The sequence below is a fragment of the Pelagerythrobacter marinus genome (assembly GCF_034375205.1).
GTDB lineage: Bacteria > Pseudomonadota > Alphaproteobacteria > Sphingomonadales > Sphingomonadaceae > Pelagerythrobacter > Pelagerythrobacter marinus.
Genome location: NZ_CP139719.1, coordinates 2911305 through 2966166, shown reverse-complemented (window position 1 = coordinate 2966166; position 54862 = coordinate 2911305). Strand labels below are relative to the sequence as shown.

64 protein-coding genes and 2 tRNA genes (1 of these 66 running past the window's edge) are annotated in these 54862 nt (G+C 68.2%); 52 read left to right on the top strand and 14 right to left on the bottom strand.

Features of this window, described 5'->3' with window-relative positions; translation table 11 throughout:
- The 42 genes from T8T98_RS14475 to ybaL all read left to right on the top strand — a co-directional run.
- On the top strand, positions 1-307 hold the 3' portion of the coding sequence (locus tag T8T98_RS14475) for a helix-turn-helix domain-containing protein (RefSeq protein WP_322295734.1). The gene continues 35 nt to the left of window position 1, outside the view; only the last 307 of its 342 coding nucleotides appear in the window; its start codon lies off the left edge, out of view; its stop codon occupies positions 305-307.
- A gap of 49 nt (positions 308-356) precedes the next feature.
- Positions 357-1001 (top strand): gp16 family protein, encoded by a 645-nt coding sequence (locus T8T98_RS14470; protein ID WP_322295733.1) that lies wholly within the window; start codon positions 357-359, stop codon positions 999-1001.
- A gap of 217 nt (positions 1002-1218) precedes the next feature.
- On the top strand, positions 1219-1488 hold the full coding sequence (locus tag T8T98_RS14465) for a hypothetical protein (protein WP_322295732.1): 270 nt from the start codon (positions 1219-1221) through the stop codon (positions 1486-1488).
- A 25-nt stretch (positions 1489-1513) separates the two neighbouring features.
- Positions 1514-1882 (top strand): hypothetical protein, encoded by a 369-nt coding sequence (locus T8T98_RS14460; protein ID WP_322295731.1) that lies wholly within the window; start codon positions 1514-1516, stop codon positions 1880-1882.
- Between the two features lie 106 nt (positions 1883-1988).
- Entirely contained in the window at positions 1989-2597 is a 609-nt protein-coding gene (locus tag T8T98_RS14455) for a glycoside hydrolase family 108 protein (protein ID WP_322295730.1), read from the top strand.
- Positions 2594-3220, top strand: coding sequence for a hypothetical protein (locus tag T8T98_RS14450; RefSeq protein WP_322295729.1), 627 nt, complete (start codon positions 2594-2596; stop codon positions 3218-3220). The genes T8T98_RS14455 and T8T98_RS14450 overlap by 4 nt, the downstream gene beginning before the upstream one ends.
- Complete coding sequence (locus tag T8T98_RS14445) at positions 3204-3422, top strand: TraR/DksA C4-type zinc finger protein (protein WP_322295728.1); 219 nt, start codon at positions 3204-3206, stop codon at positions 3420-3422. The genes T8T98_RS14450 and T8T98_RS14445 overlap by 17 nt, the downstream gene beginning before the upstream one ends.
- The gene (locus tag T8T98_RS14440) at positions 3419-3862 is read left to right on the top strand and encodes a hypothetical protein (protein WP_322295727.1); all 444 of its coding nucleotides are present in this window, start codon (positions 3419-3421) and stop codon (positions 3860-3862) included. Before T8T98_RS14445 ends, T8T98_RS14440 begins: the two co-directional genes overlap by 4 nt.
- A 2-nt stretch (positions 3863-3864) precedes the next feature.
- Positions 3865-4257, top strand: a complete 393-nt coding sequence (locus T8T98_RS14435) for a hypothetical protein (RefSeq protein WP_322295726.1) — start codon at positions 3865-3867, stop codon at positions 4255-4257.
- A complete protein-coding gene (locus tag T8T98_RS14430; protein WP_322295725.1) occupies positions 4254-4571 on the top strand; it encodes a VpaChn25_0724 family phage protein in 318 nt (105 codons plus the stop codon). Before T8T98_RS14435 ends, T8T98_RS14430 begins: the two co-directional genes overlap by 4 nt.
- A gap of 1 nt (position 4572) precedes the next feature.
- The gene (locus T8T98_RS14425) at positions 4573-5157 is read left to right on the top strand and encodes a phage protein Gp27 family protein (RefSeq protein ID WP_322295724.1); all 585 of its coding nucleotides are present in this window, start codon (positions 4573-4575) and stop codon (positions 5155-5157) included.
- Positions 5157-6554: a phage terminase large subunit family protein gene (locus T8T98_RS14420; RefSeq protein WP_322295723.1), complete on the top strand. Its 1398-nt coding sequence runs from the start codon at positions 5157-5159 to the stop codon at positions 6552-6554. Before T8T98_RS14425 ends, T8T98_RS14420 begins: the two co-directional genes overlap by 1 nt.
- Entirely contained in the window at positions 6551-8680 is a 2130-nt protein-coding gene (locus tag T8T98_RS14415) for a phage portal protein (RefSeq protein WP_322295722.1), read from the top strand. Before T8T98_RS14420 ends, T8T98_RS14415 begins: the two co-directional genes overlap by 4 nt.
- Positions 8680-9384, top strand: a complete 705-nt coding sequence (locus T8T98_RS14410; protein WP_322295721.1) for an HK97 family phage prohead protease — start codon at positions 8680-8682, stop codon at positions 9382-9384. The genes T8T98_RS14415 and T8T98_RS14410 overlap by 1 nt, the downstream gene beginning before the upstream one ends.
- Positions 9385-9726: 342 nt before the next feature.
- Positions 9727-11037 (top strand): phage major capsid protein, encoded by a 1311-nt coding sequence (locus T8T98_RS14405; protein WP_322295720.1) that lies wholly within the window; start codon positions 9727-9729, stop codon positions 11035-11037.
- Between the two features lie 93 nt (positions 11038-11130).
- Entirely contained in the window at positions 11131-11394 is a 264-nt protein-coding gene (locus T8T98_RS14400) for a hypothetical protein (RefSeq protein WP_322295719.1), read from the top strand.
- 15 nt (positions 11395-11409) lie between these two features.
- Positions 11410-11880 (top strand): hypothetical protein, encoded by a 471-nt coding sequence (locus tag T8T98_RS14395; protein WP_322295718.1) that lies wholly within the window; start codon positions 11410-11412, stop codon positions 11878-11880.
- A gap of 6 nt (positions 11881-11886) precedes the next feature.
- A complete protein-coding gene (locus T8T98_RS14390) occupies positions 11887-12453 on the top strand; it encodes a hypothetical protein (RefSeq protein WP_322295717.1) in 567 nt (188 codons plus the stop codon).
- 217 nt (positions 12454-12670) lie between these two features.
- A complete protein-coding gene (locus T8T98_RS14385; RefSeq protein WP_322295716.1) occupies positions 12671-13339 on the top strand; it encodes a DUF2786 domain-containing protein in 669 nt (222 codons plus the stop codon).
- Positions 13336-13554: a hypothetical protein gene (locus tag T8T98_RS14380; protein WP_322295715.1), complete on the top strand. Its 219-nt coding sequence runs from the start codon at positions 13336-13338 to the stop codon at positions 13552-13554. Before T8T98_RS14385 ends, T8T98_RS14380 begins: the two co-directional genes overlap by 4 nt.
- A 17-nt stretch (positions 13555-13571) precedes the next feature.
- Positions 13572-13898 (top strand): hypothetical protein, encoded by a 327-nt coding sequence (locus tag T8T98_RS14375; protein WP_322295714.1) that lies wholly within the window; start codon positions 13572-13574, stop codon positions 13896-13898.
- On the top strand, positions 13898-14083 hold the full coding sequence (locus tag T8T98_RS14370) for a hypothetical protein (RefSeq protein WP_322295713.1): 186 nt from the start codon (positions 13898-13900) through the stop codon (positions 14081-14083). The genes T8T98_RS14375 and T8T98_RS14370 overlap by 1 nt, the downstream gene beginning before the upstream one ends.
- Entirely contained in the window at positions 14083-14565 is a 483-nt protein-coding gene (locus T8T98_RS14365; protein WP_322295712.1) for a hypothetical protein, read from the top strand. Before T8T98_RS14370 ends, T8T98_RS14365 begins: the two co-directional genes overlap by 1 nt.
- A 4-nt stretch (positions 14566-14569) precedes the next feature.
- A complete protein-coding gene (locus tag T8T98_RS14360; protein ID WP_322295711.1) occupies positions 14570-14995 on the top strand; it encodes a hypothetical protein in 426 nt (141 codons plus the stop codon).
- A gap of 27 nt (positions 14996-15022) precedes the next feature.
- Positions 15023-15619, top strand: a complete 597-nt coding sequence (locus T8T98_RS14355; RefSeq protein WP_322295710.1) for a hypothetical protein — start codon at positions 15023-15025, stop codon at positions 15617-15619.
- 161 nt (positions 15620-15780) lie between these two features.
- Positions 15781-16266: a hypothetical protein gene (locus T8T98_RS14350; protein WP_322295709.1), complete on the top strand. Its 486-nt coding sequence runs from the start codon at positions 15781-15783 to the stop codon at positions 16264-16266.
- A gap of 17 nt (positions 16267-16283) precedes the next feature.
- Positions 16284-16526, top strand: a complete 243-nt coding sequence (locus T8T98_RS14345) for a hypothetical protein (protein ID WP_322295708.1) — start codon at positions 16284-16286, stop codon at positions 16524-16526.
- Positions 16519-19119 carry a coiled-coil domain-containing protein gene (locus tag T8T98_RS14340; protein ID WP_322295707.1) on the top strand — a complete coding sequence of 867 codons (2601 nt, stop codon included), beginning with the start codon at positions 16519-16521 and terminating at the stop codon, positions 19117-19119. Before T8T98_RS14345 ends, T8T98_RS14340 begins: the two co-directional genes overlap by 8 nt.
- 10 nt (positions 19120-19129) lie before the next feature.
- Positions 19130-19795: a hypothetical protein gene (locus T8T98_RS14335; RefSeq protein WP_322295706.1), complete on the top strand. Its 666-nt coding sequence runs from the start codon at positions 19130-19132 to the stop codon at positions 19793-19795.
- Positions 19779-20372, top strand: coding sequence for a hypothetical protein (locus T8T98_RS14330; protein ID WP_322295705.1), 594 nt, complete (start codon positions 19779-19781; stop codon positions 20370-20372). The genes T8T98_RS14335 and T8T98_RS14330 overlap by 17 nt, the downstream gene beginning before the upstream one ends.
- A complete protein-coding gene (locus tag T8T98_RS14325; protein WP_322295704.1) occupies positions 20357-20776 on the top strand; it encodes a DUF6950 family protein in 420 nt (139 codons plus the stop codon). Before T8T98_RS14330 ends, T8T98_RS14325 begins: the two co-directional genes overlap by 16 nt.
- Positions 20761-22857: a fibronectin type III domain-containing protein gene (locus tag T8T98_RS14320; RefSeq protein ID WP_322295703.1), complete on the top strand. Its 2097-nt coding sequence runs from the start codon at positions 20761-20763 to the stop codon at positions 22855-22857. Before T8T98_RS14325 ends, T8T98_RS14320 begins: the two co-directional genes overlap by 16 nt.
- Before the next feature lie 13 nt (positions 22858-22870).
- Positions 22871-25567: a phage head spike fiber domain-containing protein gene (locus T8T98_RS14315; RefSeq protein WP_322295702.1), complete on the top strand. Its 2697-nt coding sequence runs from the start codon at positions 22871-22873 to the stop codon at positions 25565-25567.
- 193 nt (positions 25568-25760) lie between these two features.
- Positions 25761-26567 carry a DNA adenine methylase gene (locus T8T98_RS14310; RefSeq protein WP_322295701.1) on the top strand — a complete coding sequence of 269 codons (807 nt, stop codon included), beginning with the start codon at positions 25761-25763 and terminating at the stop codon, positions 26565-26567.
- A gap of 161 nt (positions 26568-26728) precedes the next feature.
- The gene (locus T8T98_RS14305; protein WP_202389027.1) at positions 26729-27790 is read left to right on the top strand and encodes a COX15/CtaA family protein; all 1062 of its coding nucleotides are present in this window, start codon (positions 26729-26731) and stop codon (positions 27788-27790) included.
- Positions 27787-28119: a divalent-cation tolerance protein CutA gene (gene cutA, locus T8T98_RS14300; protein ID WP_251104679.1), complete on the top strand. Its 333-nt coding sequence runs from the start codon at positions 27787-27789 to the stop codon at positions 28117-28119. Before T8T98_RS14305 ends, cutA begins: the two co-directional genes overlap by 4 nt.
- Positions 28116-28832 (top strand): hypothetical protein, encoded by a 717-nt coding sequence (locus T8T98_RS14295; protein ID WP_251104680.1) that lies wholly within the window; start codon positions 28116-28118, stop codon positions 28830-28832. The genes cutA and T8T98_RS14295 overlap by 4 nt, the downstream gene beginning before the upstream one ends.
- Positions 28833-28965: 133 nt before the next feature.
- Positions 28966-29445, top strand: coding sequence for a 50S ribosomal protein L13 (gene rplM, locus T8T98_RS14290; RefSeq protein ID WP_160733594.1), 480 nt, complete (start codon positions 28966-28968; stop codon positions 29443-29445).
- A complete protein-coding gene (gene rpsI, locus T8T98_RS14285) occupies positions 29445-29960 on the top strand; it encodes a 30S ribosomal protein S9 (protein ID WP_160733595.1) in 516 nt (171 codons plus the stop codon). Before rplM ends, rpsI begins: the two co-directional genes overlap by 1 nt.
- 231 nt (positions 29961-30191) lie before the next feature.
- Positions 30192-33023 carry a TonB-dependent receptor gene (locus T8T98_RS14280; protein WP_251104681.1) on the top strand — a complete coding sequence of 944 codons (2832 nt, stop codon included), beginning with the start codon at positions 30192-30194 and terminating at the stop codon, positions 33021-33023.
- On the top strand, positions 33023-34081 hold the full coding sequence (locus tag T8T98_RS14275; protein ID WP_251104682.1) for a phytase: 1059 nt from the start codon (positions 33023-33025) through the stop codon (positions 34079-34081). Before T8T98_RS14280 ends, T8T98_RS14275 begins: the two co-directional genes overlap by 1 nt.
- A gap of 76 nt (positions 34082-34157) precedes the next feature.
- Positions 34158-35813 (top strand): YbaL family putative K(+) efflux transporter, encoded by a 1656-nt coding sequence (gene ybaL, locus T8T98_RS14270; RefSeq protein WP_251104683.1) that lies wholly within the window; start codon positions 34158-34160, stop codon positions 35811-35813.
- Between the two features lie 6 nt (positions 35814-35819).
- Here the strand turns inward: ybaL and T8T98_RS14265 are convergent, their stop codons facing one another.
- The 3 genes from T8T98_RS14265 to T8T98_RS14255 are packed head-to-tail and all read right to left on the bottom strand — an operon-like array spanning position 35820 to position 37844.
- The gene (locus T8T98_RS14265) at positions 35820-36683 is read right to left on the bottom strand and encodes a metallophosphoesterase family protein (RefSeq protein ID WP_251104684.1); all 864 of its coding nucleotides are present in this window, start codon (positions 36681-36683) and stop codon (positions 35820-35822) included.
- The gene (locus T8T98_RS14260) at positions 36673-37527 is read right to left on the bottom strand and encodes a diacylglycerol kinase family protein (RefSeq protein WP_160733600.1); all 855 of its coding nucleotides are present in this window, start codon (positions 37525-37527) and stop codon (positions 36673-36675) included. The genes T8T98_RS14265 and T8T98_RS14260 overlap by 11 nt, the downstream gene beginning before the upstream one ends.
- Positions 37528-37565: 38 nt before the next feature.
- Positions 37566-37844, bottom strand: coding sequence for a hypothetical protein (locus tag T8T98_RS14255; RefSeq protein ID WP_251104685.1), 279 nt, complete (start codon positions 37842-37844; stop codon positions 37566-37568).
- Between the two features lie 203 nt (positions 37845-38047).
- On the opposite strand from T8T98_RS14255, the gene T8T98_RS14250 reads away from it, so the two are divergent.
- On the top strand, positions 38048-38344 hold the full coding sequence (locus T8T98_RS14250; protein WP_160733602.1) for a UrcA family protein: 297 nt from the start codon (positions 38048-38050) through the stop codon (positions 38342-38344).
- Between the two features lie 117 nt (positions 38345-38461).
- Here the strand turns inward: T8T98_RS14250 and T8T98_RS14245 are convergent, their stop codons facing one another.
- From T8T98_RS14245 to T8T98_RS14235, 3 genes are all read right to left on the bottom strand, one after another.
- A complete protein-coding gene (locus T8T98_RS14245; protein ID WP_160733603.1) occupies positions 38462-39199 on the bottom strand; it encodes a LytR/AlgR family response regulator transcription factor in 738 nt (245 codons plus the stop codon).
- Complete coding sequence (locus tag T8T98_RS14240) at positions 39192-40427, bottom strand: sensor histidine kinase (protein ID WP_251104686.1); 1236 nt, start codon at positions 40425-40427, stop codon at positions 39192-39194. Before T8T98_RS14240 ends, T8T98_RS14245 begins: the two co-directional genes overlap by 8 nt.
- An 82-nt stretch (positions 40428-40509) precedes the next feature.
- Entirely contained in the window at positions 40510-42051 is a 1542-nt protein-coding gene (locus tag T8T98_RS14235) for a fumarate hydratase (protein ID WP_251104687.1), read from the bottom strand.
- Between the two features lie 154 nt (positions 42052-42205).
- Here T8T98_RS14235 and T8T98_RS14230 point away from each other — a divergent pair, with 154 nt between their 5' ends.
- From T8T98_RS14230 to T8T98_RS14210, 5 genes are all read left to right on the top strand, one after another.
- The gene (locus T8T98_RS14230; protein WP_251104688.1) at positions 42206-42808 is read left to right on the top strand and encodes a protein-L-isoaspartate O-methyltransferase family protein; all 603 of its coding nucleotides are present in this window, start codon (positions 42206-42208) and stop codon (positions 42806-42808) included.
- A 40-nt stretch (positions 42809-42848) separates the two neighbouring features.
- Positions 42849-44312 carry a TolC family outer membrane protein gene (locus T8T98_RS14225; protein WP_251104689.1) on the top strand — a complete coding sequence of 488 codons (1464 nt, stop codon included), beginning with the start codon at positions 42849-42851 and terminating at the stop codon, positions 44310-44312.
- A 36-nt stretch (positions 44313-44348) separates the two neighbouring features.
- Positions 44349-44876, top strand: coding sequence for a DUF2497 domain-containing protein (locus tag T8T98_RS14220; RefSeq protein ID WP_251104690.1), 528 nt, complete (start codon positions 44349-44351; stop codon positions 44874-44876).
- Between the two features lie 82 nt (positions 44877-44958).
- Positions 44959-47073: a S9 family peptidase gene (locus T8T98_RS14215; RefSeq protein WP_251104691.1), complete on the top strand. Its 2115-nt coding sequence runs from the start codon at positions 44959-44961 to the stop codon at positions 47071-47073.
- Positions 47070-47450 (top strand): (2Fe-2S) ferredoxin domain-containing protein, encoded by a 381-nt coding sequence (locus T8T98_RS14210; protein WP_251104692.1) that lies wholly within the window; start codon positions 47070-47072, stop codon positions 47448-47450. The genes T8T98_RS14215 and T8T98_RS14210 overlap by 4 nt, the downstream gene beginning before the upstream one ends.
- Here T8T98_RS14210 and T8T98_RS14205 read toward each other — a convergent pair.
- Both T8T98_RS14205 and T8T98_RS14200 read right to left on the bottom strand, forming a co-directional pair.
- On the bottom strand, positions 47447-47941 hold the full coding sequence (locus tag T8T98_RS14205) for an MmcB family DNA repair protein (RefSeq protein ID WP_251104693.1): 495 nt from the start codon (positions 47939-47941) through the stop codon (positions 47447-47449). The genes T8T98_RS14210 and T8T98_RS14205 overlap by 4 nt on opposite strands.
- A 76-nt stretch (positions 47942-48017) precedes the next feature.
- Positions 48018-48410 carry a hypothetical protein gene (locus tag T8T98_RS14200; protein ID WP_322295700.1) on the bottom strand — a complete coding sequence of 131 codons (393 nt, stop codon included), beginning with the start codon at positions 48408-48410 and terminating at the stop codon, positions 48018-48020.
- Positions 48411-48531: 121 nt separating this feature from the next.
- On the opposite strand from T8T98_RS14200, the gene T8T98_RS14195 reads away from it, so the two are divergent.
- Positions 48532-48608 (top strand) — tRNA-Arg (locus T8T98_RS14195).
- Positions 48609-48733: 125 nt separating this feature from the next.
- On the opposite strand, the gene T8T98_RS14190 is transcribed toward T8T98_RS14195, so the two are convergent.
- A tRNA-Gly gene (locus tag T8T98_RS14190) sits at positions 48734-48808 on the bottom strand.
- 187 nt (positions 48809-48995) lie between these two features.
- Here T8T98_RS14190 and trxA point away from each other — a divergent pair.
- Together trxA and T8T98_RS14180 are read left to right on the top strand one after the other, a co-directional pair.
- Complete coding sequence (gene trxA, locus T8T98_RS14185; protein WP_251106037.1) at positions 48996-49910, top strand: thioredoxin; 915 nt, start codon at positions 48996-48998, stop codon at positions 49908-49910.
- Positions 49911-49945: 35 nt separating this feature from the next.
- Positions 49946-50557: an LON peptidase substrate-binding domain-containing protein gene (locus T8T98_RS14180; RefSeq protein ID WP_251104695.1), complete on the top strand. Its 612-nt coding sequence runs from the start codon at positions 49946-49948 to the stop codon at positions 50555-50557.
- Between the two features lie 28 nt (positions 50558-50585).
- Here the strand turns inward: T8T98_RS14180 and T8T98_RS14175 are convergent, their stop codons facing one another.
- From T8T98_RS14175 to argB, 5 genes are all read right to left on the bottom strand, one after another.
- The gene (locus T8T98_RS14175) at positions 50586-51206 is read right to left on the bottom strand and encodes a MarC family protein (RefSeq protein ID WP_160734519.1); all 621 of its coding nucleotides are present in this window, start codon (positions 51204-51206) and stop codon (positions 50586-50588) included.
- Positions 51207-51212: 6 nt separating this feature from the next.
- Positions 51213-51953 (bottom strand): hypothetical protein, encoded by a 741-nt coding sequence (locus T8T98_RS14170; RefSeq protein ID WP_251104696.1) that lies wholly within the window; start codon positions 51951-51953, stop codon positions 51213-51215.
- Complete coding sequence (gene folD, locus T8T98_RS14165; protein ID WP_251104697.1) at positions 51950-52846, bottom strand: bifunctional methylenetetrahydrofolate dehydrogenase/methenyltetrahydrofolate cyclohydrolase FolD; 897 nt, start codon at positions 52844-52846, stop codon at positions 51950-51952. The genes T8T98_RS14170 and folD overlap by 4 nt, the downstream gene beginning before the upstream one ends.
- 1 nt (position 52847) lies before the next feature.
- On the bottom strand, positions 52848-53105 hold the full coding sequence (locus T8T98_RS14160) for a YggT family protein (protein WP_160734556.1): 258 nt from the start codon (positions 53103-53105) through the stop codon (positions 52848-52850).
- Positions 53106-53237: 132 nt separating this feature from the next.
- Complete coding sequence (argB, locus tag T8T98_RS14155) at positions 53238-54137, bottom strand: acetylglutamate kinase (RefSeq protein ID WP_160734522.1); 900 nt, start codon at positions 54135-54137, stop codon at positions 53238-53240.
- Positions 54138-54356: 219 nt separating this feature from the next.
- On the opposite strand from argB, the gene T8T98_RS14150 reads away from it, so the two are divergent.
- On the top strand, positions 54357-54782 hold the full coding sequence (locus T8T98_RS14150; RefSeq protein ID WP_160734523.1) for a hypothetical protein: 426 nt from the start codon (positions 54357-54359) through the stop codon (positions 54780-54782).
- Positions 54783-54862: the final 80 nt, after the last annotated feature.

Sequence of the window (54862 nt, the reverse complement as noted above, 5' to 3'; positions counted from 1 at the left end):
GGAGCTGGCCTTTGACTATGTCGAGGTCCGGCTCAACGTCGACCGCCTCGCCCTGGAATCGCACAGACGGCAAGCTCCATTGGTTGTCGCGCGCGCACTGTTCGTCTGGATCAAGCGGACCCACCGTGCGGTGAGCTACCCGCTGATCGGACGCTGGCTCGGCGGGCGCGACCACACAACCATCATCCACCTGCAGAACAAGGCGATCGACCTGTGCCGCCGCGACGCGACCTTCGCGCGGCACTGCGAGCAATTCGCCGCTTTCTACCACGCGAACCAAGGAGGGCATTCTGATGCCTGCGACTAGCTACGCGCGCCCGGCGCAGTTCGATCGGGCCACCCAGCACCGACGGGCGATGCTCGCCAAGATCAACATCGGCCGTCAGCAAATCGGGATGGTCGAGGACGACTATCGCCAGGTGCTGTTCGAAGAGACAGGCAAGACGAGCTTGAAGGAGTGCTCCGACGCGCAGCTCGATGCGATGGTGGGACGCCTGAAACAGCTCGGCTTCAAGCCGATCCCGAAGGCCGGCGGCCGAGGCGTCGCGCAGCATCCGATGGCGCGCAAGGCGCGGGCGCTGTGGATCTCGCTCCACCATCTCGGCGCCGTGAAAAACCCTTCGGAGCAGGCTCTCGAAGCTTTCGCCAAACGGCAGGTCGGATGCGAGAAGCTGATCTGGGCGCGGCAGTCTGACGCCTACCGGCTGATCGAGGCGCTGAAGGCGATGGCGACGCGTCACGGATGGCGGCAGACCGATCCGACCAACGGCAAGAAGCTCACACCGCTGCAGCTCCAGGTGCACCTGTGCGAAGTCATCCTGGCCAAGCTGCGCAATGCCGGGGTCGCCGATCCGAACTGGACGCTCAACCAGGCGGCGTTCCGTCTCTGCGGCATCGAACTCGGCGCGGATGGCCCGATGTCGATCGAGAGCTATGCGCAGCTCGCGGCCGCGCTGGGCAAGTCGCTGCGCGATCACGCTCCGCAAGGGGCCGAACAATGAGCGCCCCCCGTCTGGCGTCGGTGGCGGTCCTGTTCGATTTCGATCGACGCCCCGATCCCTTAGCGTTGCGCCGCCGAGGCAACCATGCGGTCTATCGTCCGGGCGAAAGCAATCCCTGTCCCGGTTGCGGTCGCACGCACTGGCAGGTGGGGCGGACGATGGCCGAGTGCGCGGTTTGCGAAACTGCCCTGCCGATCGCCGACCATGGGAGGGAGCATTGAGCGCGCCGGACATCACCGATCATGCGCTCGTGCGCTTTCTCGATCGCGGGGGCGGATGCGATGTCGAGGAACTGCGGGCGCAGATCGCGGCCTCGTTGACCCGCGCGCATTCGGCCGCGCGGGCGGTGAGCACGAGCGACTATCTCGTGACCGTCGACGGGCTGACCTTCGTCGTGCGCGGCGAGAGAGTGACCACGGTGCTCACGGACGCGACGATCGGCCAGAAAGCGCACAGCCTTGCGCGAGGCGGACATGAGCCGGCCTGAGCGAACCCCTCCCGATCTCCCCGGCGTGCTCGCCCAAATCGCCAACGTCGCCGGCGAAGAGGCCGCCGTGGCGATCGCGGAGGCCGTGGGCGGTACGCAGGTCTATATCCCGCCAGTACCCGACGCCGACCATTGGATGAGCCGCCTCGTCGGGCACAAGGCGGCGTTGGCGATCGCCGATCGGCTCACCTTGGGCGTCGGCGGCATTCGCCTGGACATGCCGTCCGGGCCGAGCGGCTATGCGGCCAAGACGCGGCAGAAGGTCGACCGCATGATTGCGGCCGGCCGGAGTGAGCGTGACATTGCGCTGGCCACCGGATACACGGGGCGCGGCGTGCGCAAGAGGCGGCGACTGTCCCGCGAGCGCGATGCACGGCAACCCCGCCTGATCTGATGACATCTCCGCCCCGGAACGCGTTCCGGGGCGAGCGGGCGGCCTCCGCGCCCCATTACACGGTCCCATGGACCGGGAACAATCAGACAACGAACCTGAGATCGTAGTGCGCGGATCGCGCCGCTTCGTGCGCGCCTATGCCAGGCTGCTCGGGATCGAGGGATCGTTCGTCGACGATCCGGTCGATCGGGGCGGTGCGACCAAGTACGGCATCTCGCTCCGCTTCCTCGCCACCGAGGGCGCGTTCGACGAGAACGGCGACGGCTACGCCGACTACGACCTGGACATGGACGGCGACATCGATGGGCGCGATGTTCGCCTGATCACGGTCGACCAGGCCGGCTACCTCTACCACCGGTTCTTTTGGGCCGCGCTCGACTGCGAGAGCTTCCCCGAGCCGATCGGCGAGATGCTGTTCGACCAGGCCGTCAACGGCGGCGCCAAGGCGGCGCGCAAGCTGCTGCAGCGCGCGATCAACGCGTGCCTGGCGCGCGCCGGCTATTCCATGATCGAGGTCGACGCGAAGATTGGCCCCGAAACCCGGCGTGCTCTGGATAGAGTTCTGACGATCGATCGTCTCGGGGGCATGGAGGCTTTCGTCGAGGCCTTCCGCGAGGAGGTGCGCGACCGCTATCGTGCGATCGTCCGCCGCTATCCCGACCAGAAGCGCTTCCTGCGCGGTTGGCTCAATCGCGCAGACGAGCTCGGCCGATGACCTGGCTCACCGCAATCGGCAGGGGATTTGTGTCCCTGGGCAAGTGGCTGCTCGACCACCCTGCTGCCGCGCTCCTCGTGCTGCTCGCAGCCCATGTGGCCGCGCATCAGTTCGTGATCGACCCGCGCCTGCGCGACCAGCGCGACGACGGGAAGCGCGACCTAGCCGTGTCGCAATACGCCCACGCCCGGACCATCGCCAACTACCGCGCGGCCGCGCGCCAGGCGCAGCAGGACGCCCAGGCGAACGCCGATCGCGTGAAGGCCGAACAGGACGCCGCAACCAAGGAAATCGTCGATGACTTTCAAGCTCGCCTTGCCCATGCTCGCCGCCGCGCTGCTGCTCTCGAGCTGCGCACGCAATCCCGATCCACAGCCGATCCCCGCCGTACCGGAGAGCCTGATCTGTCCAGCGCCGGCGCAGCCGCCGGCCGAGTTGATCAAGCGGCCGGTGAAGACCGACTTCCTGCCGCCGGCGCCGAGCGCGCAGGAGAGCTGACGGCGAGCGATGCGCTGATCGCGACGGAGCAGGCGCTCCAGCTCGACGCCTTGATCGACTGGGTGCTCGCGCAAGCCGCGATCGACACGAACGCCGGTGGGGGGCGTGATGAACGAGGGGAATGAGCGGCTGCTGGAAGCCGCCAGCGAGTTCGATGAGCGCCGCCGCGAACTGGCGATCAAGCGCATCCGCGAGGAACTGACGCTGAAGGGCGACGAGTTCTGCCGTGCCTGCGGCGATCCTATCGAGATCGCTCGGCGCGCGGCACTGCCCTCCGCCACGCGCTGCGTCGATTGCCAGGCCGCGCATGAACGGGGGTCGCGTTGATGTTCGACGCTCCTCTCTCGTTCACCAAGTTCCTTTCGGGATGGCTGCCGGCGCTCGCCGTCACGGCGACGGTCGAGCCGCCGGCGCCGCGGCTTGGAGATCTGTTCCTGATCCATTTGGGCGGTCTGCCTGTGCCGATCGTGACGTGTGTGCTTGGCGCGCTGGGCATCTTGCTCGCGCGGCCCTTTGCGCGGCGCAGCGAGGCGGAGCTCGGATGGCCGCTCAAGCTGCTGGTGACCGCGATCATGCTGATCACGGCCGAGCTCTGGATCATCGAATCGCGGCCCGGTTGGCTGTTCGCCTTCATCGTCGCGATCGGGATGGGATTCTCCGGCTACTCGCTCCTCGAGGTCTTCGGGGACCAGGTGAAGGATTTTGCGCGCGACGCATTCGCGAAGGCGCGGGCGACGATCGGCATCTCGCCGAAGGGAAAGGACTGACAGTGTTCGGCAACTATCTCGAGGCGGCGATCGTCGTCTTCATTCTCGCCGGGATCGGCGTGGCGATCTGGAAGACCGGCGGCGCGAACCCCGTCGGAACAGGCGGGCTCGATCGGCGGGTGTCCCGCATGGACGGCGAGCTGAAGAGGGTCGCGACTCAGGTCGGTGAGCTTGGCCAGCGTGTCGAAGAGATCGACCAGCGATCGGCGAAGAAGGAAGACATCGAGCGACTGGAGGAGAAGCTCGCCAGACAGGACGACAAGATCGACAAGGTGCTCGCGTCGCTCTCGCTCCTCAACCAGTCCGGTGCCGCTCGTGAAGTCCAGATCGCGGCGGTGAGCCGGCAGGTCGACCGGCTCTACGACCACATCGTCAGGCGGGGGATGGAGAAGTGAGCCTGGGCCACGATCTGTCCGGCGCGCACGATCGCCTGACCGAAGACGCACGGCTGTTCATGCTGAAGGAGCTGGCGGCGCAGGTCGACGGCCATCTCAACGAGATCTCGCTCAGGAGCATGCTGGAGATGCGCTACGGCGTGAACCGCAGCCGCGAGTGGGTGGCGACCCAGCTCCACAAGCTGGCCGAGCTGGGCGCGATCGAGGTCAAGGGCGACACGGTGCGGATCGCGCATATCCTGCCGGCCGGCCTCGATCACCTGCAGGAGCGCGGCCTGATCGTCGGGATCACGCGGCCGCGCGAGGCGCAGTGAGATGGCGCGCCGGCCGAAAGATCGCCGTGAGGGCCGCGGGCGGCTGTCGACAATCGACCTTCTGCCCGAAGACGCCGAACCCGATATCGTCTGGGCGCTGGAGCAGCTCCGCGAGCGCAAGCTGCCGCAGAACGCTATCCTCGAGGAGTTCAACCTGCGGCTCGCCGACAAGGGGATCGAGCCGATCAGCAAGTCTGCCTGGAACCGCTATGCGGTGCGCAAGGCGATCCAGTTCCGCCGGCTCGACGAAGTGCAGCGCATGTCGGCCGAGCTCGTATCGAGCCTCGGCACGGACGGTCCCGACCAGGTTACCGTCGCGGTTGCCGAAATGCTCAAGCTCGCGACCTTCCAGGTGCTCGAGGCGGGCGAGCTCAAGCCGAAGGAGATCATGGAGCTGTCGCGCGCCGTGCAAAGCGCGGTGAGCGCGCAGAAGGGTTCGGCCGAGTACCGCAAGAAGCTGGAGAGCGAGGCGGAAGAGCGGCTCAAGAAGGCGGCGGAGGCGGTCGAGGAAGCGGGGGCCAAGGGCGGCGTCGCACCGGCCACCCTGAAGAAGATCACGTCTTTGCTGACCACCGGGGCCTATTGATGGGCCGCGCGCGCATCCGTCCTGCAAACCCGGGCGCGATCTTCCTTCCGTTCCAGACGGAATGGATCGAGGACGACGCGCGCCTCAAGCTCATGGAGAAGTCGCGTCAGATCGGCATCTCCTGGTCCACCGCCTATGCCGCCGACAAACGCACGGCGGTGCAGGACGCGCGGTTCGATCAGTGGGTGTCTTCCCGCGACGATATCCAGGCGCGCCTTTTCCTCGAGGACTGCAAATTGTGGGCTGCGGCAATGGACATCGCCGCGCGCGACCTGGGCGAGCAAGTGCTCGACGACGTTGGGAAGCAGACCGCCTATGTCCTGCGCTTCGGCAACGGCCGCCGCATCCATTCGATGAGCTCCAATCCCGATGCGCAGGCGGGCAAGCGCGGCAGCCGCATCCTCGACGAGTTCGCCCTGCACCCCGATCCGCGCAAGCTTTGGACGATCGCCTATCCGGGCATCACCTGGGGCGGCTCGATGGAAGTGATCTCAACCCATCGCGGATCGCACAATTTCTTCAACACGCTCGTCCGCGAAGCCAAGGAAGGCGGCAACCCCAAAGGGCTGAGCCTTCACACCGTCACCCTGCAGAAGGCGCTGGACGAGGGTTTCCTGTGGAAGCTGCAGCAGAACCTGCCTAGCGAAGACGAGCGGCAGGAGATGACGGAGGCCGAGTACTTCGATTTCGTGAAGTCCGGCGCGGCCGACGAGGAGAGCTTTCTCCAGGAGTACATGTGCCAGCCCGCCGACGACGACGCGGCGTTCCTCGAGTACGATCTGATCGCCGCCTGCGAGTATCCCGAAGGTTCGACCTGGCAGCTCGATGAAGGCGGGGAGCTCTACGTCGGGATCGACATCGGCCGGAAGCACGATCTCACCGTCCTGTGGGTGCTCGAGCGGCTCGGCGATGTCTTCTACACGCGCCACGTTGAAGCGCTGAAGAACATGAGCAAGCCCGAGCAGGAGAAGGTGCTCTGGCCTTGGATCGAACGGGCTGCCCGGACCGCGATCGACTACACCGGTCTCGGCATCGGTTGGGGCGACGACGCACAGGCGAAGTTCGGCAAGTACAAGGTCGAACTCGTCACCTTCACACCCAAGGTCAAGGAAGCGCTGGCCTATCCGGTGCGCGGGGCAATGGAAGATCGCAAATTGCGCATCCCGTACAGCGGGCCGATCCGCGCGGATCTCCGGTCGGTCACCAAGCAAGTCACTGCCGCCGGCAATATCCGCTTCACGGCGGAGCGGACGCCTGACGGCCACGCCGACCATTTCTGGGCGCTCGCGCTGGCAGTCCACTCCGCGTCGGATGGGACGGGCGCGCCGTGGCGGCCGATGAACCAAGCCCAATCGGGCCGGAAGGCCTCGATCGACGAGAACTGGATACCCGCATGAGCTGGCTTCAGAAGGCCCTTACCGCCATCCGCCACCCGCGGCCGTTCATCGCGCCGCGCATGCTGGCCCGTACGAAGTTCGACTATCGCCGCGAGGTCGGCGACTGCCTGGACGCGTCGGTCGTCACGGCACCGGTGCAATGGTTGCAGCGGTCGCTGCCCGAGGCGCGGCTTGCGGTGCGGCGGCGGCAGCGGAACGGCATTGTAAAGCCTCTCGACGATCACGACTTGCTGGCGCTGATCCGGAAGCCCAACGAGTTCTACGGCGATATCGCGCTGTGGTTCGGCACCGTGCTCAGCTACTGCATCGACGGCAACGCCTACTGGCTGAAAGTCCGCAACCGCGCAGGCCGCGTGGTCGAGCTGTGGTACATCCCGCATTGGCTGATCGAGCCTCGTCGGCCAGATAGCGGTGACGGCGCGTTCCTCGACCACTATCGGTACAGCCCCGGCGGCGGCTACCAGGCGATGCGGATCGAGCCCCAGGACGTGGTTCACTTCCGCCACGGCATCAATCCTCACAACCTGCTGAAGGGCCTCTCGCCGATCGACGGGGTTATCCGCGAGATCTTCGCGGATCTCGAAAGCTCCAACTTCGTCTCAAGCCTGCTGCGCAACATGGGCGTGCCCGGCGTCGTGATCAGCCCGAAGGGCGGCGCGATGCCGACGCCCGACGATGTCGCCGCGACGAAGGCCTGGTTCACCGAACAGTTCGGCGGCGATCGGCGCGGCGGGCCGCTGGTGATGGGCGCCCCGACCGAGGTTCATCCCTACGGGTTCAACCCGCAGCAGATGAACATGAGCGAGGCGCGCGACGTGGCCGAGGAGCGCGTGTGCGCGTGCCTGGGCGTGCCGGCGGCCGTGGTCGGTTTCGGTGCGGGGCTGCAGCAGACGAAAGTCGGCGCGACCATGGAGGAGCTGCGCAAGCTCGCCTGGCACAACGGCGTGCTGCCGCTGGCGCGCAGCCTGGCCGACGAGCTCGGCCGCAGCCTGCTGCCGGATTTCGCGGATGGCGATCGCCTGGAGGCGTATTGGGACACGGACGACGTGCTTGCCCTGTCGGAGGACGAGGACAAGCAGGTCGAGCGCAAGCTGGGCGAGTTCAAGGCCGGCGCGATCACTCTGTTCGACTATCTCACCGAGACCGGCCGCGACGCCGACGAGAGCCACAAGTACTACCTGCGGCCGATCGCGGTGATCGAAGTGCCGCTCAACCAGGCCGGCCGCGGCAACGAGCTCGATCCGGCCGATCCCACTGAAGAAGCGGAACCCGGCCGTGCGAAGGCGCGCGGAACCAAGGATGCCAAGCACGGCGAAGGGGATCACGATCGCGCCGGCCGACGCGCGAGCGCGGAGGAGATGAAGCGCGGTGAGGCTTACGTGCTGATGCTGCAGCGACAGGAAGCCGGGCTGCGGAAGGCGTTCGAGAAGCCGCTCCTCGCCCTGTTCGGCAAGTGGCGCGGCGAAACGCATCGCGTCGCGGCCGAGATCCTCGGCACCGGCAAGGCGCGGCGCTGTGCGGCGACAAAGGCAATCGATGATGAGCTCCTCGCAGCGATCCTTGAGAAGCTGGGAATCGAGGCTTGGGCGGCCGAGCTCACCCAGGCTTACGGCGCCCACTATCTGGAAGTCGCCAAAGCCGTCCAGGACGCGGCCGAACGCGCCGGGCTCGGCACGTCGCTGCCCGATCCAGTGATGCGCGCGATCGTCGCCAGCGGCGGTCGGCGCGCCGGCCTCGTGGATCTCGACAAGCAAACGCGGCAGGCGGTGTTCGATGCGCTGGCCGAAGGCCGGGCGGAAGGCGAAGGCGTCGAGCAGCTCGCGGCGCGGATCGCTGACTACGTCGAAGGCGGCGTGTGGAACGAGGCGGAGACGCGCGCGCGGATCATCGCCCGCACCGAGACGAAGTTCGCGCAGAACATCTCGACGATCGAGACCGGCACGGCGGCCGGCGTGGAAGAGTTCATGGTCTTCGACGGGCGCCTTGGTCCCGGCCGATCGCTGGAGAGCCATATCGCGCGCAACGGCTCGATCGTGTCGGCCGACGAGGCCGCGGCGATGGCCGACGCAGAACATCCCAACGGGACGCTGAGCCTCGCGCCCCATTTCGACCTGGAGAACGACTGATGCTTACCAAGGCCCTGACCATCGAGGAGATGGACGAAGCCGGCAAGGGACTGGCGCGGCTCGCGACGCTTTCGGCGATCGACCACGACGGCGATACGTACGCACCTGGCGCGTTCGCGTGGAAGAACGGCGAGCAGTGGGCGCAGCTCCTCACCGCGCACGATCGCTGGGCGATGCCGTTCGGCAAAGCCCGTGTCTATGAGGATGGCGACGCGGCGCTGGCCGAACTGCACCTCAACCTCGAAACGCAGGCGGGCCGTGAATGGCATGCCGCGCTCAGGTTCGACATCGAGACGGGCAAGTCCGTCCAGGAGTGGTCCTACGGCTACGACGTGCTCGAGGCGGATTTCGAGCGGCGCGGCGGTGACCAGGTGCGCGTGCTGAAGAAGGTCGATGTCCACGAAGTCTCGACGGTGATCCGTGGCGCGGGCTCGGGAACGCGCACGATCGCCATCAAGAGCGCGGCGCTAAAGGACGGCCGGTTCGCCGAACTGATGGGAGAGCTCGCCACGATGGCGGCGGTGATCGGCGAAGACCCGTCGAAACTGTCGGCGACCGGGCGCAAGCAGGCGCAGGAGGTCCATGCGTTCCTGGGCAAGTCACTTGCCATCCCGACAGATGTCCCAGACGCGGAGCGCGCGGCGATCGAGGCGGCTCATGGGGGCTACATGAAGGGTCTGTCGCGGCGGCACTTGCTCCGCTAGTCGAATAGCGCCGCAGATCGCCTGTAAGGGCCGTGGAGCCGTTATAGGCCCGGTTCCAGCGGCCATGGACCCGGACTCGCTTCTTAGTCCCTCTCAAATCGCTTCCTGAGGCAATTCAACCGGCCCGCTTCCCTCGGAGGCGGGCCGTTTCGGTTGCCATCGGCGCGCCCGCTGGGTTAGACGCCTGGCATCGCATCGGCGCGGCCGCGCGATCCGGATCGGTTCGCCGGACGTGAAATCCTCCCTTCCCAGATCACGCTGCCCCGGAACACGTTCCGGGGCGCGGCGCGTTGTGCCTCCCCTCCATACGGCGGCGAGAAATCGACCCAATGGAGACACGGGATGAGCATCAAGAATTTGACGCTGAAGGAGGCGCGCGAAAAGCTCGGCGCCAAGCAGGACGAGCTGGGCAAGATTTTCGAGGAAGCGAAGAGCGACGACGGCTACGACTTCCGCCAGGTGAAGTGCCTGGGCGAAGGTCTCGATTCGATTGCCGTGGCCGAGAAGGTCAAGGCGCTCAACAGCGAAGCCGACGAGCTGGCCCAGCATGCGGAGAAGCTCGAGGAGGCCGAGTACGCCGCCAAGGGCTACAACATGCGCGAGAAGGCGTACAACCGGCCGCCGATGCCGGGCGCGTCCGACCGCGACCAGCGCGGCCAGTTCGGTGCCAAGTCGCTCGGCCAGACGGTTGCGGAGGAGAAGTCCTACCAACAGTGGGCCGAAAAGGGCGCAGGCGGGGGCATCTCCTTCAGCTACGACGAGATGTGGCCCTCCGACATGCTCGCCAAGGGCGCTCAGTTCGACACGCTCGGCACCAAGGCGCTGATGAGCCGTACCGCGGGCTACGCGCCCGAGAGCATCCGGCAGCCGGGTTTCGTCGAAGGGGTCACGCGGCCGATCCAGCTCCTCGACATCATCCCCATGTTCCGCACCGGGCAGGCGGCGATCAAGTACATGGAGGAGACCACCCGCGTCCACGGGGCCGCGGCGCGTGCCGAAGGTGCAGCCTACGCGGAGAGCCAATTTGCGTTCACCGAAAAGAGCACGCCGGTCGAGAAGATCACGGACAGCGTGCCCGTCACCGACGAGCAGCTCGAGGACGTGCCGATGATGGAGGGCTACATCGATAGCCGCCTCACCTTCGGCCTGCGCCAGAAGCTCGACAGCATGTGCCTGGTCGGCGACGGCCTCGCTCCGAACCTGCGGGGCCTGAAGAACGTCGCCGGCATCCAGACCCAGGCAAAGGGCGCCGATCCGACGATGGACGCCTTCTTCAAGGCCATGACGAAGATCCGGCTCGTCGGCCGCGCGATCCCGACGCACCACGTCATGCATCCGCTTGACTGGCAGGATATCCGCCTGACGCGCACCGCGGACGGGATCTACATCTTCGGCAGCCCGACCGAGGCCGGGCCGGAGCGTCTGTGGGGCCTTCCCGTCGTGCAGCAGGATGCCGACGCCCAGGGCGCTGCCTACACCGGTTCGTTCCAGCCCCAGTGGGTCAGCCTCTTCGAGAAGAAGGGCGTGGATATCCAGATTGGCTTCGTCGGGACGCAGTTCGCTGAAGGCAAGCGCACCGTGCGCGGCGATACCCGCTTCGCATTGGCGTGGTTCCGGCCCGCCGCCTTCTGCGAGGTCGACCTGCTCGCCTGATCTCTGCCGGGGCCGGCGTGATCGCCGGCCCCGGTTCATCCGAGAGGCGCGGCCGGCGCGCCGCGCCTTTCCGATGAGCCAGGAGAGCAGACGATGGGAACGATTTCCGGATTTTCGAAAGCGGTCGGCTGCGCGCTGATCCCCGGCGGGGCGATCGGCGAGCATACGGTGCCGGGCAACATCGCGGACGGCGATACGCTGCTGTCGGTCGAGCACATCACCGACGCCGAGCCGCCGACGCGCGTCGACCGCACCGACGAATTCACGATCGTGGCCGGCAAGGCGAACACGATCGAGAACACAACCACGGATACGACGGGCGGTTTCCTGCACGTCCTGTGGGCGAAGGCGCAGTAACCGAGGAGACCAACGATGAAGTGCACTCAGAGGCTCTATCTGACGGCCGACCGCAAGCGGGTCGTACCGCAGGGCCACAAGGATGCCGCGACGCTCTATGCGTCCCCTGGCGACGAGATCCCGCAGAGCGCGGCCGCAATGTTCGGCCTGGTCGACGGCGCGCTACCTGAAAAGAAGGGCAGCAAGAGCACGGCTGCGCCCGCGAACAAGGAAAAACAGGCCGGATCGGACAAGCAGAAGGATGCCGGCAGCGCCAAGGATGATGCCGGCGCCGAGACTGATGCGACCGATGGTCCGTCGCTCACCGCGGTGAAAGGCATCGGCGAAGGGATGGCCAAAGTGCTTTCGGCGGCCGGCATCGGAAGCGTCGCCGCGCTGGCCGGAATCGATCCCGAAAGCCCGCCTAGCCTCGATGGCTGGCGCGGCATCCCCAAGTGGGCTGAATGGGTCGAGAGCGCGAAGGCGCTGCTCGCGCCGGCCGAGTAACGCGCCGTGCCGCTGCTCGACCGGGTCAAGGAACGCACAGGCACGGATCTATCCGATGCCGAACTGCAGGCGATGATCGACGCGATCGCCGCCGAGCTCGACGCGCGCCTTGGTCCGACCGGGCCGCTCACGCTCGAGCTGGGCGATCCGACCGATCCGCAGTCGCGGAACCGGCGGACGCTGCGGCTCGATCGGCCTGCCGATATCACCCAGGAGATGACGATCGTCGAGTTCGATCCGTCGAACTCCGGTGATGCATCGAGCCAGGTCGGGCTGACCGTTGCCGATTACCGCGTGCTGCATGGCGGGCGAACGCTGCAGCGGATGCTGGGCGGGCCGAATGGTCGGACGTTCTGGGCGCCGCTCGTGCGCGTCACCTACACGCCGATCGTCAACCAGGCGGCGCGCGACGAGGCGACGATCAAGCTGATCCAGCTCGATCTCTCCTATCGCGGCGGGCTCAAGAGCGAGCGCGCCGGCGATTACCAGTTCACGCTCTCGGGCGACCCCCAGGTCGACCGCGAGAACATCTTCGCAAGCATCGAGCCGAGGGGCGGGATGGTGATGGCATGAGGGGGCTTTTGCACGCCGTGGCCTCGTTGGCGGCCGTATCTTTCGGTGCCGGCTTTGACGATCGCGTGGTTTCGCGTCCGGTCGCGCGCCGGCGCGGGCCGAGCTCCCCGACGTTCGACATCTGCAGCGGCACTACGAAGCTGTTGCCCGTGCCGCCCAAGCCGCTGTCGAAGCGCCGCCGGCGCCGGCTGCGCGGCAAGGCGAAGGGAGCTCGTCGATGATCGACAAGTCTCTCCTCGCCAAGATCCGCAAGTGCTTCGCCCTGGCGAGCAGCTCCAACGAGCACGAAGCGGCGGCCGCGCTGGCTAAGGCGCGCGCGCTAATGGACGAGCACGGCGTCGACGAGGCGCAGCTCGCCATGGCGGAGATTGCGGAGGCGACCGCGCGCGCCTCGCGGACGATCAAGCCGCCCAAGTGGGAGAACTTCCTGTGCTTTGCGGTGCGCCGCGCTCTGGGGGTCACGGCGTTCATCGATTCTGGCGGTGATCGCACCTATGTCGGGCGCGGGCCTGCGCCCGAGATCGCCGCCTATGCCTTCGCGGTCCTGTTCCGCCGGCTGAAGGCCGCGCGGAAGGATTACATCGCCAGCCACCTTCGTCGCTGCCGGCCCGGCCGCAAGCGCCAGCGCGCCGACATCTTCTGCGAGGCATGGTCCATGGCGGTCTTCTCGAAGATCGCCGCGTTGAAGCCTGAGCAGGAAGAGGATGAACTGGTCGGCCGCTATCTCGCGGAGCATCATCCGGGGCTCGTCGAAGGCAATTCACGATCGGCGGCGATGAAGGGCCGCGGGGTTTGGGATGACTGGTCCCGCGGTCACCGCGCCGGCAGGGATGTCGATCTGCATTCCGGGGTAGGCGGCGCGCAAGCTCCGCTGGCGATCGCATGAGCTGGATGGCTCCCATCGTCTGGCTCGTCGTTGCGGCGCTTGTATTCCTGCTCACGCGGGAGATGATGAATGTCGGGGCGCGGTATCGCAGGCCGGCGGCGATCGTGGCCGGCGCGCTGTGGCCGCTGTGGACGATCATGCTCGTCGCGTTCCTGCTGGCAGATCTGATCGAATGGATCGTGCGCTCGATCGTGCGACGCCTGGAGCGGCTATGATCGCGGGGCGTCTCACGATGCGCGCGCAGATCGAGCGCAACCAGGTGGCGGAGAACGACAACTGGGGCAATCCGCTGCCGCCCGTCTTCGCGCCGATCGGAGATCCGCTGCCGTGCTTCGTGTGGTCCAACAGCTCGCGTGAAGTCGTCGACGGATCGAAGACGGCGATGATCGAGGACATGCGCGCTATGTTCGCGCTTGGCGCCGACGTGCGCGAGGCTGACGAAATTCCGCAGGTGACCGATCGCCAGGGCAACCTGCTCGTCCCCGGCCGTCTGAAGGTCGAAGGGCCGGTGCAGCGCAAGCACACGCACCTTGAAGCCGCACTGCAGAGGATCGGTTGATGGCTGGCGCAACCGCCCAGGAGGAAGCGCTCGCGGTGGCGCTCGGCGAATGCTGGGATATGTTCCTGAAGCTGCCAATCGAGCATCCCGATGATCGGGATGAGTTTCGCCGCGGCATCCATTCCCTGCAGAACATTGTGCTCGCTCGCCCTGCGCTACGATCGATCAATGCGAGGGCCACCTGATGTCGTCGGCCTCGCTCGTCTGGAAGGGGAAGGCGCTCACCGATCGCATGCGGCGGGCGCAGAAGGTCGGCGTGAATGCGACGATGTCGCAGTGCGTGAAGCATGCGAAGTCCAACCACACCTGGCAGAACCGCACCGGCGTGCTCGAGGGCTCGCTCGGCATCGCCGAATATGCGCGCGAGGATGCGCAAGGTGTGGTCGGGCACTGGGGCTCGCAGGATGTGCGGCATGCGCTGATCCACGAACTCGGCGGGACGATTAAGCATCCCGGAGGCACCGCCTATTATATCGGCGAAGACGGTCTCGCGGTGTTCGTCAGCGGGAGCGATCCGCGGGCTGCAGAATTGCCTAAGACCAAGCCCCACGACATCATCATACCGGCTCGGCCCTACCTGCGCCCCGCGGCCGACGAGTACTACCCTTCGCTGGTCGACAACATCCGCGCTGCGTTCACCAAGGATAAGGGTGGCGCCCGTGCCTGAGACGGTGGCCGACCCGATCGCCGCGCTCGTGGCGATGCTGAAGGCGAATGCGAGCATCGCCGCGAACGCACTCAATGAGCGCATCTTCGGCGGCGAACTCCCGGCCATCGAGGCGGCAAGCATGCCGCGCAAAGCCGTCGTCATTCGGCCGAGTGGCGGCGTGTCGCTGACCGGCGGCACGTTCGTCGAGGCCGATACCCTGCGGGTCGACGTGTTCGCCTATGGGGCGACGCCCAACGAGGCATTCACCGCGATGATGGTGACATCGCTCGAGCTGCGCCGGATGCGGCCAGGCGTGTGGGCCGGGACGATGCTCCATTCCTGCAACAGCGCCGGCGGTGCCAGCTCCGGCCGGGAGCCCGGCACCGAATGGCCGCGCGAGTTCCGTTCGTTCCAGGTCCTCCACGGACTGGTGGCGATCGATGAGTGAAGCAACCGATCAGAGGAGATCGCAATCATGAAGCCTTATGAGATCATCGGCACGCCGCTCGTGCTTTACTTCGCACCGGAAGGCACGGTCTTTCCCGCACTCGGTACGGAGCCGCCGGAGCCCTGGGTGAAGGTCGGGACCAACGGTGCGGCGAACTACGACGACACCGGCGTAACCGTCGAGCACAGCCAAACGATCGAGGTCGCGCGCCCCGCCGGCACGACGGGAGCGGTCAAAGCGTGGCGCACCGAAGAGAACATGATGATCGGTGTGACGCTGTGGGATCTGACGCTGGAGCAGTATGCCGCGGCCTTGAACGACGCGACGGTGAACACGACCGCGGCCGGGGCAGGCACCCCTGGCACCAAATCGATGGGACTTTCGCAGGGCCTCGAAGTCCGCACCCATGCACTGCTGGCGCGCGGCACCTCGCCTTATGGGCCGCAGTGGCAGGCGCAGTACGAAGTGCCGCGCTGCTATCAGTCGGGCAATCCCAATCCCGTCTATCGCAAGGGCAACCCGGCCGGCCTCGCGCTGCAGTTCGCCGCGCTCGAGGATCTCGAAGCGGCAAGCGAAGCGGAACGCTTCGGGCGCCTGATCGCGCAGCACCAGGCCGCGATCTGATTGCGGTCCGAGCTACGATCGCATAGGAAGGGCCGGCAGCGCGTTCGCTCGCTGCCGGCCCTTCTTCTATTCAGCCAGTCCTGTGACCCGGAACGCGTTCCGGGGCGAGCGGAGGCGCGAGCGACGGGCATAGCGGCAGTCTATTCAGACAGGAGCCGCTCGTGGGCAAAGCCACAATTTCAGACGAACCGCTGCTCGACCTCGATACGATGATCAAGCGTCCGACGATCCTGATCGACCGCAAAAGGTACGACATTCTCTCACCGGAGGAGCTGTCGATCGAGGACAGCCATCGCTTCATGGTGTGGGGCAAGACGATCGAGAAGCTCGACAGTCCGGATGCCGGCGAAGAGGCCGGGGCCGAGCTCGACCGTATTTTCGCCGAAGTGGCGACCAAGGTCATGATCGGCGTCCCCGACGAGGTCCAGGCAAAGCTGACCGGCGCACACAAGCGGCAGGTGGCCGAGGTTTTTACCGGGCTGCTGCTGGGCCACAAGGCGGGCGCAGTAGCAGCGATAGCGACCGCGATCGGCGCGCCGATGGGGTTCAAGCCGAACCTGTCGATTGGGGGGAGCTCATTCCCGAACTCCAGCGCTTCTACGGAGGGCAACCAGGCTGGTGGCTCCGAGAAGCCCCAGTCGCGTTAGTCCGCGCTTATGTCGCCATGCTCCCTCGCCTCAGGGCCCAGGAGCGCCTCGACCGGATCGATGACGGCGCGCTTGCGTCTGGGTTCGTCAAGCAGCTCGACCGGCAGCGCGCGCTCGCAGCGCTCGAATGCACGGCCAGAGGCGATGAACCCGAACCGCCCGCGAAGCCCAGCCCGGCCGAGCTTTCGGGCATGGGGATCGGCTTTGTCGTCGCCAACGATGTCTCACCGGTCGGTGAGGAGGGCGTGAGCAATGGCTGAGAGCCTGGGCGATGCCGTACTCGCGCTGAGCACGGACGATCGCGGATACACACAAGGGATCGGACAGGCCGAAGCGAAGGCGCAAACCCTCGGCCGCACGATGACGGCCGCGAGTGGAAGCGCGGACCGCCTGACGCGCGAGATCGGTCGCATCCGGGGCTCGGGCTCCGCCTTCGACGCGCATATCCAATCGGCGCGCGCCCATGTTGCGGCGCTCGACGATATGCGGGCCCGCTTCAATCCGGTGTTCGCCGCCATCCGCCAGTACCAGGCGCGCCTGTCCGATATCCGGCAGGCGCATTCCCAAGGCGCGATCTCGACCAATGAGATGACGGCCGCGATCGGACGGGAGCGGCAGCAGGCTCTCTCCTCGATCGCCGCGCTCAAAGGCAGATCGACTGCGCATGCCCAGGGGGCGAATTCGGCGCGGGCGCACAGTGCCGCTTATCAGCAGCTCGGCTTCCAGATGCAGGACGTGTTCCAGCAGGCGGCACTGGGCGTCAATCCGATGGTGATCGCGGCCCAACAGGGCGGGCAGATGGCGAGCGCGATCGCGCTCATGGGCCAGAACCAGAGCGGCACCCAGAGCCGCATGGTTCGCTTCGCGACCTTCCTCTCAGGTCCCTGGGGGGCAGCCGTATTCGGCGCAGCCACGATCATCGGTTTTCTGGTCCAAGGCATGCTCGAGGCCGATGACGCCGCGAAGTCGGCCGAAGATGCGAGCTTCGACTTCGCGGACGGACTGGACGTGCTGACGCTCAGCGCCGAGCAGTCCAGCGCGGCGATGCGCCAGCTCGTGCAAGAGCTGAAGGCCGCGATCGCCACGCAGGGCGACTTCCTTCGAAGTTCGGCCCTTGTCGCGGATCAATCCGTGGCAAGCCTGGAGACGCGCATCGCGGCCAACTCGAGCGAACTGCAGAGGCTCGAGCGGCGCCGCAACGGAGTCCTCGCGAACATCCTTCCCAGCTTCGCCGGACCGAGCGCCGCCGATCGCCGCCGGGAGAGCGAGCTGCGCGAAAAATTGCAGGGCGACCGGCGCGCGCTCGCGCTGGCGAGGGAAGCGTCGGCCGCCGGCGCGATCGCATTGGCGCAGCAAAGAGCGATCGAGGCGAACGACCCACTCGCAGCCGCGCGCGGAGAGTTCCAGCGCGGCGTGGCTGAGCTCAACAAGAGGCTCCAATCGACCGTCGAGAATGCGGACGACCCGCTGTTCGCGTTCAACAATCCCGACCAGGTGATCACGCCGGAGGAGTATCAGCGGGAGTACACCCGGCTTCTGCAGCAGAGGGAGGCCACCGAGGAAGCGGTCCGATCAAGTCGGCGCCGCAACCGCCGTGGGCGGAGGGGGCGCTCGCCCGAGGAGCTCGCAGCCATGCGGGACGAGCTCGATCTGGAGCAGGAGATCGCGGTCGCCCAGGCACGCGGCGACGCGGACACACTGCGCACGCTCGAGCGCGAACAGCAGCTGCGCGGCAAGGTCGAGCGCTACATGCGCGCGGGCCTCGATCTCGCGCAGGCTCGAACGGCGGCCGGGAAAGACATGCTCGAGCTGGATGAGGCACGTGCCGTTGCGCGCGAGCGGGCGCGTTCCGAGTTCGAAGACGAGATCGATCTGCAACTGGCCCAAGTGCGCGGCGACCATGAGCACATCAGGGCGCTGGAGGATCAGCAGTTCCTGAAGAAGCGCATCGTCGAGTACCAGGAGCTCGAGTACTCGCTGGCCGAGGCGCAGAAGCGGGCACAGCAGGATCTTCTCGACCTCGAAACGGCACGTACCGAACAAGCGGCGCGCCGCGCGGCCGACCAGCAACTGGCACACGAGGTCGAGCTTGCGCGGCTCCGGGGTGATCGGGAGGGCGCGATCCGGCTCGAGGAAGAAGCGCGCCGACGCGATCGCGCCGAGCAATTGCGTCGCGACGGCATGAACGAAGCCGACGCGCAAGCGCAGGCCATGCGAGAATCGCTGGAGCGGGACCGAGCGGCGCAGGAGGGCATGTTCCGCGACACGTTCCGCGCTGGCGTCCGGGCAGCGCTGACCGGCGATTTGAAGGACTTCATCAGCCGCTTCTTCGAGGACGTCATGTCGCGCGCGGCAGACCGGTTCGCGGACGCGCTGCTGGACGTACTCTACAGCGAGCAGGGCGGCGGCGGCGGAGGGTTCGTCGGCAGTCTGCTGAGCATCGGCGCCAGTCTCTTTGGCGGCGGCGGATCGAGCGCCGGCAGTGCGGCGCACGGCGTCGGAAACTCCGTGGGCGCGGGGTCGACCAACAGCCTCAAGGGCTTCGACACCGGCGGGTCGTTCAAGTTCCTCGGCATGCCGGGCGTCGATCGCAACGTGCTGTCCATGAACGGCAACCCGATCGCACGGGTGAGCCGAGGCGAGATCGCGGAAATCCGCCGGCCGGGTGCGAACGAAGATGGTGGAGAGGGACGTGCGCTTCGCGTGGTGATCGAGGACGTCACCGGCATGTTCAAGGCGCGCGTCGAGGAGATCACGACACCTCTGGCCCAGCGTGAGGCCTCCTCCGCCGTGGCCAGTTACGACCGCGCGATGCCGGGGCGGTTCCAGAACGAAATGGCGCGGCGCGGATGAGGATGAACGCATGACGATCTTCGACTGGCCGGCCAATCTGACACCCGCCGACGTGCTGCTCAAACCGCCCCGCAAGACGGTCGGCAACAAGAGCCTGTCGGAAGTCACCCAAGTGGTGCCGTCAATCCGGCCGCCGTTTTCGCTATCGCTTCGGTTCGACATCCTCGGCGGCGACCAGGTGATCGCCTACCGGGCGCTGCTGGCCTCGCTCGAGGGGCGCGCCAACACTGTGCGGGTGCCACTGTTCGACGTCTTTCGCGCGTCGAATGCGCAGATCGGCGCAGGAGCGGTGACCCATTCGGACGGCACCGCGTTCTCGGACGGCGCGCTTTACCTCACCGACGATCTCTCGGGCGTGACGGTTACCGGCGCCCAAGGGCAACGCAACATCACCGTCGATTTCGGCGAGTACGGGCAGCTGCTGCAGGGTGGCCTGTACTTCGGGCTCGGCGATCGGCCCTACATCGCGACGGCCGTGTGGTGGGAAGGCAGCGTGGCGAAGATCCGCTGCTCCCCCACTCTTCGGCAGAACTACATCGACGAGCCGCTCAAGCTGAAGCCGACCATGCTGGGCTTTCTGCCTGACGACGATGCCGGCGAGCATCTGTTGCGCCGCGGCCTCTGGGCGGCGCCCACAATCGATCTGGAGGAGGACTTTCGTGTCACTCTTCCCTGAGACGATCGCGCTCGCCCTGGCGGGCGGCAAGCCGGAATGCGCCAACCTGGTGAAGTTCGATTTCGCTAGTGAGACTGTGCGGCTGTGGACCGGCCACGGGCCGTTGGAGACCAACGACGGCGCACTCTGGCTCGGCACCGGCGAGCTCGGGGGGATGAGCGGAATCGAGCAGGCCGTGAACGGTCAGGCGCCTGAGGGGACGTTCACCCTGTCGGCGGTCGATGCGGACATCATGCGTCTGGCACGGGACGAGTTCGCGGAGGAAGTGCGCGGCCGGATCGCGCGGGTCTACATTCAGTTCTTCGGCGTCGACGATCCTGACGATCCGGACAACCAGCGTCCGCTCGACAATCCCTATCCTGTTTGGGCAGGCCGCATGCTGACGCCCACATTCGCTTTCGACGCCGGCGGCGAGCGATCGGTGACAATTTCGGCCGAAAGCCTGTTCTCGCTCCGCTCGCGGCCGAGACACGCGATGTACACCGACCGCGACCAGCAGCATCGCTTCCCCGGCGATCGCGGTTTCGAGTTCGTTGGGTCGCTCGTGAACAAGGTGCTCACATGGCCGGACTGGTGAGCGATCCGGTGACGGCCGAGCTGCGGCGTTGGGCGTCCGAGCCATTTGGCCTGGCGGATGACAATTGCGGTCTCGCGGTGCTGGCCTATGTCGAGCGGGCTTTGTCGACACCGGCGCCGGCCTGGCTGTCTGTTCGCCTGTTCGGCCGGCGCGCGGCGCGGAAGATGATCCGCGATCGGCGAGCATTCATCGACGCCAGCTTGCTTGCAATGCAGCAGCTCGGTTGCGCGCCGACCGAGCACCCGCTGAGAGGCGACGTGGGCCTCGTCGATCTAGACGGCAGCGGCCTGACGGCTTGCATTTGCCTGGGCAATGATCGCTGGGCCGCGCGGGGCGATCGGGCAGTGGTGATCCAGTCGGCCGAGCCGGCATTCGCCTGGAGGGTGCCATGCCCCAGGCCATAGCATCGTGGCTCCTCACGAAGCTGGCGATTTCGGCCGCGAGCTTCCTCGGTACGCTAATCACCGCTGCCGTCCACGTGGCCGTCGCCATCGGGCTCAACACGCTGGTCAACGCGGTGTTCGGCCGATCGGGGTCGAAGCCGAGCGATGGGCAGCAGAATATCCGCGTCGCCGTGGGATCGAGGCGGCGGCACTACGGCATCGGCCACACCGGCGGGCAGGAGAGCTTCCTCGAGAGTGCGAATGGCACCCTGGCGAAAGTCGTGACGCTCGGGACCGGTAAGGAAGGCGAAGTCCTCGAGGACCGCATCAACGATCGGCCGGTGACGGTGGTCAATGGCACGGTGATCGAGCCAAGCTACCACGGCGCGATCCATATCTACCGGCGCGACGGTGACGACACCCAGAGCGCGATCGCCGAGCTGACGGCCAAGTTCCCCCAGTGGACACCGAACCATCGACAGCGCGGTTGCGCCCATGCGGCGATCATTTGCGACCCGGTCAAGCAGGAGCACTTCAGCGAAGTCTTCAACGGACAGATCCCGGTCTACACGCAAGTGCGCAAGGCGGCGTCCGTCTATGATCCGCGGAAGGACTCGACCGCCGTCATCTATGACGATGGGCAAGGCTTCACCGTCAACGGCACCGGCCCGCACAGGCTGAGCGACAGGAGCACCTGGGAGTGGTCCGACAACTGGGCTTTGGTGACGGCCGACTATTTCGCGCACGAGGACGGGTACGGCGCCGGCTACGGCAACGTGAACTGGACGAACATCGCGGTGGAAGCCGATCGCTCCGACGAGCTGGTAACCACCGTCACAGCCGAGACCATCGCTCGGTGGCGTATCTGGGCGAGCTACAGCCTGGCGAGCGAAGAGCGCCGACAGGTGCTGAGCGATATGCTGAAGGCTGGCGACGGCTTCTGCTGGCAGGATGCCGACGGCAAGTTCAACCTGCTGAGCGGCCGCTACGAGCAACCGACCGTCGTGATCACCGACGATCATATCCTCGGTATGACGGCCACGCTCGGCCCGCAGGCGCGGCACCGCGTCAGCGCGATCAAAGCCCTCTATACCGAGGCGGCGATCGGCTACCGCGAGCAGGAGAGCGCCACAGTCGTCGCCGCTGATGCGGAGGACGATCCGAATACCGATCCGCAGGCCGTCGAAGTGTTCTTCGCGCCTCATCACAACCAGGCGGTGCGGATCGGCAAGCTGATCCTCGCGCGCCTCGGCGATCGTTGGCACATCTCGGTCCAGCTCAATCTCTTCGGGCTCAATCTTCTGGGCGAGCGGTTCTGCCGCCTCGAGTCCGAGCAGCTGGGCGTGTGGGCGGATTTCATGGTCGCCGATGGCGTGCGGCTCAATCTCGCGGCGCGAACGGTGGAAGTGACGCTGGACGAGATCCACGCCGAGGATTGGGAGTTCGACGCGGCGACCGAGGAAGGGACGCCGCCTCTCGCGCCCGATGCGCCAGTACCGCCGCCGCCACTGGCTGCGCCCACGGGATTGGCGCTCGCGGCCGTGCAGATTGCGCTGGGCGGCGCGACGGGCGTGGCGATCGAGGCGAGCTGGGCCGACCCCAGCCGGGTCGGGCTTGCCTACGAGGCGCAGTATCGGCCGACCGCCGGTGGCACGTGGGTCTCGATCCCAGTCGACCCTGACGCCCGCACAGCGCGGACGGGACCGGTGGATAGCGGGACCGAATACGAGCTGCGGGTGCGCGCGAGGTCGATCGGCGGCCGCGCGAGCGCTTGGAGCTCCTCAACGATTACGCCGGTCGCGGAGACTACGCTTGGCGCCCCGACCGGTCTGGCGGCCACTGGAGGGGTTGGCGAAGCGACGGTGACCTTCCGGATGCCCACGTCGCCGAACCTCGCTTACGCGCGGCTCTACGGTAGCTCGAGCAACGACTTCGGTACGGCAGCGCCGGTCGGCGATGACATCGTCGCCGGGCTCGGCGACGTCGTGGAAGTGACCGACACCGGCCTCTCGGCCGGCACCGAATACTACTGGGCGCGGGCATTCGACGGCCAAGGCGGATCGTCCGCTCTGGTCGGGCCGGCGTCGGCAACGATCAGCTAGGAGGGCCCAAGCGATGGGGCAGATCAAGGACGGGTTCGATCAGGTGTGGCGGGACTTCACCATGGATGGTGTTTTGGCATCTGGCCATTGGGAACCCAGAAAGCGAGACATTCGGCCGCTCGGCTCGGTCATTGAATCGGCGATCAATAACATCGGCGTCTCCGGTCTGGCGACCGTCCGTTATCCGACGCGGGCCGAGCTGGACGCCGACCTGGCGCACGCGCCGGATACGGTTGCGCTCGTGTTTGCTGACCCCTCTACTGCCAACAACGATCTCTACGTGAAGACGGGTGAAAGCGGCGCGGGAGCATGGAGCCTCACGACCGTCATCCACGACATAATTGGAGGTTCATCTCAAGCCTATATCGACGAAGCATCGAAAATCATCGCAACTGCGGTCGGGCGCGCCGCCATCTATGGGGTGACCGACCCCGCCGCCGACCGTGCATTCGCCAGCAGTACCTTTGAACTCGACTTCACCGAGCAATACTATCGCAACGGGTTGGAGCCATACGATAACCTGCGCGAGCCGGACAACCTCACACCCATTGTCCCAGGCTTCAGCTTCGTTCGCGGCTCACCCGCCTGGCACTTCGTTAACGGCATCCGCGTACAGACTGCAGCAAATCTGATGCGCATCAGCGATGCTGGTCTGCTGATCGAGCGGCAAGCGTTCCAATCCGCAGGCTACTCCACCGATGTCGAGAACCTGCCAAGCACCAACATTACGTTCAGCGATGCTTCGCTGGACCCCTATGGGGTGCTTTCGACGCGTGTTACCGCGACGGCCAGTGCCGCGACGACGCTTCAAGTAAATGGTACCGGTACGTCGTCGGGTGTGGGAGACACCGCGTGGTTCTTGGTCAAGAAAGGGAACGGCGCCACTACCGGCAACCGCTTCGCCTTGAACAACCTGACGTCGGGCCAACCCCTGCTCAACATCAGCTTCAACTACGACACCGGGCAGATCACCTATAACGTCGGCACCAAAGGCGCGCGGGCCGTGCCGTTGTCTAATGGATGGTGGCGCATCGAACTGACACCGCCCAGCGGTATCAGTGCAAACGACGGGCTCCGCGCATTCGTCGGGTTCGCGGGGCTGGCAGCGGCAGCGGGCGACAACTTCCTGCTGAGCCACGTGCAGATCGAGAGCACCGGCAACGCCACAAGCCCGATCGTGACGACAAACGGCGCGGCGTTCGACCGCAAGGCTGAAGTGGTCAGCTTCGATCTTCCCGCCTCGGGCGACTTCACGCTCGTCGCCGAAGCGCAGTTCCGTGATCGCGTCGGCAGGCAGGTCGTTGCGAGCGTCGATGACGGGACCGTTCTCAACCGCCTGACGGTCCTACGCGATGCGACTGGCGCGATCGTGCTAGATCTGGTCGACAACGGCAACGCATCGAGCTTCACGATAGCGGCGAGGAAGGCAGGCGAGCGGCGCTGCCGGATCGCAATGGCGGCACATGAGGGTAGCGTTCGGGTCTCGGTCGATGGCGCGCCCGCAGCAGGCCTTGTGCTCGCCCGGCCATCGGGACTCGGCCGGATCATGCTCGGGCAGGACGTCAACGGCGGCCACCTCGACGGCGAAGTGCGGCGCATTCTCGTGCTCGACAGCGCAGCAACTGACGCGGACCTTCAGAAGTATGCCACGCTTCAACAGCCCCGCGCACTAGCCGACGCGCCGCTGCACGCACACCCTCTACAGGGCCGGTTCAACCCGAATACCAGCACGACTCCCACCGGCCCGACCGGGCGGCAGGCGGTAGTGGTTTATGGCGAACTGCCCTGTTCGCTGCTCATCGCCGAAAACCGCGGCATCAGCGCGCTCCTCGTGAACCCGGACGGTTCGACCGTCTGGCGCGACACCACGCACCAGGGGCGCTGGTGCGACGTGGACCCGCTGACCGGCTATTCGCTGATCGGTGCGGCGGACCTCCGTACGATTCGTTGGGTCGATCGCCAGTGGCGGGTGCAGCACCAGTGGTCGCTGCCAGGCGGTGTGACGGGCGACATCTATGGCCTGCGAACGAACGGGACGAAGATGGTGGTCAACACCATTATTGGCGGCGGGGCCAGCGGCGAGACGTGGATATTCGACCTCGACGCCAATGGCGTGCCGACCGGCGCGGGGACGGCGTTCGCGGACTTCACAGGCGCGGGCATGATCGCCCGTTCCATGCTGATCGACGGCTCCTACCTGTGGATCGCCAAGATGACCGGGGCGAACCCGCAGGGCTGCGTCGGGCAGGTGCAGCGCCATCCGCTGGCCGGCGGGCCTGCCGACCAGACCTATTACGGGCACTATCCGAACGACCTCGACAAGGCCCCGAATGGCGAGATCGTCTGGGCAGACGAACACCTCGATCGCATTCGCGGCGTGATGCCCGCAACCGGCACGGTGCGGACGATCATGGCCGGGCTGGAAGTCTGCGCGAACTACGAGCCGGCTGTCGGGTCGATCAGCGCGAACGTGCTGGCGCGGCGCGTGGCGGGGAGCATCATCGAGGCCGCCGCGGTCGAGTATCGCGGCCTGCCCGGCCTCTACGCGCCCAACGGCGTGACGGTCATCTCGCAGGGCCTCTACGCCATCACGGACACCGACAACAGCCGGGTGATCGTGGCGCGCGAAACCGATACCTGGGAGCCGGAAGTCGTTGCGGTCGTGGGACTGTTGAACGAGCCGACTAAGGCCCGGGTGCCGCCGGCATGATGCAGCTTCAGCAATCAGCGCTGCAGCCCGAAATGCCGGTGCACATGGAGGAAGTTTAACATCCTCGATCGAGGGTGGTTGGGCCGCGGCAACGGCCCGAACCGCGAGAGTCGACCTCGCACCTTTGGCCGGCATGCTCGGCCTCCGGTCCCCCCCAGGCCGCTAACGGCGGGGTCTGAGATAGGTGTCAGTGATGAAGGAAGAGTTGAGCCATGAGGTCGTGCGACCGGTGCGGCCAGTTGCCCCCTGGATAGGCGGAAAGCGCGCGCTGGCGAAGCGTCTGGTCGATCGCATCGAGGCTGTTGATCACGATCGCTATGTTGAGCCGTTCGTCGGGATGGGAGGTGTGTTTTTCCGTCGCCGGCGTCGGCCGCGGCAGGAAGTGATCAACGATATCAGTCGTGACGTGGTGACGCTATTCCGCATCTTGCAGCGCCACTACCAGCAGTTCCTGGATACACTGAAATGGCAGCTATGCAGCCGCGCCGAATTCGATCGCCTCATCGCGGTGGACCCGGAGACACTTACAGACCTCGAACGGGCTGCCCGCTTCCTCTACCTTCAGCGAGCCGCGTTCGGCGGCAAGGCGGTCGGCCGCAACTTCGGGATCAGCTACAGCGCCTCGGCTCGGTTCGACCTCACCAAGCTAGTTCCGATGCTCGAGGAAGTTCACGAGCGGCTATCATCCGTCATCGTCGAGCGGCTGCCATATGCAGAATGCATCGCGCGGTTCGACCAACGGGCAGGTACCCTTTTTTATTGCGATCCGCCCTACTGGGGCTGCACTGACGACTACGGCAAGAACATCTTCTCAGAGGCCGATTTCGAGCGCCTGAGCGGTATCTTAGGAGCCATCCAGGGCCGCTTCGTTCTGTCGATCAACGACACGCCGGAGATTCGCGATATCTTCGGCCACTTCGACGTCGAGGAGGTCCGCCTGAACTATCGGCTGAGCGGCAGGGTGACACCGGCCCGCGAACTGATTATCAGCGGGCCATGAACATGGGTTGGAGTGCTCCAGAATCTCTTGTCAAAGACTCCAGAACCTCGCGCCGCGCTACAGCCCCCCGGGCGGAGGGGCGGAGGGGCGGAGGGGCGGAGGGGCGGCGATGGACCGGAAAGTCTTGAGATTCGGCCCCCGCCGTCGCATCAGGCGTGCCCATGGCCACGCCCGCTTCTTCCCCGCCCGCCGCATCGGCGACCCTTCCCGCTTCGGCCCGACCGGCCGCGCTGGCCCGCTGGCTCTGGGTCGTCGCCTGGCTGATCGTCGCGATCGTGATTGTCGGGGGGATCACGCGGCTGACCGAATCCGGCCTCTCGATCACCGAGTGGAAGCCGGTCACCGGGGCCATCCCCCCGCTCAACGAGGCACAGTGGCAGGCGGAGTTTCAGGCCTATCAGCAGATCGGCGAGTACAAGCACGTCACCGGACCTGCCGGGATGACGCTGGCCGATTACAAGTTCATCTATTTCTGGGAATGGGCGCACCGGCTGATCGGGCGGCTCATCGGCCTCGCCTTCGCGCTGCCGCTGGCCTGGTTCTGGATCAGGGGCGCGATCCCCGCCGGGTTCAAGCCGCGGCTGGTCGGCCTGCTCGCGCTGGGCGGACTGCAGGGCGCGTTCGGGTGGTTCATGGTGCGCTCGGGCCTGTCGGGGGAGATGACCGACGTCAGCCATTTCTGGCTCTCGATCCATCTCCTCACCGCGCTCTTCACGCTGGCCGCCGTGGTCTGGACCGCGCTCGATCTGCGGCGGCTCGCCCGCGTTCCCGGGGCGCGGCCGGCCCGCCTGGGCGGCGCGAGCGCGGCGATCGCGCTGGTCGTGTTCGTCCAGCTCCTGCTCGGCGCCTGGGTCGCCGGGCTCAACGCCGGCCACGCGTCGGACACCTGGCCGCTGATGCAGGGGCGCCTGGTGCCCGAATTCGACCTGTCGCGCGGGCTGGGCTGGGCGCTGACGCACGATCCCTTCCTGATCCATTTCCTCCACCGCTGGTGGGCCTGGGCGGCGGTGGCGGCGCTGGTCGTGCTCGCGCGCAAGGTCCGCCCGTTCGATCGGCGCGCGTCGATCGCGATCCACGCCGCCTTCGGCCTCCAGATCGTCCTCGGCATCGCGACGGTGTGGACCGGGGTGTCGCTGTGGGTGGCGACCGCGCACCAGGCGGTCGGCGCGCTGCTGGTCATGGCGGCGGCCTGGGGCATGCATGTCCTGGGGAGGCGGCCGTGAGCGCGCTGGCCTGGTGCCCGTGCCCCGATCGGGAGACGGCGCTGGCGCTAGCCCGCCAGCTGGTCACCGAAGGGCTGGCCGCCTGCGGCAACGCGATCGGCCCGGTCCACTCGGTCTTCGCGTGGAAGGACGGGCTGGACGAGGCCGAGGAATGCGGCCTGCTGGTCAAGACCGATGCCGGCCTCCTCGATGCCGCGGTGGCCCGGCTGGAGGCGCTCCATCCCTATGACGAGCCGGCCGTGCTCGGCTGGCGCTGCGAGGCCGCGGGTGCGGCTACCGCGGCCTGGCTCGGCGCGCTGCCGGGGGCTGGCGGCGGGGGGCGCGGGTGATCGTGCGCGCCGCCCTGTCCGCACTGGCGATCGTTCTGCTGGTAGCTGGCAGCGCGGCAGCGCCGGCGACGACAATGGCCGCGCAGGCCCGCCAGTTCGATCCGCCGGCCGGGCCGATGAAGCTGACCCGCGTGCTCGAACGCCGCCTGGGCGACGGGAAAAGCGTGGTGGTCACGCGCAGCTGGCGGGTCCGCTTCCATCGCCAGGGGGCCGGCTACCTCGTGGACGGCGAGCCACTGGAGGTCGCGGTCGAGGTCCCGCCGGCGCTCGAGCCGCTGGCGGAGGTGGAGCGAAGGAACCCGCAGGCCGGGCCGTTTCCGATCGCGCTCGACCGCCAGGGGCGGATCGTCGAGGGCGGGCCGGGCGCGGCGGGGCCGGTCCCCGGGCTGACGGAGGCCGCGCGGGCCTATGTCGCCCGGCGCAGCCCGGACCGGCAGGCGGAGGCGATGGACTATGTCGCCGACGTCCAGCGGGCCGGCGCGCGCATGGCCAGCCGCTGGCCCGGCGACCTGTTCTTTCCCGGCCCGGCGCGCGAGAGGACCGCCGCCGTGCCGGTCCCGGGGGCCGAGGCGGGGGACGTGAGCGTGCGGTTCGAAGGGACGCTGGAGCCGGCCGGCGGGCACCTCGCCAGTGCACGCCGCCGCATCGTCACCCGGGTCGGGGGAAGCGAGCGGATCTCGCTCGAAACATGGCGCCTCGAAGTCCTCGATTAGGCCAAGGTACTATTTTACCTCTCCCGTAACGCGCGCATTTGCTTGACTTTGGCGGCCCGAAACGACAAATGCGCCGCTCCCGCGGCTGCCTGGGGCAGATTCGCGGCGGCAACATTTCGAAGGAATTCCAGCCATGAAGGCGCTCCACAAGAGCACCCGGTCGATCAAGCCGACCGAGGTCGAGAAGAAATGGCACCTGATCGACGCCGAGGGCCTGGTCGTCGGCCGCCTCGCCTCGATCATCGCCAATATCCTGCGCGGCAAGCACAAGCCGAGCTACACCCCGCACGTCGATTGCGGCGATCACGTGATCGTGATCAATGCCGACAAGGTGCGTTTCACCGGCAACAAGCTGGGTGACAAGGTCTATTACAAGCACACCGGCTATGCCGGCGGGATCAAGGAAACGACCCCGGCCAAGGTGCTCGAAGGCCGTTTCCCCGAACGCGTGCTGGAAAAGGCGGTCGAACGGATGATCCCGCGCGGTCCGCTGGGTCGCCAGCAGATGAAGGCGCTGCACCTCTATGCCGGCACCGAGCATCCCCACGACGGGCAGAAGCCCGAAGTGCTCGACGTCGCCTCGATGAACCGCAAGAACAAGGTGTCCGCATAATGGCTGACGAGAAGAACACCGTGTCCGACCTGTCGGACCTCAAGGACATCGCCGGCGACGCGCCCGAAGGTGACGCCGCGACGATCGCGGAAAGCACCGCCCCCCTGCGCGAGCAGGAGCTGGACCAGCATGGCCGCGCCTATGCCACCGGCCGCCGCAAGGACGCCGTCGCGCGCGTCTGGATCAAGCCGGGCAAGGGCACGATCACGGTCAACGGCAAGGACCAGGAAACCTATTTCGCGCGTCCGACGCTGCGCCTGATCATCAACCAGCCGTTCGCGATCACCGATCGCGCGGGCCAGTTCGACGTGATCGCCACCGTCAAGGGCGGCGGCCTTTCGGGCCAGGCCGGCGCGGTCAAGCACGGCATCTCGCAGGCGCTCGCCAAGTACGAGCCGGCGCTGCGCTCAACGGTCAAGGCCGCCGGTTTCCTCACCCGCGACAGCCGCGTGGTGGAGCGCAAGAAGTACGGCCGGGCCAAGGCTCGCCGCAGCTTCCAGTTCTCGAAGCGCTGACCCGCTTCGGCGATCCGCTTCGGCAGGAGCGCCGGGAAAGACAACGCGAAGGGCGGTCCTGCAAGGGGCCGCCCTTTTCGCATGGGGCAGGTTTCGCATGGCGGCAGACGATCCGCCGCGGCGGCGGCGGCGCCAGCCGGCCCTGTCATCGCCACGTCACGCAATCGCCATGCAGCGGTAACGCCGCGGGACTAGCGGCCGCTCCAGATCGGTTCTGGAGGGCAAGTTCCAATGAAAATTCGCAAGCGCTGTCTCGTTTCATCCGCCGGTGCGGCCCTCGCGGCCAGCATCGCGACCCCGGCCCTGGCGGGCGACGTCGTCGGCACGGTCCTCGATGCGAGCGAGACGATCACGCTCCAGGCCGCGCAGGTCCGGATCGTGGAGCTCGACCGGGTCGCCACGACCGAGCGCGACGGAAGCTTCCTGTTCGCCGACGTGCCGGCGGGCGAATACACGCTGGAGGCCACATATGTCGGCGCGCCGGCCGTGCGCCGCACCGTCGTCGTCCCGGCCGACCGCTTCGTGCGGGCCGACATCCTGGTGGGGGGCGACAACTCGCGCGAGATCCTGGTCCTTGGCCAGAGCGCGAACCTCGCCAGCGCGCTGTCGCGCAAGCGGGCGAACGACGGGATCAGCGACGTGCTGACGCGCGACGCGATCGGCCAGTTCCCCGATCAGAACGTCGCCGAATCGATGCGCCGCATGCCCGGCGTCAACGTGCTGAACGACCAGGGCGAAGGGCGCTTCGTGTCGGTGCGCGGCCTCGATCCCGAGCTTAACGCCACGTCGCTCAACGGCGTGCGCCTGCCGGCGCCCGAATCCGACGTGCGCTCGGTCGCGCTCGACGTCATTTCCAGCGACATCATCGAATCGATCGAGATCAAGAAGTCGCTGACGCCCGACATGGACGCCGACACCATCGGTGCCTCGATCGAGATCGAGACGACCAGCGCCTTCGACCGGCGCCGGAACCTGCTGACCGCCAAGGCGGAAGGCAGCTACAACGATCTCGCCGATCACGTCTCGCCCAAGAGCAGCGTCGATTTCGCGGCGCGGATCAGCGACAATTTCGGCATCTCGGGCGGCGCATCCTATTACCAGCGCAAGTTCGAAACCGACAATGTCGAGGCCGACGGCTGGAGCGACGACGACGGGCTGATCTTCCCGGAAGAGGTCAATTACCGCGATTACAACGTCGAGCGCGAGCGGATCAGCGCCAACCTCAACTTCGACGTCCGCCTCGGCGACAGCACCGCGCTTTACCTGCGCGGCCTCTACAGCCAGTTCGAGGACCAGGAATATCGCCGCGAGGTGAGCTTCAAGCTGGAAGACGCCGGCGAGATCGACGGCGGCGGCACCACGGTCGAGTTCTCCGATGCGGGGGGCGAACTGGCGCTCCAGCGGTCGATCAAGGACCGCTTCGAGACGCAGAAGATCCGTTCGGTCGTGTTCGGCGGCGAAACCGACACCGGCACCTGGAAAGCCGATTACTCGGTCAGCTGGGCGAAGAGCTCGGAACGCGAAGACGGCTCGGTCGATCCGGCCAATTTCGAACAGGCGTTCGAGGATACAGGTCTCGTCGCCGGGTTCGACTTCTCCGATCCGCGCGTGCCGCTCTACGCGATCTCGGGCGCCGCGACGGACGACTTCTTCGATCCGGCAGGCTATGCCCTCGACGATATCACGATCACCGCGCTGTCGGATTCGATGGACGAGGAATATGCCGCCAGGTTCGATCTCGGCCGCGCGTTCGTTTCAGGGGCGGGGACCTTCACCGTCCAGGCGGGCTTCAAGGGGCGCTGGCGCGACAAGTCGTACGACATGGAGGCCGAGTACTGGGAGAACGACGCCTTCACGATGGCCGACGTTCTGGGCACGCAGGATTACCGCCTGACCGACATCTCGCCGGTCCCGAACTTCACCGGCGCGCGCGACTATTTCCACGCCAATCGCGACGCCTTCGATCTCAACGCGGTGGACACGGCCTTCGATTCGGCAGTCGAGGACTACGCGATCTCCGAAGACGTCATGGCCGGTTACCTGCTCGGCCGGTGGGACAGCGCCGCGCTGCGCGTCATCGGCGGCGTGCGCTACGAGCACACGAAGAACGACATCGTCGGCAACGATGTCCTGCTGGTCGAAGAAGGCGGCCAGCTGCCGGGCGGGGGGGAGGCGGAGGACGACACCGTCCTGGTGACGCCGACTGCCAGCGAGCGCGATTACGATCACTGGCTGCCCAGCCTCACCGTCCGCTACCAGCCGCAGGCGGACCTGGTCCTGCGCGCGGCCGCCTACCGCAGCCTCGTGCGGCCCAAGCTGTCGAAGCTGCCGCCGCGCTTCGTGGTCGAGGAAAATGACGAGGGCGAGCGCGAGGGCGAATTCGGCAACCCCGACCTGCTGCCTTACGAGGCATGGAACTTCGATGCCTCGGCCGAATACTACTTCTCCGGCAACGGGGCGATCACGGCCGCAGTGTTCTACAAGGATATCAAGAACTTCATCGTGGATACCGTGCGCGAGGACGGGGAGTACCGGGGCATCGCCTTCGACGAGGCCGAGATCCCGATCAACGGTCCGAGCGCCGAAGTCTTCGGCGCCGAGTTCTCGATCGCGCAGAAGTTCGACATGCTGCCATCGCCCTTCGACGGCCTGATTGCCCAGGCGAACTATACCTATACCGACGCGACCGGCCGCGTCCCGATCGACGGCGACCCCGACGACCTGCGCGAGATCATGCTGCCGACGACCTCGAAGCACACGGCCAATATCGCGCTCGGTTACGAGAAGGGCCCGGTCAGCCTGCGCCTCGCCGGCACATACCGCGACAAGTACCTCGACGAGCTGGGCGACGAGGCGGCGGAAGACCGCCTGGTGGACGACCATTTCCAGCTGGACCTGAGCGCGAAGTACCGCGTGAACGACAATATCCAGCTGTTCTACGAATGGGTGAACATCAACAACGCGAAGTACTTTGCCTACAACACGGTCGGCGCGCGCAAGAACCTCTACCAGTTCGAGGAATATAGCTGGACCATGAAACTCGGCGCACGGGTGACCTTCTGATGCGGGGCGCAGTGATTTCCGCGACGCTGGCCGCAATGCTCGCGGCAGGATGCACGACCACGCCGATCGTGGGCGATCCCGCGGTCGAGGTGACCGCGACGGCAGAAACCGAGCCGGTCGGCACGGCCAATGCCGACGCGGCGGACGATCCCGCGATCTGGCGCAATGCCGCGGACCCGGCCGCGAGCCTGGTGGTCGCGACCGACAAGAAGGCCGGGCTCTACGTCTATGGCCTCGACGGGAAGGCGCGCCACTTCCTTGCCGGGGGGCGGCTCAACAACGTGGACCTGGTCGAACTGGCCGACGGCACGGTGCTGGTGGGCGCGAGCGACCGGACCGACCCGGCGCTGGCCCGGGTCGCGCTGTTCACGCTCGATACCGCGCGCGGCCGGCTCAACCGGGTCGAGACGTTCGATGTCGGCCCGGGCGAAGGCTACGGCTTCTGCATGGGGCCGGGCCGCGACGGCGCCGACGCGATGCTCTATTCGCCGGTCAAGGACGGTTCGCTGCACGGCCAGGCGCTGCGCTGGAACGGCGGCCGCCCGGCGGTGGAAACGGTCTTCCGCCACAAGCTGGCGACCCAGCCCGAAGGGTGCGTGGTCGATCCGCGCAACGGCACGCTCTACGTCGGGGAAGAGACGGCCGGGATCTGGCGCTTCCGCATGGACGGCACCCCCGGCGAACTGGTCGCGCCGGTGGACAACGCGATGCTGGTCGCCGATGTCGAGGGGCTCGCGATCGCGCCGGAAGGGCGCGAGGGCGGCCTGCTCGTCGCTTCGAGCCAGGGCGACAATGCCTATGCCGCGTTCCGCCTGCCGGGAATGGAACCGGTCGGCCGGTTCCGCATCGTCGACGGCGCGCTCGGCGGCGCGGAGGAAACCGACGGCATCGATCTCGTCCTCGGCGATTTCGGGCCCGCCTTCCCCCGCGGCCTGTTCGTCGCGCAGGACGGCATGAACGGCGCGGCGGCGCAGAACTTCAAGCTCGTGCGGTGGGACGCGATCCGCGAGGCCTTGGCGCGCGGCATCGGCCCCGAAACTACGGCCGACGGCAACTAGGGCGCGCACCGCCCGGCAACGAGTTGACCCGTGGCTGCGCGTGCCCGAGAAAGCGCGCGCAGCCACGGAGAACGCGATGCCGCACCACACCCCGTTGATCGGAACGATAGTTGCCGGGTTCGTTGCCGCGTTCCTGATGGGGGCGCTGGCGCACAAGCTGCGCGTTTCGCCGGTCGCCGGCTACCTGTTCGCGGGCGTGCTGGTCGGGCCTTTCACCCCCGGCTTCGTCGCCGATACCGCGCTCGCCAACGAACTGGCGGAAATCGGCGTCATGCTGCTGATGTTCGGCGTCGGGCTCCATTTCTCCTTCCGCGATCTCCTCTCGGTGCGGCGGATCGCCTTGCCCGGCGCGGTGCTGCAGATCGCGGTCGCGACCGGGCTGGGCCTGGCCCTCGCCACCTGGCTCGGCTGGTCGATCGCGGCCGGGCTGGTCTTCGGCCTCGCGCTCTCGGTTGCCAGCACGGTCGTCCTCCTGCGCGCGCTGGAGGCGCGCAACCTGGTGGAGACCGAGCGCGGTCGGATCGCGGTCGGATGGCTGATCGTGGAAGACCTTGCGATGATCCTCGCGCTCGTCCTCCTGCCCGCCTTCGCGGGGATGCTGGCGGGGGAGACGGACGGTGCCAGCCTGCCCGCGATCCTCGGGATCACCGTGCTCAAGGTCGGCGGGTTCGTCGCCTTCATGCTGCTCGTCGCGCGGCGGGCGATCCCCGCGGCCCTGCACTGGACGGCGCACACCGGATCGCGCGAGCTGTTCCGCCTCGCCGTCCTCTCGATCGCGCTCGGCGTGGCGCTCGGCGCGGCCTATGTCTTCGACGTCTCGTTCGCGCTCGGCGCCTTCTTCGCGGGCATGATCCTCGGCGAAACGCAGCTCAGCCGCCGCGCGGCGGAAGAAACCCTGCCCCTGCGCGATGCCTTCGCGGTGCTGTTCTTCGTCTCGGTCGGGATGCTGTTCGATCCCGCGGTCGTGGTCGAGCAGCCCGGCCCGCTGCTGGCGACCGTGCTGATCATCGTCGTCGGCAAGTCGCTTGCCGCCTATGGCATCGTCCGCGCTTTCGGGCGCGACAATGCCTCGGCCCTGACGATCGCCGCCAGCCTGGCGCAGATCGGGGAATTCTCCTTCATCCTCGCCGGGCTGGGGACGCAGCTCGGCGTGCTGCCGCCGGAGGGGCGCGACCTGGTCCTGGCCGGGGCGATCTTCTCGATCCTCGCCAATCCGGTGATCTTTGCGCTCGTCGCCGGGCGCCTGGGCGACGTGGAGCGGCGCGCCCGGGCCGACGCCGCGGAGCGCGAACGCGAGCGCCAGCGCGAGCGGCGCGAACACGTGATCCTGGTCGGGCACGGACGGGTCGGGCGCCTGGTCGCCGAAGGCGCGGAACGGCGCGGTCGGGCGCTGGTGGTGATCGAGGACCAGCCCGATTTCGCGCAAGCCGCGCAGGCGGCCGGCCGCGAGGTCGTGATCGGCAACGCGACCAGTCCGCACGTGCTGGAAGAGGCCGGGATCCGCCAGGCGGCCAAGCTGGTCATCGCCATTCCCGAGGGGTTCGAGGGCGGGGCGATCGCCGAACATGCGCGCGCGCTCAATCCCGGCATCCTGGTCTTCGCCCGCGCCCATTCGGACGAGGAAGTCGAGCACCTGGAGCGGCTGGGGGTCGATCACGTCGTCATGGGCGAGCGCGAGATTGCCCGGACGCTGCTCGCCCTCGTCGCCGAGCGGGGGGCGGCCGCCGGCTAGGGCGCGCTAGTGCACCGGCGGATCGGTGCGGGGGACCTGCCGCACCGGGGCCACCGGCTCGCCCGGCTGGCGCGGGGGCCGCGCGTCTTCGGGCACGTCGTCGATCTGCATGTCGGGGGTGCGCACGCTTTCCAGGTTGCGGACGCGCACGCGCAGGCTCTCCCCGTCCCAGGCAAGCTCGTTGAAGCTGGGCGGCGTCGACCGGGTGCGCTTGGACAGCGTGCCCGCGCCGATCATGCGCACCGGGCCATTGGCGGTTTCCTCGACGATATCGAAGGCGTCGTGGACATGGCCGCTCAGCACGGCGAGAACGCTGGGCCGGCAGGCCAGTTCGGCCAGGGCCTTGCTGCCGCCGCGGGTCAGCGCGGTGCCCGCCGTGCCGACTTCGCGCAGCGGGTGGTGGCAGGCGACGAGCGCGCGGACCCCGTCGGGCAGGGCGTCGATCGCGGCCAGGCATTTCTCCAGCGCGCGCGCGCTGACCCAGCCTTTCGACCAGTTGAGCCGCGGCTGGGCGCGGACCGCGGTCTTGAGCGGCACGATCGCGAGGCCCGGCAGGTCGATCTCCCGCTCCACCCGGTCGGCGATCCCGCGGAAGCGGCGATAGGGCTGGAAGAACCGCTCCACCAGGTTGAAATAGGGCAGGTCGTGGTTGCCGACCTCCACCGTCACCGGAACGTCGAGCGAGCGGATCCAGCGGCAGGCGGCATCGAATTCGCGGTGCCGCGCGCGCATCGTCAGGTCGCCGGTGATCGCGACCGCATCGGGGCGTCGCTCGGCGATTTCCTGCTTCACCCAGTCGAGCGCGCGATTGTCTTCCAGCCCGAAGTGGATGTCGCTGACATGGAAGAGGAGTGTCTGTTCAGCCGCCATGCCCGGTCGCTAGCAGATCGACCTCGCACGCGGCCATGGCGAATTCCTCCGTCGCCCCGCCGCGGGCCGGCTCGCCGTCGAGCAGGAGGCCGACCGCGTCGCCCTCGGTCCCCTCCACGATCAGCCGGTCGAGCAGGCCGAGCCGGTCGTGCGGCCCTTCGCGGAACTGGCGCCGCAGCAGCGCCCAGCCCTGTTGCAGGAACTCGCCCGCGTTCTCCGCGTGGTAGGCATCGACCTGCAGCCCCCAGGGGCCGGGCGTCAGCTCGACCAGCGGATAGCCGTCGGCCCGGCCGACCCGCGGCTCGCGGCAGCGCAGCATCGATCCGCCGGTCGTTTCGGCGATCGCCTCGCCCGCGCTGTCGGCCATGGCTGCGATATCGGCCTCGCGCATGGCCTCGCGCACCGCGTACCAGCTCGTCCCGGGGCCGGCGAGGAGGCCGGCCAAGGCGTCGCCGTGGGCCGTGCGGATAATCCCCGGGCGCACCCGGCGCGCCGCCCCGGCGCCGACGCGGCCCAGGATCTCGTCGGCCTCCGCCTCGCCGTGGAGCCGCTGCGCCAGGAGGTTCATCGTGCCGCCGGGAAGGACCAGGACCGCGCCGTCCCAGCCGTAGAGCGCGGTCACCACGGCATTGGCCGTCCCGTCGCCGGCATAGACCGCGAGCGTTCCGATCCCGGCCGCGTCGAGCGCGGCGGCATCGGGCAGGGGATCGGCCGGGAAGGCGATCCGCCGGTCGAGCGACAGGCCATGCCGGGCGCAGCCGCCTTCCAGCGCCTCGATCGCGGCGGGGCTGTTGCTGCCGCTCGCCGCGTTGACGACCATCCAGAGGGCGCGATCGTGGCTCATGCGAGGGAAGCGCCGCAGGCGGGGCGCGGTTCCCGCACCTAGACCCGGCCGCTCAGGATCAGCCAGGCGGAGGCGATGTTGAGCGCGGTATAGCCGCAATAGGCCCAGACGATCGCGGGCCAGCCGTTGGCGACCAGGAGCAGGGCCGCCAGCAGGACGAGGAACTCGGTCACCAGCGTGATCCGTCCGCCCAGCATGTGCACGAACCATGGCATCCGGCCGAGCAGCGGGTGGCCGCTTTCCAGCACGGCCTTGTGCATCGCGAAGTTGCCGATGCCCATGAGGAAGACGAAGATCACGGCCACGCGCGCCATCATGCACCCCCGCCGGTCGTTTGCCAAACGCGGTTCGTCGGGCGGTTCGATCCGTCCGTCAGGAAGGCGGCGCGTCCGTCGACACCGCGCGATCCGTGGTCGAGACTTCGGTGCCGCAGGGGCGCGCGCGGCCTATTACAGGGGCTGCGGGATGCCTCTTCCCCCCACTTCAACCCCCGGGGCAGCCCGCAGACGGAGGAATGCACATGAAACGCCCCCTTGTTGCCCTTGCCGCCCTGGCCACTTTCGGCGCGCTGGCCACCCCCGCCCACGCCGATACGCTGTCCATTCCCTATCGCGACCTCGACCTGTCCACGGCCGAGGGCCAGAAGGCGCTCGACCGGCGGATCGACGTCGCGGTCCGCGAATTCTGCGCGCTCGACCAGCAGCGCACCGGTACGCGTATCGCGTCCAACGCCTCGCGCCGGTGCTATGCCGAAACGAAGCGCCAGGCGACCAGGCACTTCGCTGCCATCATAGACGAGCAGCGGGTCGGCGGCTGATCACTCCTCGGCTGTCACCTCGGCCCGGACCGGTTCAGTCCCCCGGTCCGGGCCGTTTTTCATCGGTGCCCCGGACAATGCCCGCGCCGCCCCCTCGGCGCCGCCGCCGCGCCGGCGTCAGCGCCCCGCCATGGCCTTCACCTTGGGCAGGTAGGTGCGCCCGATGCGCACGGCCTCGCCGCCTTCCAGTTCGGCCGACCACACGCCCAGCCCGTCGTGGCGCAGGCCCCTGATGCGGTCCTTGCGCAGGATCGTGGACCGGTGGACGCGGATGAACGCGGCCGGGTCCAGCCTTTCCTCGAGCCCCGCGATCGTCTGCAGCAGCAGGTAGCTGCGATCGCCGAGATGCAGGCGGACATAATCGCGTTCGGCGTCCACCCGGTCGATCTGGTCCACCTCGATCCGCAGCAGTTCCGAACGGTGCGGAACCCACAGCTCGGTCAGCCAGCGGCTTTCCGCCCGCGCCGGCTGCGTGCGGCGCGAAATCGCGCGCTCGATCGCCCGCGACAGGCGTTCGTGGGCGACCGGCTTGAGCACGTAATCGACCGCGTCGAGATCGAACGCCTCGACTGCGAAATGATCGTGCGCGGTGACGAAGATCACCGCCGGCCGGCGCGATCGCCGGGCGAGGGCGCGGGCGACCGAGAGCCCGTCGGCCTCGGGCATCGTCATGTCGAGCAGGACGAGATCGGGCTCCAGCGCCTCGACCAGGCGCAGCGCGGCCGCGCCGTCGCTGGCGGTGCCGACCACGGCCAGTTCGGGCAGCTTGGCGCAGATCACCTGCATTCGTTCGACCGCGAGCGGTTCGTCGTCCACGATCAGCGTGCGCAGCGGTTGGTCTTCGTGATCAGCCATGTTTCACCAGCGGGATGCGGATTTCCGTGAGATAGCCGCCCTCGACCGGGCCCGAGGTGACCGAGGCCTCGCGCCCGAAGCGGGCCTGGAGCCGGTCGCGCACGTTGGCGAGGCCGATGCCGAAGCCCTGCCCGGCCGAAGCCGGCGCGCCCGGCCCGTCGTCCTCCACCGTTATCGCGAGCCGGCCGTAGTCCTCGCGCGCGGCGATGCGGATCGTCACCGGCACCTTGTGCGGGGCGACCGCGTAGCGCACCGAGTTTTCGACCAGCGGCTGCAGGATCATCCCCGGCACGCGCGCCTCGGCGAGGTCGGTCGGAAGATCGAACACCGCCTCCAGCCGGTCGGGGAACCGGACCGATTCGATCGCCAGGTACTGGCGTTGCAGCTCGAACTCGTCCTCCAGCGGCACGTCGCTGGTCGGGTCTTCGGCCAGGCTGTGGCGATAGAAGCTGGCGATGGACTGGATCATCGTCTCGGCCCGGTCGGCCTTGCCCGTCATGACCAGCGAGGACAGCGAGTTGAGCGTATTGAACAGGAAATGCGGGTTCACCTGGTAGCGCAGCGATCGCAGCTCGGCCGCCTTGGCCGCGCTGCGGAAGCGTTCCTCGCGCCGTTCGGCCGCGCGCGCCTGGGCGCCCGCGAGCATCGCGAAGTAGAGCGAGGCCCAGGCGAGCAGCAGAAAATAGCGCCCGAGCGCGATATCCACCACTTGCAGCCACTGGTCGAGCCGCGAGGGGGCCGGCGCGATCATCACGCTCGCCGGCGCGCCCGCCGCGTCCTTGCTGACGCCGAGTCCGGTCAGGTCGCGGAAGCGTTCGGGCGGGATGTCGACCAGCAGGTTGCCCGCCTCGTCGCGCCGGATGTTGATCCCGCGATCGCGGCCGAAGTTCTCTTCGACCTTGCGCTGCATGTCGGCGAAGATCCACTGGTTGGTCTGCGCGATGGGGACCGCGATCGGGACCGCGACGAGGACCGCGGCGAGGATCTTGGCCCACAGCGGGCGATTGTCGAACAGCCGCAGGATGATCCACAGCAGGACCGTCATGCCGATGCCGACCAGGGTCACCAGCCCGCGGCGCCAGAGCAGCTCCACCTGCGGTTCGAAGCCGACGATCGCGGCGCGCAGGGTGGTGAGCAGGAAATAGCACAGCCACAGCCCCGCCATCGAGGCGAGGACGGTGACGACCGGCACGCGGGCGCGCTCGTCTGCAGGAACGGTTTCGGCCATGTTCAGGATACCGGTCTAGCCGCGGCGGGGGCGGGGCCGCCAGCGCGGTCGTCGGAGCGCCTTTGCGCTTCGTCGAACGCCGTCACGCCCCCTCGAGCAGCTTCTCGCGCGCGATCCGCTCCTTCCATTGCGCGGGCGCGAGCTTGTGCACGTTGTTGCCCGCCGCATCGACCGCGACGGTCACCGGCATGTCTTCCACCGTGAACTCGTAGATCGCCTCCATCCCGAGGTCTTCGAAGGCGACGACTTCGGCCTGCTTGATCGCCCGCGCGACCAGGTATGCCGCGCCGCCGGTCGCCATGAGATAGGCGGTCTTGAAGCGGCTGATCACCTCGACCGCGTCGGCGCCGCGTTCGGCCTTGCCGATCATGGCCAGGAGGCCGAGGTCGAGCATCATCTCGGTGAACTTGTCCATCCGGGTGGCCGTGGTCGGGCCGGCGGGGCCGACGACTTCGCCCATGACCGGATCGACCGGGCCGACGTAGTAGATCGCCCGCCCGCGGAAATCGACCGGCAGCTCCTCGCCCCGGGCCAGCATGTCCTGGATCCGCTTGTGCGCGGCATCGCGACCGGTCAGCATCCTGCCCGAGAGCAGCAGCCGGTCGCCGTGCTTCCAGCTTTCGACTTCCTCTTTCGTCAGGTTGTCGAGATCGACCCGCCGGGCGGAGGAATCGGGCTGCCAGTGGACGTCGGGCCATTCGTCGAGCCGGGGCGGCTCGAGATAGGTCGGGCCCGATCCGTCGAGGGTGAAGTGCGCGTGGCGCGTGGCAGCGCAATTGGGGATCATCGCCACCGGCTTGCCCGCCGCGTGGCAGGGCGCGTCGAGGATCTTGACGTCGAGCACGGTCGAAAGGCCGCCCAGTCCCTGCGCGCCGACGCCCTGGGCGTTGACCGCATCGTAGATGTCGATCCGCAGCTTCTCGATATCGCTCTGCGGCCCGCGCGCCTTCAGCTGGGCCATGTCGATCGGCTCCATCAGGCTTTGCTTGGCCAGCTTCACGCAGTGTTCGGCCGTGCCCCCGATGCCGATGCCCAGCATCCCCGGCGGGCACCACCCGGCCCCCATCGAGGGGATCTGTTCCAGCACCCAGTCGACGATGTTGTCGCTGGGGTTCATCATCTTGAACTTGGACTTGTTCTCGCTGCCGCCGCCCTTGGCCGCGACGTCGATCTCCACCTTGTTGCCGGGCACCATCTCGACCGACAGGACGCAGGGCGTGTTGTCGCGCGTGTTGCGGCGGGTGAAGGCGGGATCGGCCAGGATCGAGGCGCGCAGCTTGTTGTCGGGATGGGTATAGGCGCGGCGGACCCCTTCATCGACGACGTCCTGCAGGCTGCGCGCCGAATCGAGCCGGCAGTCCTGCCCCCACTTGACGAAGACGTTGACGATCCCCGTGTCCTGGCAGATCGGCCGGTGGCCTTCCGCGCACATCCGGCTGTTGGTCAGGATCTGCGCGATCGCGTCTTTCGCGGCCGCGCCCCGCTCCGCCTCGTAAGCCGCGCCGAGCGCGCGGATATAGTCCATCGGGTGGTAGTAGGAGATATATTGCAGTGCGTCGGCCACGCTTTCGATCAGGTCCGCCTCGCGGATCGTCACCAGGGGCCGTCCTTCAAAGTCGCTCATCGAAGCCAAGTTCCTTCCCATCGATTGGCGAATCCCATAGTCGCGTCGCAGGCCTAGCGTCAAAGCGCTTGGCCGGGCGGGGCGATACGCCTAAAGCCTTGCCCGATTGACCAACTGTGTTAAGCGTGTAATACAGCGCGCCGAGGCTTTTCGAATGACCCTTGCTGAAACCCGCCCCTCCACCAGCGACTTCGCCGCCGCCCGGCGCGCGATGATCGACAGCCAGCTGCGCACCAGCGGCGTCAACGACCTGTTCGTGCTCGAACGGATGAACGCCGTCCCGCGCGAGGATCACGTGCCGGAATCGGCCCGCGGCGTCGCCTACATGGACCGCGCGATCGCGTTCGACGAGGGCGGCCACATCGCCGCCCCGGTGTTCTACGGCGCCCTGCTGCGCGAGGCGCGCCCCGTCGCCGAAGACAGCGTGCTGATCGTCGATGGCGGCAGCGGTTACCTGCCCGCGCTGGTCGAGCCGCTGGTTGCCTCGGTCAAGGCGATCACGCCCGAAAGCGCGCAGGGGACGCTGCGCGGAACCTATTCGCTGATCCTGGTCGACGGCGCGGTGGAAGTCTTCCCGGCCACGCTGACCCGCCGCCTGGCCGACGATGGCCGGGTGCTGACCGGGCTGATCGAAAACGGCGTGACGCGCCTTGCCGCGGGCCGCCCGGCGGGCGGCGGGATCGGCTGGCTGCGACTGGCCGAAATGGGCATTCCGCGCCTCGCGGTCTTCGACGCGCCGAAGCGGTGGACCTTCTGACATGGTGCGCCGGGGCGCGTGGCGGGCCTTGCCGGCCCTGATGGCCGGTGCCGGGCTGGTTGCCGCCCCCGCCAGTGCCGATACCCTGCGCGAGGCGCTGGCCGATGCCTATCGGACCAATCCCGCGCTCCAGGCGGCGCGCGCCGAACAGCGGGCGGTGGACGAAGGCGTTCCGATCGAGAAATCGGCCGGCCGGCCGAGCATCGATGCCACCGGCCGCTACGCCGAGTTCCTGAACAAGAGCTCGACCAGCTTCACCGCGCCCGAACGCGCGATCACCGCCAACGTCGATCTCGGCGTGCCGATCTATTCGGGCGGGGCGGTCCGCAATGCCGTGCGCGCGGCGGAAGAACGCGTCCAGGCGGGCCAGGCCGATCTGCGCGCGACCGAATCGGCGATCTTCAGCCAGGTCGTCGCCGCCTACATGGACGTGATCCGCAACGAGGCGATCGTCGGTCTGGCCGCCAACCAGGTCGACGTGCTTTCGACCAATCTCCAGGCGACCAGCGACCGGTTCGAGATCGGCGACCTCACCCGCACCGACGTCGCGCAGTCGCAGGCCCGGCTGGCGGCGGCGCAGAGCGACCTTCGCTCGGCCCAGGCCAACCTGATCGCCGCGCGCGAGGATTACATCGCCCTCGTCGGGGACGCGCCCGTCGCGCTCCAGCCCCCGCCGCCCCTGCCCGGCCTGCCCGGCAGCCCGGAAGAGGCCGTGGCCGCCGCGCTGGAAAACAACCCCGACCTGATCGCCGCGCGCGAACGGGCCGAAGCCGCCGGCTACGACATCGACGTGGCCGGGGCGGGGCGCCTGCCGCGCGTCTCGCTCTTCACCGGCTACGGCTACGAGAACTTCCTCGGCACCCTGGGCGGCGCGGTCACCGACGATCCGACCCTGCCCGACACGAGCGTGCCGCAGACTTCGGCCAGCGTCAGCGCGGGGGTCGCCATCAGCATCCCGATCTTCCAGGGCGGCCGCCCCGCCGCCTTGCAGCGCCAGGCGCAGGCGCGCGCCTCGGCCGCACTGGAAGCGATCATCGCGACCGAGCGCGACGTGATCGCGCAAGTGCGCGCCGCCTATTCGAGCTGGCAGGCCGCGCTCGCGATCATCGAGAGCTCGCAGACCGCGGTCGCCGCCGCGGAGCTGAGCCTCGAAGGGGTGCGGGCCGAGAACTCGATCGGCAACCGCACGATCCTCGACGTGCTCAATGCCGAACAGGAACTGCTCAACGCCCAGGTCGAACTCGTGACCGCGCGGCGCAATGCCTATGTCGCCGGCTTCAGCCTGCTGGCCGCGATGGGCCGGGCCGAGGCGCGCGATCTCGGCCTCGACGGCGACGGCCTGCTCTACGATCCGCAGCTCAATTTCGAGCGGGTCGAAGGCAAGTGGTTCGACTGGGACCGCGATCCCGATCCGTCGGTCCAGTCGACGAGCACCGTTGACATCCCGGCACAGGACGCGGACATTCGCGGCCAAGCGAACCTGCCGGCCCGGAACACCGACTGAGCCGGCGCGAGAAGGGCCAGACGGGGGGCCAGGAATATGCACCATCAGGGCGAGGCATCGGTCGAGGAGATCCTCGAATCGATCAAGAAGGTGATCGCGCGCGACAACCGCGCGAGCGCGCTCGAAACGCGTCGCCGGCGCGAAGAGGCCGGCGTTGCCGGGGCCGGGTCCGCAACCCAGGATTCGCGGCAGGACGACGAAGTGCTCGACCTCGGCGCCGCCTCTTTCGTGGAAGAAGCGCGTGCCGACCAGGTCCGTGCAGATGGGGCCCGCGCTGATGGGGCTCGTGCGGATGGGGGCGATTCGGGCGACGACGACGGCGATTCGCCGCTGACGACCGACGCCGTGCGCGATTCGCTGCGCGAGAACCTGGCCGCGCTGGCCATGCTGGCCGAACCCGGCGCGCCGCCGCAGATCGTCCGTTCGGGCGAGACGTCGCTCGAAGGGCTCGTGCGCGACATGCTGCGCCCGATGCTGGCCGAATGGCTCGACCGCAACCTGCCGCCGATGGTGGAACGGCTTGTGAAGGCGGAGATCGCGCGGATCGCCGGCAAGCGCGGCTGAGCCTTGCCGGTGCCGCTCGCCTCGCCGGCGGGCGCGGGCGAGATCGTTGCAGCATTTCCCGCCGGGCGCTAGGCCCGGAGGCATGATCAGGATCGTCGCAGGCCTAGCCGCCTCCTTCGCCGCGCTGGCTCATGCCGCGCCCGCCGCGTCCAGCGAAAGCGCCCCGATGACGGCGCAGGACCTGGTGACAATGCCGCGCCTCGGCGCGCCGGCCGCCTCGGCCGACGGGCGGCTGGTCGTCTATCCGGTGACCCGGACCGATCCCGAGACGCTGGCGCGCACGACGCGGCTGCACTTGCGCGATCTCGACAATGCCGATGGCCGCGCCGTTGCACTCGACCTCGGCGGTTCGGCTTCCGCCGCCGCCTTCGGGCCGGACGGCCATCTCTATTTCCTGTCCGATCGGCCGGGCGCCGACGGCGAGGCGCGCAGCCGCGTCTGGCGGGTCGCGATCGGCGCCGATGGAGCCGCCGGCGCGCCGACGCAGGTGAGCCACGTCGCCGCGCCGGTGGCGGGCTTCGCCCTCGCGCCCGACGGCGGACGGATCGCGCTGTTCGGCGATGCCGCACGCGATTGCCCGACGCTGGGCTGCGAAGACGACGGCACCGCCCACCTTCCGGGGCCGGGCGACGGGCGCCTCTACGATGCGCGGGACGGCTTCGTCCGCCACTGGGACAGCTGGGAAACGCCGGGCACGTTCGGCCGCGTCTTCGCCTTCGAGCTGGTCGATGGCCGCACGCGGGGCGCGGGGGTTCCGCTCGACGGCCCGGCCGGGCCCGACGCGCTGGTCGGCGACGTGCCCACGCGGCCCTTCGGCGGCGGGGAGGAAATCGCCTGGGCGCCCGACGGTTCGGGCGTCTATTTCGCCGCGCGCCGTTCCAACGCGGCCGAACCGGCATCGACCAATGTCGATATCTGGTGGAACGATCTGTCGGGCGCGGCGCCGGTCAATCTCACCGCCGGCAATGCCGCGACCGACACGCTCCCGGCCCCGTCGCCCGACGGCAGGTGGCTGGCCTGGGCGGCGATGGAGCGGCCCGGGTACGAATCCGATCGCCTCGTGGTCCACTTGCGCGATCTTGCCAGCGGCGAGACCCGGGCGCTGACCGACGGCTTCGACCGTTCGTTCGGGTCGCTTGCCTGGACCGCCGATTCGCGCTGGATCGTCGCCACGGCGCAGGACGTGCTCGACACCCCGGCATTCCGCATCGACCCGCTGACAGGCGCGGTCGAGGAACTCGACCTGATGGCGGGGAACGAGGCGCATATCGGCAACGTCGTCTCCCTGCCGGGCGAGCGCCTGCTGTTCACCCGCGATTCGATCGGCGCGCCGCCCGAACTGTTCCTGTCGCGCGGCTGGCAGCAGGCCGTGCCGCTGACCAAGGTGGCCGGCGACCACCTCGGCCGGCTCGCGCCGATCGTGACGCGGCGTTTCAGCTTCGCGGGCGCCGACGGGGCGACGGTCTGGGGCCAGATCACCAAGCTCGAAGGGCACGAGGGGCCGATGCCGGCGATTCTCTACGTCCACGGCGGCCCGCAGGGATCGTTCAACGATGGCTGGTCCACCCGCTGGAACCCGCGCGTCGTGGCGAGCCGCGGCTATGCCGTGATCTCGGTCGATTTCCACGGATCGACCGGCTACGGGCAGGCCTTCACCGACGCGATCAACCGCGACTGGGGCGGCAAGCCGCTGGTGGACCTGCAGAAAGGGCTGGCGGCTGCGCTCGAGCTCGATCCCCAGATCGACGGCACCCGCGCCTGCGCGATGGGCGCCAGCTACGGTGGCTACATGATGAACTGGATCGCCGGCCAGTGGCCCGACCGGTTCGACTGCCTCGTGCAGCACGATGGCCTGTTCGACCTGCGCAGCTTCTATTACACGACCGAGGAACTGTGGTTCCCACGGTGGGATTTCGGCGGTTCCTACGCCGAGAATGCCGAGCTCTACGAGCGCTGGAACCCCGTCCACCATGTCGACAAGTGGAAGACGCCGATGCTGGTCGTCACCGGGCAGAAGGACTTCCGCGTCCCCTATACCCAGGCGCTCGGCGCGTTCACCGCGCTGCAGGAGCGCGAGGTCCCCGCGCAACTCCTGGTGTTCCCGGAGGAGAACCACTGGGTCCTGGGCGCGAAGAACTCGCTCCAGTGGCATGAAACGGTGTTCGCCTGGCTCGATCGCTGGTTGGGCGAGGAATGACCTCGACGAAGGAACTGGCCAGGGCGCAGCGGGCACTCGCGGCGATCGGCGGCGAGACGATCGCGCGCCACATCTTCCTCTGCGCGGTGTCGGACAAGCAGAAATGCTGTCGCCGCGAAGAGGGCGAACGGGCCTGGAAGTACCTGAAGAAACGGCTGAAGGCGCTTGGCCTGGCGGGATCGGTGGTCCAGCGGACCAAGGCCGATTGCCTCCAGGTCTGCGAAGCGGGGCCGATCGCGGTCGTCTGGCCCGACCGCGTCTGGTACCATTCGTGCAGCGAGCCGGTGCTCGAACGGATCATCCAGGAACACCTGATCGGCGGTGAGCCGGTGGAGGAATTCCGCCTCCACGCCGTGCCCGGTCGCGCAGCGCGCTAGGCCGGGCCCGGCGGGGCGCATTGCGGATCGAGCGCCGTGACCGCCCGCCGCAGGGCGGTGCGCGCAAGCCGCTCCACCTCGACCTTCCGCCGCGCCGGGGCGAGCGGGTGCGAGGGGGCGGGCCTGACGATTTCCGCATCGTAGCCGTCGGCGACGATGATCCCGCAGCAATCGGGCCGGAAATCGGCGAGTTCGAGCGGTGCACGGTCGAGCGAAAGCGGCAGGCCCCAGTAGAACCGGTCGCAGAAATCGAGATAGTCGGGCCACTTGCCGTCGCCCAGCAGGTCGGCCCGGCTGACCTTGATCTCGACGATCACGATCCGGCCCTTGGCATCGATCCCCATCAGGTCCGCCCGCCGCCCGTTGCGCAGCGGCATTTCGCCCAGGCACCAGATGTCGTTGCGGGCGAACAGCCGGCAGATGCCGCGCGCAACGTCCTGTGCCGTTGCGCCGCCGGGTGCCGGGGCGAGGGAGGCCGGGGCGTCGATCATGGCCGCAGCGTTGGAACAAATGGCGAACTCAGTCAAGCGCCGCGATGGCGGCCTGCGGTCGCCCCGGGGGCGGACGTCAGGCGCTGCGCCGCGGGCCCATCGCCCCTTCCTGCGGCGCGAGCGCGAGCAGGGCGTCGTGCCGCGCGCAGTATTCTTCCCACAAGGCGCGTGCCGGGGCACTCGCGTCGTGGCCGCGCGCCTTGACCGCGAGCAGCGCCGACAGCCCCGGTTGCAGCATCGCCGCCATGTCCGCCAGGCCGTCGCGCGCCAGGGCCAGGCGCCATTCGCCGGCATCGCGAATCGTCGCGGCAAAGTTGCGCTCGGCAGCTTCGGGCCGCTGCGGCGCCACCCCGGCAAGCTGGCCGATCGCGGCGCCTGCCTCGCGCATGGCGGACCACTGCGCGCTCAGCGAAGCTTCGCCCTGGCGCGCTGGCGCGGACATCGTTTCCTGGGGGATCGGCGCGTTCATGAGGCAGGGCATAGCGCTGATTCGCTTGCCAAATCGCTAATCGCCCGGTGGCGGCGGGCCGGGACGGGCAAATTCGGCTGGCACCGCGCGCAACCCTTTGCTAAGCGCCGCGCTCGCACCGGCACCCGTAGCTCAGCTGGATAGAGCGCTGCCCTCCGAAGGCAGAGGTCACAGGTTCGAATCCTGTCGGGTGCGCCAGTGTCTTCCAACTTGCAGCATCGATCGGCCGGCCTCTTGCACGCCAGGCACTCGCGCGCCGCGCAGCCGCGGTCGCGCGCGGCCCGGGGTGGGCGGCGGCGGTTATCGGCAAGTCGGATGGAAAATGGAGCGGGCGAAGAGATTCGAACTCTCGACCCCAACCTTGGCAAGGTTGTGCTCTACCCCTGAGCTACGCCCGCTCACTGGCGTTACCGGGAAGCGCGTGGCCCCGGTGGGAGGCGGCGCGATTAGCAGCGGTCGCCGCGCCCTGCAAGGGGAAAATCGCAGCGCGCGGCGCGGCGCACTTCGCCCTTCACAATGCCCGGAAAAAGCCCACATTAAGGCCCGATCCGAAAGCACGGCAAACGGGAGCATATCTTGGCGAGCATGGGCCTCAACATCGAAGAGCAGAAGGCGGTGGACCGCTTCCGCAAGGACGTGGTCGAACCGTCGATGACGAACATCGTCATCGTCGATTTCTGGGCCGAGTGGTGCGGGCCGTGCAAGGCGCTCGCCCCCGTGCTGGAGAAAGTCGCCGCCGAATACGCGGACAAGGGCGTCGTCCTGGCCAAGATCAACGTGGACGAGGAACAGTTCATCGCCAGCCAGTTCCAGGTCCGCTCGATCCCCACCGTCTATGCCCTGTTCCAGGGGCAGCCGGTGGCCGACCTGACCAGCGCGCGCAGCGAATCGCAGCTGAAGCAGACGCTCGACCAGCTCCTCGCCCAGCTGCCGATCAAGGGCGGCGACGGCGGCGCGGCGCAGCAGCAGGGGCAGGACGTCGAGCAGTTCGTGGCCATGGGCGAGCAGATCCTGGCCGACGGCGATGCCGAACGCGCGGCGGGCATTTTCGGCCAGGTGGTCGACATGGCGCCCGACAACGCGCCGGCCCATGCCGGCCTGATCCGCGCGCTGGTGGCCGCCGGCCGGGCCGATGAGGCGGGTGCCCTGGTCGCCTCGCTGCCGCCCGCGCTGGCCGACGATCCGGCGGTCAAGACCGCCCGGAGCGCGCTCGAGCTGGCCGGGACCCAGGTCGACGAGGGCGAGCTCCAGACGCTGCGCGCGGCGGCGGCGGAAGACCCGGCCGACATGGAAAAGCAGCTGGCCTTCGCCGAGGCCGCCTTCGCCGCGAACAGCCGCGACGAGGCCGCCGACACCCTGCTGGCGATGATCGAGCGGGACCGCGAGTGGAACGACGGCGCGGCGCGGACCAAGCTGCTCCAGATCTTCGAGGCGGTCGGCCTGGAGGATCCCTGGGTCGTCGCGACCCGGCGGCGCCTGTCGAAGATCCTGTTCGGATAGGGCATGGCATCGCGCCCCCCTTGCGGTGACGAGAGGTGACGGTCCGCCTTTCCATCTTTCCCCTGCCCGGGGTCATCCTCTTCCCCGGTCTCCAGCTGCCGCTGCACATTTTCGAGCCGCGCTATCGCGCGCTGGTGAGCGACGCCCTCGCGCGCGACCGCCGGATCGCGATGATCCAGCCGCAGCGCGCGGCCGAGGGGGCGCCGCTGTTCGGCATCGGCTGCGTCGGGCGGATCGGCGAGGTCGAGGCGCTCGACGACGGGCGGTACAACATCGTGCTGGAGGGCGAAGCGCGCTTCCGCCTCGTGCGCGAGCTGGATGTGCCGACCGCCTTTCGCAAGGTCGAGGCCGAGCTGATCGAGGATGACGGCGACGAGGTGCTGAGCAGCATCGAGCGCGCCGGGTTCGAGGCGGAGGCGCGGCGATTCGCCGATGCCCAGGGCTACAGCGTGGACTGGGATTCGGTCGCCCGGCTCGACGACATGTCGCTGATCAACGGCGTCAGCCAGATCGCGCCGTTCGATCCCGCGGCCAAGCAGGCGCTGCTGGAGGCCGGGAGCCTCGCCGAAAGGTGCGAGCTGCTGATCCAGCTGATGCAGTTCTTCGGCCGCCGCGACGGCGACGAGGACAGGGTCACCTTGCAATAACGGCCGTGGGGCCGGCCGGCGCGCCCCCTCAGAAGAACGCGCCGCGCAGGCCGTCGATCACGTATTGCGCCGCCAGCGCGGCGAGCAGAACGCCCAGCAGGCGGGTGATCACCGCCTCCACCCGCGCGCCGAAGAACCGCATCAGCGGCCCCGCGGCGAGGAAGGCGAACAGCGTGATGACCAGGACCAGCAGGAGCGCGCCGAGCACGACCATCGTCTGCTCGGTGCCATCGGCCTCGTTCATCAGCAGCATGATCGCCGCGATCGCGCCGGGGCCGGCGAGCATCGGCATGGCCATCGGGAAGACGGAAACGTCCTCGATCTCGGGCGTGGCGGCGACTTTCTCGGCCCGTTCCTCGCGCCGCTGGGTGCGCTTTTCGAAGACCATCTCGAACGCGATCCAGAACAGCATCAGCCCGCCGGCGATGCGGAAGCTGTCGAGTTCGATATGGAGCGCGCCGAGCAGTTCCTGCCCGAACAGCGCGAAGACCAGCAGGATGGCGAGCGCGATCAGGCACGCGCGGATCGCCATGGCGCGCGCCTGCGCGGCGGTCGCGCCCTTGGTCAGCCCGGCGTAGATCGGCGCGCAGCCGGGCGGGTCGATGACGACGAACAGCGTGATGAAGGCGGAAATGAACAGCTCGACCATCGTCAATCAACCTCCGGCCGGGGCCGCGACCTCGCTGCGCAGCACTTCTTCCATCGAATCGCCGCGACGCAGGAATACGGAAACCACGCGCGAATGATCGGGCGCGACGCGATAGCGGTAGACGAGCGTCCGGTCGCGCGATTCGCCGTAGCCTTCGGCGAGACCCAGACCCATGGCGTCGGCGTTGGCATCCCTGTCCGCCTGCGCCGCCTCGAAAGCGGCCGGCAGGTCGCCCGGCGTGCAGTCGGCCACCTGGGTGCGGATGATATCCGGCTCGGCCAGCGGCTCGGCCAGGGTGTCGTGCTGGCTCAGCAGCCAGCGGTGTTTCTCCTCGGCGCCCGGGCGGCCGCGTCGCTGCCAAACGGTGGTATAGTACCCGGTGGTGCCGTCGGCTTCCTGCCAGGCGCCGCGCGTCACCGAAACCGACCCGTCGCAGCTCGACCAGACCTGGTGCGGTTGCCACTGCAGCGGCTGCCGGGGGTTCTCCTGCCGCGAAAGCCATGGCCGCGCGGCGACCGCCCCGGGCACGAACATCACCGCGTCTTCGGCCGCGAACTTGTGGAACGCCGTCCACTGGCCTTTCTCGCGCGCCTCGCGGGCGAAGGCGAGCTCGGTCGCGATCACCGCGCTCGGGTTCGCCTGCGGCTTCAGCGAGCGGTAGAAGCGCTCGCGCGCCGTGCCGCCCGGACCGCCGGCGCAGGATGCCAGCAGCGCGCCGAGGCACAGGGCGGCGAGCGGTTTGCTCATATCGCGCCTTCGGGCAGGTCGATCCCGGCGTTGCGGTAGGCGGCGACCAGCGTGTTGCGCAGGAGCACGGCGATCGTCATCGGCCCGACCCCGCCGGGGACCGGGGTGATTGCCCCAGCCACCTCGCGCGCCTCGCCGAAGGCGACGTCGCCCACCAGCCGGCCCTTGCTCGCGCCCGGTTCGGGGGCGAGGCGGTTGATGCCGACGTCGATCACGGTCGCGCCGGGCTTGATCCAGTCCGCCCTGACCATTTCGGCCCGGCCCACGGCGGCGACGACGATATCGGCCCGCCGGACCACGTCGGCCAGGTCCTTCGTCCGGCTGTGCGCGATGGTGACGGTGGCATTGGCGTCGAGCAGGAGCTGCGCCATCGGCTTGCCGACGATGTTCGACCGGCCGATGACCACCGCGTCCAGGCCCGAGAGGTCGCCCAGCCGATCGGTCAGCAGCATCATGCAGCCCAGCGGCGTGCAGGGGACGAAACCGCTCTGGCCGACGGCCAGGCGGCCCGCGTTGGTGACGTGGAAGCCGTCGACGTCCTTGTCGGGATCGATCGCGGCGATCACGGCCTGCTCGTCGATATGGTCGGGCAGCGGCAGCTGCACCAGGATGCCGTCCACCGCCGGGTCGGCGTTCAGCCGCTCGACCAGGGCCAGAAGCTCGCCCTCGCTGGTGCTGTCGGGCAGGCGATGTTCGAAACTGGCCATGTTGGCGGCGATCGTCGCCTTGCCCTTGCTGCCGACATAGACCTGGCTCGCCGGGTCTTCGCCGACCAGCACGACCGCCAGGCCCGCCTTGCGGCCGGCCTTTTCCTCGAACGCGGCGGCAAGCGTGCCGACTTTCTCGCGCAATTGCGCGGCGAACGCCTTCCCGTCGATGATCGTCCCGGCCATCTTACTGGCCGTAGGCCGCGTAGAGCAGCACGCGCATGAGGATCTGCAGGGCGATGATCAGCACCAACGGTGAGAAGTCGATCGCCCCGGTGCGCGGCAGGATGCGGCGGATCGGCGCGAGCACCGGTTCGAGCAGCGAATTGATCGAGTTGTAGATCTGCAGCAGGAACTCGTTGCGCGCGTTGATGACGTTGAAGGCGAACAGCAGGCCGATGATGAACTGGATGATGACCAGCATCACCACGACGTTGATCAGCATTCCGACGATATCGATGATGAGACCCACGAATTGTCCTTTCCTGACGCAGGGCGGGTGAGCCGCCCTCCTACGCGCTTCCGCCCCGCTGTATCAACCGTGCAATACGCTCTGCGCCGCCGGCGGGGCGCCGGGTCAGCCGGCGCGGATCAGCGTGCCCGCCCCGCGCGCGGTGAAGAATTCGAGCAGCATCGCGTGGGGCACGCGTCCGTCGAGGACGACCGCCGCCTCGCACCCGGCCTCGACCGCGTGGACGCAGGTTTCCAGCTTGGGGATCATGCCGCCGCCGATCGTTCCGTCGGCCCGCAGCCGCTCGATATCGGCGGGCACGAGATCGCTCAGCAGCCGGCCCTGCTTGTCGAGCACCCCGGCGACATCGGTCAGCAGGAACAGCCGCGCCGCCCCCAGGGCGGAAGCGATCGCGCCGGCCATCGTGTCGGCGTTGATGTTATAGGTATGCCCGTCGGCCCCGGCGCCGATCGGGGCGACGATCGGGATCATCCCGGCCGCCACCGCGGTGTCGATGATCGTCGTGTCCACCGCGCAGGGCTCGCCGACGAAGCCGAGGTCGATAGCCTGTTCGATATTGCTGTCCGGGTCCTTGGCCGTGCGCTGGACCTTGCTCGCGGTCACCAGCCCGCCGTCCTTGCCCGAAATGCCGATCGCCTTGCCCCCGGCCTGGCTGATCCAGCCGACCAGTTCCTTGTTGATCGCGCCCGACAGGACCATCTCGGCCACGCGGGCGGTTTCCTCGTCGGTCACGCGCAGGCCGTCGACGAACGTCGATTCCACGCCCAGCTTCTTCAGCATGGCGCCGATCTGCGGCCCGCCGCCGTGCACGACGACCGGGTTGATGCCGACGGCCTTCAGCAGGACGATATCCTCGGCGAAATCGCGCGCCGCGGCCGGATCGCCCATCGCGTGGCCGCCGTATTTCACCACGAAAGTGCGCCCGGCATAGCGTTGGAAATAGGGCAGGGCCTCGATCAGGACCTGGGCCTTGGCAATGCTCGCCGTGTCGTCGTTGCCGCTCATCGTCGTTTCCCGAAACCTCGCGCCCGCGTCGCGTGGCCGCGCGCTTAGCGGCTGCGGGCGCGCGTGGAAAGCACGATCGCCCCCGGCCGTGCCCGCCTAAACCGGGGATGAACGGCATCCGTCCGGCGCTGGCGGGGGGCGATACGCCGCAATCGCGGGAGCCATCGGGCCTCCACGCGCGTCTGTCGGTCCTCCGTTCCAGCAAGAAAGGATGGATCGATGACGAAGACAGCACTTTCCCTTTCCCTCGCGCTCGCCCTCGGCGCGGCGGGCAGCGCGGCCCAGGCCCAGCTGGCCGGCGATGCAACCGGCACCGTGGGCGGCGCGATCGGCCCGGTCACCGGCAACGTCGATCTCGACACCGAGGCGCGGGTGGACCCGGTCGACGGCCCGATCACCTCCACCACCGACAGGGTGGACGACAGGCTCGACCGGGCCCGCGACACCGTGCGCGACCGGGTCGATGAAACCCGCGAGACGGTGGACCGCGCGCGCGACATCGACGCCGAAGTCGAGGCCGGGGTCGAAGCAGAAACCGAAACCGGCCTCGGCGTGGAGACCGAAGCGGGCGAAGCCGCCGTTGCGGCCGACACCGAGGTGGAAACGCAGGCCGAAACCCGGGTCGAAACCGACCCGGGGGCCTGATCCGGCTCCTGCAAGGCGAAGGCAGGTTTTCGCCCTGTCTTTTCGGGGAAGGGCGGCGCGGCGGCGTCGCCCTTTCCGGT

Coding starts and splice junctions, on each gene's coding strand:
- T8T98_RS14470 (WP_322295733.1), top strand. CDS start 357: ATGCTCGCCAAGATCAACATCGGCCGTCAGCAAATCGGGATGGTCGAG.
- T8T98_RS14450 (WP_322295729.1), top strand. CDS start 2,594: ATGACCTGGCTCACCGCAATCGGCAGGGGATTTGTGTCCCTGGGCAAG.
- T8T98_RS14445 (WP_322295728.1), top strand. CDS start 3,204: ATGAACGAGGGGAATGAGCGGCTGCTGGAAGCCGCCAGCGAGTTCGAT.
- T8T98_RS14425 (WP_322295724.1), top strand. CDS start 4,573: ATGGCGCGCCGGCCGAAAGATCGCCGTGAGGGCCGCGGGCGGCTGTCG.
- T8T98_RS14420 (WP_322295723.1), top strand. CDS start 5,157: ATGGGCCGCGCGCGCATCCGTCCTGCAAACCCGGGCGCGATCTTCCTT.
- T8T98_RS14415 (WP_322295722.1), top strand. CDS start 6,551: ATGAGCTGGCTTCAGAAGGCCCTTACCGCCATCCGCCACCCGCGGCCG.
- T8T98_RS14410 (WP_322295721.1), top strand. CDS start 8,680: ATGCTTACCAAGGCCCTGACCATCGAGGAGATGGACGAAGCCGGCAAG.
- T8T98_RS14405 (WP_322295720.1), top strand. CDS start 9,727: ATGAGCATCAAGAATTTGACGCTGAAGGAGGCGCGCGAAAAGCTCGGC.
- T8T98_RS14400 (WP_322295719.1), top strand. CDS start 11,131: ATGGGAACGATTTCCGGATTTTCGAAAGCGGTCGGCTGCGCGCTGATC.
- T8T98_RS14395 (WP_322295718.1), top strand. CDS start 11,410: ATGAAGTGCACTCAGAGGCTCTATCTGACGGCCGACCGCAAGCGGGTC.
- T8T98_RS14385 (WP_322295716.1), top strand. CDS start 12,671: ATGATCGACAAGTCTCTCCTCGCCAAGATCCGCAAGTGCTTCGCCCTG.
- T8T98_RS14380 (WP_322295715.1), top strand. CDS start 13,336: ATGAGCTGGATGGCTCCCATCGTCTGGCTCGTCGTTGCGGCGCTTGTA.
- T8T98_RS14375 (WP_322295714.1), top strand. CDS start 13,572: ATGCGCGCGCAGATCGAGCGCAACCAGGTGGCGGAGAACGACAACTGG.
- T8T98_RS14370 (WP_322295713.1), top strand. CDS start 13,898: ATGGCTGGCGCAACCGCCCAGGAGGAAGCGCTCGCGGTGGCGCTCGGC.
- T8T98_RS14365 (WP_322295712.1), top strand. CDS start 14,083: ATGTCGTCGGCCTCGCTCGTCTGGAAGGGGAAGGCGCTCACCGATCGC.
- T8T98_RS14355 (WP_322295710.1), top strand. CDS start 15,023: ATGAAGCCTTATGAGATCATCGGCACGCCGCTCGTGCTTTACTTCGCA.
- T8T98_RS14345 (WP_322295708.1), top strand. CDS start 16,284: ATGCTCCCTCGCCTCAGGGCCCAGGAGCGCCTCGACCGGATCGATGAC.
- T8T98_RS14340 (WP_322295707.1), top strand. CDS start 16,519: ATGGCTGAGAGCCTGGGCGATGCCGTACTCGCGCTGAGCACGGACGAT.
- T8T98_RS14335 (WP_322295706.1), top strand. CDS start 19,130: ATGACGATCTTCGACTGGCCGGCCAATCTGACACCCGCCGACGTGCTG.
- T8T98_RS14325 (WP_322295704.1), top strand. CDS start 20,357: ATGGCCGGACTGGTGAGCGATCCGGTGACGGCCGAGCTGCGGCGTTGG.
- T8T98_RS14320 (WP_322295703.1), top strand. CDS start 20,761: ATGCCCCAGGCCATAGCATCGTGGCTCCTCACGAAGCTGGCGATTTCG.
- T8T98_RS14315 (WP_322295702.1), top strand. CDS start 22,871: ATGGGGCAGATCAAGGACGGGTTCGATCAGGTGTGGCGGGACTTCACC.
- T8T98_RS14310 (WP_322295701.1), top strand. CDS start 25,761: ATGAAGGAAGAGTTGAGCCATGAGGTCGTGCGACCGGTGCGGCCAGTT.
- T8T98_RS14305 (WP_202389027.1), top strand. CDS start 26,729: ATGGCCACGCCCGCTTCTTCCCCGCCCGCCGCATCGGCGACCCTTCCC.
- rplM (WP_160733594.1), top strand. CDS start 28,966: ATGAAGGCGCTCCACAAGAGCACCCGGTCGATCAAGCCGACCGAGGTC.
- rpsI (WP_160733595.1), top strand. CDS start 29,445: ATGGCTGACGAGAAGAACACCGTGTCCGACCTGTCGGACCTCAAGGAC.
- T8T98_RS14280 (WP_251104681.1), top strand. CDS start 30,192: ATGAAAATTCGCAAGCGCTGTCTCGTTTCATCCGCCGGTGCGGCCCTC.
- T8T98_RS14275 (WP_251104682.1), top strand. CDS start 33,023: ATGCGGGGCGCAGTGATTTCCGCGACGCTGGCCGCAATGCTCGCGGCA.
- ybaL (WP_251104683.1), top strand. CDS start 34,158: ATGCCGCACCACACCCCGTTGATCGGAACGATAGTTGCCGGGTTCGTT.
- T8T98_RS14265 (WP_251104684.1), bottom strand. CDS start 36,683: ATGGCGGCTGAACAGACACTCCTCTTCCATGTCAGCGACATCCACTTC.
- T8T98_RS14260 (WP_160733600.1), bottom strand. CDS start 37,527: ATGAGCCACGATCGCGCCCTCTGGATGGTCGTCAACGCGGCGAGCGGC.
- T8T98_RS14255 (WP_251104685.1), bottom strand. CDS start 37,844: ATGATGGCGCGCGTGGCCGTGATCTTCGTCTTCCTCATGGGCATCGGC.
- T8T98_RS14250 (WP_160733602.1), top strand. CDS start 38,048: ATGAAACGCCCCCTTGTTGCCCTTGCCGCCCTGGCCACTTTCGGCGCG.
- T8T98_RS14245 (WP_160733603.1), bottom strand. CDS start 39,199: ATGGCTGATCACGAAGACCAACCGCTGCGCACGCTGATCGTGGACGAC.
- T8T98_RS14240 (WP_251104686.1), bottom strand. CDS start 40,427: ATGGCCGAAACCGTTCCTGCAGACGAGCGCGCCCGCGTGCCGGTCGTC.
- T8T98_RS14235 (WP_251104687.1), bottom strand. CDS start 42,051: ATGAGCGACTTTGAAGGACGGCCCCTGGTGACGATCCGCGAGGCGGAC.
- T8T98_RS14230 (WP_251104688.1), top strand. CDS start 42,206: ATGACCCTTGCTGAAACCCGCCCCTCCACCAGCGACTTCGCCGCCGCC.
- T8T98_RS14225 (WP_251104689.1), top strand. CDS start 42,849: ATGGCCGGTGCCGGGCTGGTTGCCGCCCCCGCCAGTGCCGATACCCTG.
- T8T98_RS14220 (WP_251104690.1), top strand. CDS start 44,349: ATGCACCATCAGGGCGAGGCATCGGTCGAGGAGATCCTCGAATCGATC.
- T8T98_RS14215 (WP_251104691.1), top strand. CDS start 44,959: ATGATCAGGATCGTCGCAGGCCTAGCCGCCTCCTTCGCCGCGCTGGCT.
- T8T98_RS14210 (WP_251104692.1), top strand. CDS start 47,070: ATGACCTCGACGAAGGAACTGGCCAGGGCGCAGCGGGCACTCGCGGCG.
- T8T98_RS14205 (WP_251104693.1), bottom strand. CDS start 47,941: ATGATCGACGCCCCGGCCTCCCTCGCCCCGGCACCCGGCGGCGCAACG.
- T8T98_RS14200 (WP_322295700.1), bottom strand. CDS start 48,410: ATGAACGCGCCGATCCCCCAGGAAACGATGTCCGCGCCAGCGCGCCAG.
- trxA (WP_251106037.1), top strand. CDS start 48,996: ATGGGCCTCAACATCGAAGAGCAGAAGGCGGTGGACCGCTTCCGCAAG.
- T8T98_RS14175 (WP_160734519.1), bottom strand. CDS start 51,206: ATGGTCGAGCTGTTCATTTCCGCCTTCATCACGCTGTTCGTCGTCATC.
- T8T98_RS14170 (WP_251104696.1), bottom strand. CDS start 51,953: ATGAGCAAACCGCTCGCCGCCCTGTGCCTCGGCGCGCTGCTGGCATCC.
- folD (WP_251104697.1), bottom strand. CDS start 52,846: ATGGCCGGGACGATCATCGACGGGAAGGCGTTCGCCGCGCAATTGCGC.
- T8T98_RS14160 (WP_160734556.1), bottom strand. CDS start 53,105: ATGCTGATCAACGTCGTGGTGATGCTGGTCATCATCCAGTTCATCATC.
- argB (WP_160734522.1), bottom strand. CDS start 54,137: ATGAGCGGCAACGACGACACGGCGAGCATTGCCAAGGCCCAGGTCCTG.
- T8T98_RS14150 (WP_160734523.1), top strand. CDS start 54,357: ATGACGAAGACAGCACTTTCCCTTTCCCTCGCGCTCGCCCTCGGCGCG.